This is a genomic window from Mucilaginibacter sp. SJ, assembly GCF_028993635.1.
GTDB lineage: Bacteria > Bacteroidota > Bacteroidia > Sphingobacteriales > Sphingobacteriaceae > Mucilaginibacter.
On the sequence record NZ_CP118631.1, the window covers coordinates 2,476,956 to 2,534,626 of the forward strand.

At 44.5% G+C, this 57,671-nt stretch carries 50 protein-coding genes and 1 riboswitch (2 of these 51 cut by a window edge); of the genes, 19 read left to right on the forward strand and 31 right to left on the reverse strand.

The features are described 5' to 3' along the window. The 11 genes from MusilaSJ_RS09855 to MusilaSJ_RS09905 form a co-directional block, all read right to left on the reverse strand. Positions 1 to 554, reverse strand: the 5' end (the start) of a protein-coding gene (locus MusilaSJ_RS09855) for an alpha-L-rhamnosidase (RefSeq protein ID WP_274989810.1). The gene continues 2,203 nt to the left of window position 1, outside the view; only the first 554 of its 2,757 coding nucleotides appear in the window; it begins with the start codon at positions 552 to 554; its stop codon lies off the left edge, out of view. Positions 555 to 557: 3 nt separating this feature from the next. Continuing rightward, positions 558 to 3,344 (reverse strand): glycoside hydrolase family 2 protein, encoded by a 2,787-nt coding sequence (locus MusilaSJ_RS09860; RefSeq protein WP_274989811.1) that lies wholly within the window; start codon positions 3,342 to 3,344, stop codon positions 558 to 560. Between the two features lie 8 nt (positions 3,345 to 3,352). After that, positions 3,353 to 4,807, reverse strand: a complete 1,455-nt coding sequence (locus MusilaSJ_RS09865) for a sialate O-acetylesterase (protein ID WP_274989812.1) — start codon at positions 4,805 to 4,807, stop codon at positions 3,353 to 3,355. Further along, positions 4,807 to 6,642 carry a sialidase/neuraminidase family protein gene (locus tag MusilaSJ_RS09870; RefSeq protein ID WP_274989813.1) on the reverse strand — a complete coding sequence of 612 codons (1,836 nt, stop codon included), beginning with the start codon at positions 6,640 to 6,642 and terminating at the stop codon, positions 4,807 to 4,809. Before MusilaSJ_RS09870 ends, MusilaSJ_RS09865 begins: the two co-directional genes overlap by 1 nt. Continuing rightward, positions 6,635 to 7,585, reverse strand: a complete 951-nt coding sequence (locus MusilaSJ_RS09875) for a glycoside hydrolase family 43 protein (RefSeq protein WP_274989814.1) — start codon at positions 7,583 to 7,585, stop codon at positions 6,635 to 6,637. Before MusilaSJ_RS09875 ends, MusilaSJ_RS09870 begins: the two co-directional genes overlap by 8 nt. Next, a complete protein-coding gene (locus tag MusilaSJ_RS09880) occupies positions 7,586 to 8,974 on the reverse strand; it encodes a glycoside hydrolase family 140 protein (protein ID WP_274989815.1) in 1,389 nt (462 codons plus the stop codon). Between the two features lie 346 nt (positions 8,975 to 9,320). After that, positions 9,321 to 12,419, reverse strand: coding sequence for a DUF6298 domain-containing protein (locus MusilaSJ_RS09885; RefSeq protein WP_274989816.1), 3,099 nt, complete (start codon positions 12,417 to 12,419; stop codon positions 9,321 to 9,323). Positions 12,420 to 12,491: 72 nt separating this feature from the next. Next, the gene (locus MusilaSJ_RS09890) at positions 12,492 to 14,153 is read right to left on the reverse strand and encodes a polysaccharide lyase (RefSeq protein WP_274989817.1); all 1,662 of its coding nucleotides are present in this window, start codon (positions 14,151 to 14,153) and stop codon (positions 12,492 to 12,494) included. A gap of 62 nt (positions 14,154 to 14,215) precedes the next feature. Further along, positions 14,216 to 16,024, reverse strand: a complete 1,809-nt coding sequence (locus MusilaSJ_RS09895; RefSeq protein WP_274989818.1) for a RagB/SusD family nutrient uptake outer membrane protein — start codon at positions 16,022 to 16,024, stop codon at positions 14,216 to 14,218. Positions 16,025 to 16,036: 12 nt separating this feature from the next. Further along, positions 16,037 to 19,222 carry a SusC/RagA family TonB-linked outer membrane protein gene (locus MusilaSJ_RS09900; protein ID WP_274989819.1) on the reverse strand — a complete coding sequence of 1,062 codons (3,186 nt, stop codon included), beginning with the start codon at positions 19,220 to 19,222 and terminating at the stop codon, positions 16,037 to 16,039. A gap of 106 nt (positions 19,223 to 19,328) precedes the next feature. Beyond that, positions 19,329 to 19,994 carry a DUF3826 domain-containing protein gene (locus tag MusilaSJ_RS09905; protein WP_274989820.1) on the reverse strand — a complete coding sequence of 222 codons (666 nt, stop codon included), beginning with the start codon at positions 19,992 to 19,994 and terminating at the stop codon, positions 19,329 to 19,331. A 434-nt stretch (positions 19,995 to 20,428) separates the two neighbouring features. Here MusilaSJ_RS09905 and MusilaSJ_RS09910 point away from each other — a divergent pair, with 434 nt between their 5' ends. After that, positions 20,429 to 21,322, forward strand: a complete 894-nt coding sequence (locus MusilaSJ_RS09910; RefSeq protein WP_274989821.1) for an AraC family transcriptional regulator — start codon at positions 20,429 to 20,431, stop codon at positions 21,320 to 21,322. A 100-nt stretch (positions 21,323 to 21,422) separates the two neighbouring features. Here the strand turns inward: MusilaSJ_RS09910 and MusilaSJ_RS09915 are convergent, their stop codons facing one another. From MusilaSJ_RS09915 to MusilaSJ_RS09935, 5 genes are all read right to left on the reverse strand, one after another. Further along, positions 21,423 to 22,355 (reverse strand): dihydrodipicolinate synthase family protein, encoded by a 933-nt coding sequence (locus tag MusilaSJ_RS09915; RefSeq protein ID WP_274989822.1) that lies wholly within the window; start codon positions 22,353 to 22,355, stop codon positions 21,423 to 21,425. A gap of 12 nt (positions 22,356 to 22,367) precedes the next feature. Next, positions 22,368 to 23,924, reverse strand: coding sequence for a sodium:solute symporter family protein (locus tag MusilaSJ_RS09920; RefSeq protein ID WP_274989823.1), 1,557 nt, complete (start codon positions 23,922 to 23,924; stop codon positions 22,368 to 22,370). Between the two features lie 350 nt (positions 23,925 to 24,274). Then, positions 24,275 to 24,808, reverse strand: coding sequence for an AAA family ATPase (locus tag MusilaSJ_RS09925; RefSeq protein WP_274989824.1), 534 nt, complete (start codon positions 24,806 to 24,808; stop codon positions 24,275 to 24,277). 160 nt (positions 24,809 to 24,968) lie between these two features. Beyond that, entirely contained in the window at positions 24,969 to 25,430 is a 462-nt protein-coding gene (locus MusilaSJ_RS09930) for a DUF4265 domain-containing protein (protein ID WP_274989825.1), read from the reverse strand. Between the two features lie 9 nt (positions 25,431 to 25,439). Then, positions 25,440 to 26,501: a polysaccharide deacetylase family protein gene (locus MusilaSJ_RS09935; RefSeq protein ID WP_274989826.1), complete on the reverse strand. Its 1,062-nt coding sequence runs from the start codon at positions 26,499 to 26,501 to the stop codon at positions 25,440 to 25,442. Between the two features lie 117 nt (positions 26,502 to 26,618). Between MusilaSJ_RS09935 and MusilaSJ_RS09940 the strand changes: the two genes are divergently transcribed. Next, a complete protein-coding gene (locus MusilaSJ_RS09940) occupies positions 26,619 to 26,891 on the forward strand; it encodes a hypothetical protein (RefSeq protein ID WP_274989827.1) in 273 nt (90 codons plus the stop codon). Then, the gene (locus MusilaSJ_RS09945; RefSeq protein ID WP_274989828.1) at positions 26,888 to 27,649 is read left to right on the forward strand and encodes an MBL fold metallo-hydrolase; all 762 of its coding nucleotides are present in this window, start codon (positions 26,888 to 26,890) and stop codon (positions 27,647 to 27,649) included. Before MusilaSJ_RS09940 ends, MusilaSJ_RS09945 begins: the two co-directional genes overlap by 4 nt. Before the next feature lie 102 nt (positions 27,650 to 27,751). Here the strand turns inward: MusilaSJ_RS09945 and MusilaSJ_RS09950 are convergent, their stop codons facing one another. Next, the gene (locus tag MusilaSJ_RS09950) at positions 27,752 to 28,030 is read right to left on the reverse strand and encodes a DUF3072 domain-containing protein (RefSeq protein WP_274989829.1); all 279 of its coding nucleotides are present in this window, start codon (positions 28,028 to 28,030) and stop codon (positions 27,752 to 27,754) included. 66 nt (positions 28,031 to 28,096) lie between these two features. Further along, complete coding sequence (locus tag MusilaSJ_RS09955; protein WP_274989830.1) at positions 28,097 to 28,564, reverse strand: hypothetical protein; 468 nt, start codon at positions 28,562 to 28,564, stop codon at positions 28,097 to 28,099. A 187-nt stretch (positions 28,565 to 28,751) separates the two neighbouring features. Between MusilaSJ_RS09955 and MusilaSJ_RS09960 the strand changes: the two genes are divergently transcribed. Further along, positions 28,752 to 30,332, forward strand: a complete 1,581-nt coding sequence (locus tag MusilaSJ_RS09960) for a GDSL-type esterase/lipase family protein (RefSeq protein WP_274989831.1) — start codon at positions 28,752 to 28,754, stop codon at positions 30,330 to 30,332. Positions 30,333 to 30,615: 283 nt separating this feature from the next. Continuing rightward, entirely contained in the window at positions 30,616 to 31,119 is a 504-nt protein-coding gene (locus tag MusilaSJ_RS09965) for a hypothetical protein (RefSeq protein ID WP_176628555.1), read from the forward strand. Here MusilaSJ_RS09965 and MusilaSJ_RS09970 read toward each other — a convergent pair. From MusilaSJ_RS09970 to MusilaSJ_RS09980, 3 genes are all read right to left on the reverse strand, one after another. Then, the gene (locus MusilaSJ_RS09970) at positions 31,111 to 32,049 is read right to left on the reverse strand and encodes a DUF72 domain-containing protein (protein ID WP_274989832.1); all 939 of its coding nucleotides are present in this window, start codon (positions 32,047 to 32,049) and stop codon (positions 31,111 to 31,113) included. The genes MusilaSJ_RS09965 and MusilaSJ_RS09970 overlap by 9 nt on opposite strands. A 148-nt stretch (positions 32,050 to 32,197) precedes the next feature. Next, a complete protein-coding gene (locus MusilaSJ_RS09975; RefSeq protein WP_274989833.1) occupies positions 32,198 to 32,959 on the reverse strand; it encodes an SDR family oxidoreductase in 762 nt (253 codons plus the stop codon). A gap of 280 nt (positions 32,960 to 33,239) precedes the next feature. Further along, positions 33,240 to 33,354: riboswitch (SAM riboswitch) on the forward strand. 150 nt (positions 33,355 to 33,504) lie between these two features. After that, a complete protein-coding gene (locus tag MusilaSJ_RS09980; protein WP_274989834.1) occupies positions 33,505 to 34,950 on the reverse strand; it encodes a DUF3943 domain-containing protein in 1,446 nt (481 codons plus the stop codon). 253 nt (positions 34,951 to 35,203) lie between these two features. Here MusilaSJ_RS09980 and MusilaSJ_RS09985 point away from each other — a divergent pair, with 253 nt between their 5' ends. Beyond that, entirely contained in the window at positions 35,204 to 35,605 is a 402-nt protein-coding gene (locus tag MusilaSJ_RS09985) for a transmembrane 220 family protein (RefSeq protein ID WP_274989835.1), read from the forward strand. A gap of 76 nt (positions 35,606 to 35,681) precedes the next feature. Here the strand turns inward: MusilaSJ_RS09985 and MusilaSJ_RS09990 are convergent, their stop codons facing one another. Beyond that, positions 35,682 to 36,530 (reverse strand): transglutaminase-like domain-containing protein, encoded by an 849-nt coding sequence (locus MusilaSJ_RS09990; RefSeq protein WP_274989836.1) that lies wholly within the window; start codon positions 36,528 to 36,530, stop codon positions 35,682 to 35,684. Positions 36,531 to 36,534: 4 nt separating this feature from the next. Further along, on the reverse strand, positions 36,535 to 37,272 hold the full coding sequence (locus tag MusilaSJ_RS09995) for a proteasome-type protease (protein WP_274989837.1): 738 nt from the start codon (positions 37,270 to 37,272) through the stop codon (positions 36,535 to 36,537). A gap of 140 nt (positions 37,273 to 37,412) precedes the next feature. On the opposite strand from MusilaSJ_RS09995, the gene MusilaSJ_RS10000 reads away from it, so the two are divergent. Both MusilaSJ_RS10000 and MusilaSJ_RS10005 read left to right on the forward strand, forming a co-directional pair. Next, positions 37,413 to 38,408, forward strand: coding sequence for a nucleoside hydrolase (locus MusilaSJ_RS10000; RefSeq protein ID WP_274989838.1), 996 nt, complete (start codon positions 37,413 to 37,415; stop codon positions 38,406 to 38,408). A 74-nt stretch (positions 38,409 to 38,482) separates the two neighbouring features. After that, positions 38,483 to 38,710 (forward strand): hypothetical protein, encoded by a 228-nt coding sequence (locus MusilaSJ_RS10005; RefSeq protein ID WP_274989839.1) that lies wholly within the window; start codon positions 38,483 to 38,485, stop codon positions 38,708 to 38,710. Here MusilaSJ_RS10005 and MusilaSJ_RS10010 read toward each other — a convergent pair whose 3' ends face one another. Next, positions 38,711 to 39,424 (reverse strand): YdcF family protein, encoded by a 714-nt coding sequence (locus tag MusilaSJ_RS10010; RefSeq protein WP_274989840.1) that lies wholly within the window; start codon positions 39,422 to 39,424, stop codon positions 38,711 to 38,713. It abuts the gene before it with no gap. A 139-nt stretch (positions 39,425 to 39,563) separates the two neighbouring features. On the opposite strand from MusilaSJ_RS10010, the gene MusilaSJ_RS10015 reads away from it, so the two are divergent. Then, entirely contained in the window at positions 39,564 to 39,773 is a 210-nt protein-coding gene (locus tag MusilaSJ_RS10015; protein WP_091175047.1) for a hypothetical protein, read from the forward strand. A 413-nt stretch (positions 39,774 to 40,186) separates the two neighbouring features. Here MusilaSJ_RS10015 and MusilaSJ_RS10020 read toward each other — a convergent pair whose 3' ends face one another. The 6 genes from MusilaSJ_RS10020 to argH form a co-directional block, all read right to left on the reverse strand. Then, positions 40,187 to 40,591, reverse strand: coding sequence for a helix-turn-helix domain-containing protein (locus tag MusilaSJ_RS10020; protein ID WP_274989841.1), 405 nt, complete (start codon positions 40,589 to 40,591; stop codon positions 40,187 to 40,189). 6 nt (positions 40,592 to 40,597) lie between these two features. After that, positions 40,598 to 42,232, reverse strand: a complete 1,635-nt coding sequence (locus tag MusilaSJ_RS10025) for an amidase (RefSeq protein ID WP_274989842.1) — start codon at positions 42,230 to 42,232, stop codon at positions 40,598 to 40,600. A 356-nt stretch (positions 42,233 to 42,588) separates the two neighbouring features. Next, positions 42,589 to 43,287 carry a DUF1345 domain-containing protein gene (locus MusilaSJ_RS10030; protein WP_274989843.1) on the reverse strand — a complete coding sequence of 233 codons (699 nt, stop codon included), beginning with the start codon at positions 43,285 to 43,287 and terminating at the stop codon, positions 42,589 to 42,591. A gap of 56 nt (positions 43,288 to 43,343) precedes the next feature. Beyond that, positions 43,344 to 43,550: a YwbE family protein gene (locus MusilaSJ_RS10035; protein WP_091211944.1), complete on the reverse strand. Its 207-nt coding sequence runs from the start codon at positions 43,548 to 43,550 to the stop codon at positions 43,344 to 43,346. Positions 43,551 to 43,628: 78 nt separating this feature from the next. Then, positions 43,629 to 44,090 (reverse strand): HAD domain-containing protein, encoded by a 462-nt coding sequence (locus tag MusilaSJ_RS10040; RefSeq protein WP_274989844.1) that lies wholly within the window; start codon positions 44,088 to 44,090, stop codon positions 43,629 to 43,631. Between the two features lie 5 nt (positions 44,091 to 44,095). After that, complete coding sequence (gene argH, locus MusilaSJ_RS10045) at positions 44,096 to 45,430, reverse strand: argininosuccinate lyase (RefSeq protein ID WP_274989845.1); 1,335 nt, start codon at positions 45,428 to 45,430, stop codon at positions 44,096 to 44,098. A gap of 399 nt (positions 45,431 to 45,829) precedes the next feature. On the opposite strand from argH, the gene MusilaSJ_RS10050 reads away from it, so the two are divergent. The 9 genes from MusilaSJ_RS10050 to MusilaSJ_RS10090 all read left to right on the forward strand — a co-directional run bounded on the left by MusilaSJ_RS10050 (position 45,830) and on the right by MusilaSJ_RS10090 (position 56,728). Beyond that, a complete protein-coding gene (locus MusilaSJ_RS10050; RefSeq protein WP_274989846.1) occupies positions 45,830 to 48,499 on the forward strand; it encodes an alpha-L-rhamnosidase in 2,670 nt (889 codons plus the stop codon). Between the two features lie 138 nt (positions 48,500 to 48,637). Next, the gene (locus tag MusilaSJ_RS10055) at positions 48,638 to 49,282 is read left to right on the forward strand and encodes an START domain-containing protein (protein ID WP_274989847.1); all 645 of its coding nucleotides are present in this window, start codon (positions 48,638 to 48,640) and stop codon (positions 49,280 to 49,282) included. Between the two features lie 724 nt (positions 49,283 to 50,006). After that, positions 50,007 to 50,744, forward strand: a complete 738-nt coding sequence (locus MusilaSJ_RS10060; RefSeq protein ID WP_274989848.1) for a (Fe-S)-binding protein — start codon at positions 50,007 to 50,009, stop codon at positions 50,742 to 50,744. After that, entirely contained in the window at positions 50,744 to 52,132 is a 1,389-nt protein-coding gene (locus MusilaSJ_RS10065) for a lactate utilization protein B (RefSeq protein WP_274989849.1), read from the forward strand. The genes MusilaSJ_RS10060 and MusilaSJ_RS10065 overlap by 1 nt, the downstream gene beginning before the upstream one ends. Next, on the forward strand, positions 52,129 to 52,722 hold the full coding sequence (locus tag MusilaSJ_RS10070) for a LutC/YkgG family protein (protein WP_274989850.1): 594 nt from the start codon (positions 52,129 to 52,131) through the stop codon (positions 52,720 to 52,722). Before MusilaSJ_RS10065 ends, MusilaSJ_RS10070 begins: the two co-directional genes overlap by 4 nt. 513 nt (positions 52,723 to 53,235) lie before the next feature. Further along, positions 53,236 to 53,973 carry an SDR family oxidoreductase gene (locus tag MusilaSJ_RS10075; RefSeq protein WP_274989851.1) on the forward strand — a complete coding sequence of 246 codons (738 nt, stop codon included), beginning with the start codon at positions 53,236 to 53,238 and terminating at the stop codon, positions 53,971 to 53,973. Between the two features lie 81 nt (positions 53,974 to 54,054). Further along, positions 54,055 to 55,596, forward strand: a complete 1,542-nt coding sequence (locus tag MusilaSJ_RS10080; RefSeq protein WP_274989852.1) for a DHA2 family efflux MFS transporter permease subunit — start codon at positions 54,055 to 54,057, stop codon at positions 55,594 to 55,596. A gap of 27 nt (positions 55,597 to 55,623) precedes the next feature. Next, positions 55,624 to 56,226, forward strand: coding sequence for a TetR/AcrR family transcriptional regulator (locus tag MusilaSJ_RS10085; protein ID WP_274989853.1), 603 nt, complete (start codon positions 55,624 to 55,626; stop codon positions 56,224 to 56,226). Positions 56,227 to 56,338: 112 nt separating this feature from the next. Next, on the forward strand, positions 56,339 to 56,728 hold the full coding sequence (locus MusilaSJ_RS10090) for a response regulator (RefSeq protein ID WP_274989854.1): 390 nt from the start codon (positions 56,339 to 56,341) through the stop codon (positions 56,726 to 56,728). Positions 56,729 to 56,805: 77 nt separating this feature from the next. Here MusilaSJ_RS10090 and MusilaSJ_RS10095 read toward each other — a convergent pair whose 3' ends face one another. Continuing rightward, complete coding sequence (locus MusilaSJ_RS10095) at positions 56,806 to 57,291, reverse strand: DUF4268 domain-containing protein (protein ID WP_342457027.1); 486 nt, start codon at positions 57,289 to 57,291, stop codon at positions 56,806 to 56,808. A gap of 289 nt (positions 57,292 to 57,580) precedes the next feature. Between MusilaSJ_RS10095 and MusilaSJ_RS10100 the strand changes: the two genes are divergently transcribed. Beyond that, a protein-coding gene (locus MusilaSJ_RS10100; protein ID WP_274989855.1) for a DUF3892 domain-containing protein crosses the window boundary here: on the forward strand, positions 57,581 to 57,671 show its 5' portion. It continues 197 nt past the right edge of the window; the window shows 91 of its 288 coding nt (coding positions 1-91); the start codon lies at positions 57,581 to 57,583; the stop codon falls past the right edge of the window.

The window sequence follows — 57,671 nt, forward strand, 5'->3', positions numbered from 1 at the left end:
GCCGTGGCGCGTTTGATGGTTTTGTTTAAACTAAACCCGCGGCGATAATACCGGGCCGAAAGGCGCGAAAACTTAGACACGCTATCCCAGGAAAAACCACGGTCACAGCCTATCCATTTAGCTTTCCAATCGGTGGGGTGTAAAAGACCGGTGCTCCACAAAGCGGGTTTGCTCCAATTGCTTACACCTTTGTTTGTCCATACCCTGACTTTCCAATAACATGCCGCACGGCTCTCCAGGGGTTTGCCCGCGTAGCTGATCATGATGGATTCAGCGGAGTTTATTTTGTGCGAATCCCACAGATCGCCTTGCCCAGATGTTAGCTTTTCGGGAGTTGAGGCTACCAGGATTTGATAAGCTACCTGGTTGATATTCCGGACATCGCCGGTGATTTGCCAGCTCAATCGTGGTTTACCGGTGCCGATGCCTAACGGATCATTCAGCATTTCGCATTTCAGGTTTTGCAAACCGATACGGCCATCCGCATAGCAATTGCCCAGGCAGGTTAAAATAACCGCTGTAGCCAAGCTTATATGTGCAAACAACCTTTTCATCCGTTATTTACCAGAAAAATCAAAATACAGGTTCAGCGAAAGCGCATCTTCTATATTCCTGTCGTAATTAAAATATTGGTTCTTTTGCCCGCCCGGACCAAGCTTTTCAGGCTTTTGCGATTTGGTACCTATCGGCGTTATACCATGCATAAACGAAATATCGCCCGGAGGGAAAGCCGGTGCTACATTATATGTTTTTGCAGGATTTGCCGGGGTAAACAGGCGCATAAAAACATCGCGGCTGTTGCATACTATAGTTACAGGCTGCCCGGTGGTTTGCAATTTCATCCAATATAAATTGGAGTAATAGCCTTTAAACTCCGGGTAAACAACCTTGCCTTGCCCGGTTATGGTATTGTTGTACGTTTTATCCCATACACCCAGCGACGTGCCTTTCATGCGGTTTTTCCATACCCGGTAGGGGCCGTCGCCCATATAGCTAACCCCCTTGATCTCTTTTTCGGGGAAGGAGAAATTAACGCCAAGCAACGGAGCATCCTCGCCAATCGGCCAATATTTTACCTCAAGCTGCACCCAGCCCGATGGGTAGATCGTCCACTTCAATAAAGGCTCGGATTTTTTGGGTGGAAATACTCCCTCAACCACCAGGTTATCGCCTTCATAATGATAGGTGAGCTTTTCAAAACCTGTTTGATCCTGCCCTTCAACCAACACAGGGCCATTGTTGAAAGGAATATCGCCCTTAGCGTTTTTCACACTAACCAATATGCCCGAATTGCGGTTAAACGCCAACTCGATCCCGTTACCGGTTTTTACCTTGTACAGCGAATCCGTTTCGGTAATTACAGCCTTGCTTCCGCCTGTTTTAGTGATAATACGGTTAGTGATCTTATCATGGTTGCTTACCGGAAAATTCCAGGTAAACAGCTCGTGCTTGTTTACATCAAAAGCCGATATATACAGCACATCATAATTTTGCCAGTCCTTTGGTAATTGTAATTGCAGGTTTCCATACTGACCGGGCGCAACTTCAGGTGAAGCAATAGTACCTTTTTTACTGGTTGAAGCAGCCCCATTGAGCGTAGCCAGTTTATAGCTGAATGTGCATAGTTTGAGGTTGGTGAAGGAATACCTATTCTCTAAACGCAAGGTACCATTGAACGCAGGAGTTATTTCGCGTGGTTCCAGGTAAACCGGGCTCCAGATTTCTTTAATAGCATAATAGCTGCCTTCCTTCTCGTGGTAAGGGCCTACAATACCGTCGGGGCCGTGATCGCCATCGGTATCAAGCTCACCGTTTTTATCGGTACGAACTACGGCTTCATCAGCAAAGTCCCAGATAAAACCACCTGCCGAAATTGGCGTATGCCACATCTGTTTCCAGAAATCATCCAGTCCGGCGCCTGCGCCACCATCGTATAAGCCGTGTAAAAACTCGGTCGGGAAAAATATGTCGTGACCATTTATTCCGGTGTTGGTGCCGTAGTCGTAGTTGATGTAATGCTGCGTATTTGTTCCGCGGAAGATGCCCCATGGATGGATCAGCGGGCGTTTTTGAAGATCCAGCTCATCAAACCAATGATCGAGGTTGAAGTTAAAACCTCCTTCATTACCGTTATCCCATAGAACGATGGATGGGTGATTGATATCTTTTTCGATCAGCTCTTTTGCTAATTTGGAGCCAACCACATCGTCATAGGCATGATGCCAGCCGGTAAGCTCGTCCAGTACAAAAAGACCCAATGAATCGCATACGTCCAGGAAATGATCATCAGGAGGGTAGTGCGACATACGTACCGCGTTCATGTTCATGTCTTTCATCAGCTGAACATCCCCAATGCTTACCTTTTTGTTTAAGGCCCTGCCTGTGGTTGGCCAAAACGAATGGCGGTTTACACCTTTAAATTTGATCTTTGCGTTGTTTACATAAATACCGTCATGTTCCCTCAATTCAACCGTACGGAAGCCGATGCGTTGTTTTACAGTATGAACAGGCTTGCCATTTTCATTCAGCGTAAACACTACTTTATATAGATTAGGGAACTCCGGCGACCATAATTTAGGAGAAACTACATGCGTGCTGATATTGACAAGGGTATCGCCCGTATTAACTTTGACGGAGAAAGGAGTACCTAACTTTTGGCCGGTCAAGGCATATACCTGTCCTGTTATTATACCGCTTTTTACAGATGTCAGCCGCAGTCGTGCTTTTAAATCACCATTGGCTTTGGCATCAACAGCGTAATAGCTGATGTGCGATTTAGGGGCGGCTTCTAAAAATACCGGCCTGAAAATCCCACCGAAGATCCAGAAATCACCTTTGCGTTCGGCTGCGTTTACTGATGCATTGGCCGAATGTTTGGATACAGTTACCTCCAGCAGGTTTGATTTGCCGTAATTAAGCGAAGCGCTTACATCGTATTTGAAACGGTAAAATGATCCCTGGTGAATTGGTCCGGCGGATTTGCCGTTTAACTTCACCTCGGTATCGGTCATGGAGCCATCAAAAACGATGTTTATGGCTTTACCCTGCCATGATGCGGGCACGTTAAACTCGTATTTATAAAGCCCTTGCTCCTTACCTCTTAAACTATCCTTAGCAAGACCGTAGTTGTACTTACCAAAACCCTGAAACTCCCAGTTTGAGGGAACAGGGATGGTAGTCCACTTGCCCGAATTATTGCCCGCGGTGCAGAAAAACTGCCAGTTTACTGTATGATCGCTCCCTGTACCCGACAGGAATAACTTTTGTGTTTCCTGGGCATGGCTTACCGACCGGCTGATAACAAATAGTAAAACAATCCATATTTTAAAGCAGGCAGATTTCATTAGTATATTCAGTTAGCAGTTAAAGTAAATTTCAAAGGATTATCTGTACGGAAGGGAGCAGCAGGCAAACCATCCTTGTTATAAAAATTAGGCTGAGCGGACTCCGACCAGGCAAAGCGCGCGGCTACAGGTTTGGTAGCTGACGTAGCCGATACTTCAACCGTATTCCCTTTTATTATGGCAGTGGCGGCAACAAAGTTGCCATCAGCCCCGGCAATAGTGAAATCAGTTAGTGGTTTACCATCGTGGCTCTCCAATCCGGTACCTACATGCTCAAACTCAAGGATGATCTTGTCGCCGTTTATTTTCATGCTTTTGTACACCGGGCCCGAAAAAACTACCTGTTGTTTATAGGTATTGGCGAGTGCCTGTAGTTCCAACCTTCTACCTATCTCCCATTTAAATGGCGGGTGGATATTTTTGAGATCATCGTTCAGGTCAGTTGTAATGATCATACCTGTATGCGGAATCTGCAAAGCTGCGGCCTGCGCTTCGCGCAATTCGGGTTCGGTAAATGAGGTATAGGTTACGGGGCCTTTTCCCTGGGTATAGTAATACGGCGCTATCTGCACGTAATAAAACGGCAATGTTTTATCGGCCCAGAGTTCACGCCAGTTATTGATCAGCGCCTCCATTTTGTAGGTATAGCTGATGGTTTCACCTAAAAAGCAGGCGCTTTCGCCCTGGTACCATAAAAAGCCTTTCAGCGCGAACGGAGCAACTGGTTCAATCATTTTGGCATAAAACTTACCCGGATCGCCATCAATTTTAATATTATTTGCCTTGAAATATGGGATAGCATCAAAACCCTCCTGCGAGATCCAGGGCTCGATACGGCTACCGCTCACTGCCGATGAAATAATACCTACCGGTACATTGAGATCATGCTGCAGGTTTTTAGCGAAGAAATAGCCCGCAGCTGAAAATGCCCTCAAAGCCGAATCTTCGGCCACGCTCCATCCCGAGTGGGTTGAATCGGGCTTTAACATATTTTTCTGCGTAACCAGGAAGATCCTGATCTGTGGGTTATGTGCGCGATCCAGCTCATCAACCGGCGAGTTTGCTGTACTGGTATCCGGCTTTTTCACCTTGCTGTTCTTGCGCATTTCGTACTGCATATTTGATTGGCCTGAGCAAAGCCATACCTCGCCCACCAGTATATTTTGCAGTTGAATAGTGTTTTTTCCTAAGATCGTCAGCGTCGCTGGTTTGGCAGATGCAGGCATCGCGTCAAGCTTTACCATCCATTTGCCCGCCGCATCTGCCGTGGTTGTTTTGGTTTGCTTAGCGAACTTTACCGTTACCTTTTCGCCCGATGTTGCAGTGCCCCAGACAGGCACCGGAGCATTACGCTGCAATACCATATTGTTGCCTAATACTTTGGGCAAAACAACCTGCGCCCCGGCAATTCCGGAGCTTAGCAGGCATATCGTCAACCAACAATATTTTATCAGGCGTAACATTAGTAACTACTTGTTTTAAATGATTTGATATAGAAAACAGCTTGCTTCGCTGATTCTCCTGCGTTTGGCCGGTCGTAATCCTGATCGGTAGGGGTATCAGCATCCGGGAACCTCCGGATATCCCCGGTACGGAACACCACCCGGTTTACACTCAGCACCGGCGCGAAAAACAGGCCGGTAAGTACATCCTTTCCGTTTACATTCACCGTGTAAAAGCGGGTATCGGTATTCAGCTTTATTACCACATGATATTGCGTACCGGCTTCATACTTCATAAAATTTCTGTTGCGATACCCGGCCTTGGTCCTGAACTGCCCAGCCGAATCAAGCGTAAGCCTGATAGCAGCAGTACCTTTTTCATCCTGAAATTCGAGATCCAGCATACCGGTATTATTTTGCCCGGCGGTGATGGTGAAGTCGGTCATTAATTTTTTTGAAACAGGCACAACACGTTCTGCTTTGGCAAAATCAAAGGGGTCGCTATCTTTTAGGGTTAATGCCCGTTCTCCATCGGGTGACTTATCTATAGCCGCAGGTGCCCATTGCGGGCTGTAGGTGTTCCATTTCTCCAATTCTTTACCGGCAGGTAGTTCGTTAAAGACCTCATTGGCATGCGCGTCCGCTTTTTCGGTGATCGGTACCGGGATGGATGATACCCAGATGTCCTCCTTGTTCATGCTATAAGTAACCCAAAGTTTGCCATCCGGCGGGGTACCATTCCCTTCTTCGATACCGCGTGTATATTGCGGGCCGTATGATTTGTAAGCGCCGCCATAACGCATGGTGGTGATCTCGCCGTTAACCAATAACAAATTAGTATAATCCAATCCGTCTTTACTAACCGATAAGGCCAGCGGCCAGCGAAACTCCGAAGGATTGTAAACCGTAGCATATTTACCGTCGGATGTGCGCTGTCCCCAGATCTTGGCGTTGGCAGTTACAAAACGTGGTGCACGGGCGGCATTTGTTGGCCAGGTTTTGCCGTTATCGGTACTGATAGCGGTAAGCGCGTATTTCCATAAGCCAACCACACGGCCATCGGGCAGGTGATAAAAATTAAATGCTTTATAATCTTTATGCAGCGGGATCAGCGGGTCTTTTTTATCCGTTTCCTCAACCCATTGCATCATCATCAGCGGGTTGGCCATCAGCTCGTCGCAAGCCTGCACAAAGCCTTTGTCTTTGCTCTTTTTATAAAAAGGATATGAGGTATTCTTTTCGTTCCATTTAGGGTTGTAGTGGATGAAATAGACCGGACCGAATTTGCCATTCGACAATACTTCACGCACTACGCGACCAATGCCCAAGCCATCATTCGGATCATCATGACCATCCAAACAAATCCCATAAAAACCCAGCACCAGCAAGCGTTTTGATTTGGAAGTATAAAAACCCATACGCTGGTGCATTACCGAATACAGGTCTTTCGCCACGCCGGGATGCCCTTCTTTGGTAGTGCCATCGGGTATTTTATACTGAGGGAAAATTACGGTAGGTTTTGACCATACTTCGCCATCTTTCGAGGTCATGAGCAGGGTTTGGCCCGGCGGTACGCTTTCGCCTACCTTATCGCTCAGGTATTCAACATAAAAAGTATTGTTCCAGTAGGCCAGCATGGGCGCATGATTGTAAGTAAAACCGAAGCCTTCAGCCAGTTCAGGATGTTCACGGTTGGCCCTGAAAATCTGCCTGCTGTGTACGCCTATCACCGGGGTTAGCTGCCCGTGATGGTAATCGACATTAGCTATGGTATTGCCGCTGTAATGCACTGTATCCTGTGCATGGGCTATCCCGGCCATCGATATAAAAAACAATATGATGATGAACTTATTCATGTTTAGCTGCTTTGGTTTGCCCGGCTGCCTGTAAAAGCTGCGCAAGCTGTTTTTTAGTAACCTTAAATATGGTACCGTGCTTATGCCCCACCGGTACACTTACACTATCGGCCAGGTTGGTAAAAGTTTTAAAATCGGTTGTGCGCATGGCGCCATATCTTTTTAACCGGTACGAATCATAATAGATCAGCCAGTTATCGCCTGCCTTGATCATGCTCGGCCCTTCGCTAAAGGGCTCAGTAAATCTCGGCGTGTAATTACGATAAGGCCCCAGCGGATTATTACTGAAAGCCACGAGGATATTACGGTTAGGCCGGGTATTATCCTTCATCACCAGGGCATAATCATTCTTTGCCCGTTTTACGATCTCCGCATCAATTACACTAAAACCCGGATCAAGAAAAAGCTTTGAGGGATTGAAAGTTTTAAAATCTTTAGTTGTGGTATAGTAAAGGCGGTGATTGTTATTTTCATCCTCCTGCCCTTTCGGAAAGCGGAAAGGCACAGTTGAAGCCCAAACGATAATGAAATACTTGTTATCCTCATCGTAAAATAACTCCGGTGCCCAGGCATTCACCGCGGTAGGTTCATTGGCCATTACCTCAATATGCTGCTCGGCCGACCAATGTATGAGGTCCCTTGAGCTGGCATAACCGATACCTTTATCGTTTTTCCAGCCGGTTGTCCATACCAGATGATAAACTCCGTCAGGCCCCTGGGCGATGGAAGGATCACGCATGATTTTGGCATCGCCAACCTCCGGTTTAATGAAAATGTGATCGATGGCGTTCCAGTGGTAAGCATCGTTGCTGTACAAAAAGCGCAGGCCTTCATTAGCCGGCTCATGAAACGAGGTAAAGAGGTACACGCTTTTACTTGCCTTACATGAAAACATCAACGCAATGGCTAATAAAAAAATGATATGTTTAATCGCCCGTTTCATTTATATCGCGTCGATAATGAGCACCCAGTCGTTACCGTTTGATACTTTGCCGGGTGGCTTAAATTTGATTGTTTTAGCTTTCGCGAAGGTTCCGACAGTCGCAGTTTGCCCGTTGCGCGGGTTAAACCATGATGCTTTTAATTTTGTGCCCTCCAGTTGATCAGCGTTGATATTCATCTCCCGGCCGGTATAGGTATAAACAAAGGCATAGTTTTTACCACGGGTAGCTATCAGCCTGTTATACTTATTTCCGTTGTTATCTGCGATCAATGACTGATCAGGCACACGATCAAGATATGGGCGTGACAGCATCAGCTTTTTCAAATAAATCATCTGCCTTGCCCCCGGATCATTAATTGAATTATACCAGTATCCTTTTGAACCGTAAGCGCTGTCTTTATCAGTCGGTTTGTGCATTTGCATCACATCGTTATCGCCATAGGTATACCCGCAGGCCCCGGCAAAAACCGACCAGTAACCATAACGTCTTACATCGGCCGCAGTCCAGCGGGGTAGTTTGGTATCGTGTAATCCGTAAGGAATTTTTTCATACGATGGCTCAGCATCAAGCGTAGGTTTTATGGGTGATAGATTGTAATCCGTTTCCACATAGCGCCAGTTGTCCTGGCCATATTTTAAATCCTTTTTTGAGGTATCCTGAGCATAAGTACGATGGCCCGACTGGAAGCAATTGAAATCTAACCAGCTTTCGTTATGAAACCATTTTGATGATTGCGTACGGCCACGTGGATGGTAAGTTATCAGATGCGTACCATCAACATCATGCAAAGTGTTACCGATGGCATTCCAGGTTTTTAACGAATCGGAACCGGCGATGTCGCCGCCATTCATCCAGATCACATTTGAGCGGCCGCGGTATCTTTTGGCTAAAAATTCGGCATAGGTCTTCGCCTTATCAGCACCGATATGGCTCTCTTTAACAACTGATCCCCAAACCGGCACCATGGCTACGTATAAACCTTTTTCGGCAGCTTTGGTGATGATCCAATCAATATGGTCCCAATAATCATATTCATCTCCTTTGCCAAAGGTATTGCCGGGGGTTGTTTTTGGTGCAGCGATATTCTTATTGCTCAGGGCCGAATCGCCGTAGGCATTGGTTTCTTTGATGTTATGCACCACCATTACCTGGATCACATTAAAGCCTTGTTTAGCACGGACATCAAGGTATTGTTCGGCTTCCTCTCTTTTCAGTTTAGAAAACAGCAGCCAACCGGTATCACCCAGCCAGAAAAATGGCTTATCGCCGGCCATGAAATAGCGGTGATTGGTGGATATGCTTAATCGTGGCATGGTTGTTTCATTGCTTTTAAATGCAAAAAACAAACAGGCAATGGCAATTAGTATGGTAGATTTTTTAAGCATCATATAGTAACTTTTATCAGTTCCCCTCTTGAGAGGGCGCGCGTTTGGCCGAGCGTTGGCAGGAGTGTGTTTCGTCCGCGTTTATTACCGCTTTGTTAAACACACCCCTCCGCCCCTCTCGAGAGGGGAATCGCGCGGGCCCTCCGTTCTTTATTATTTTTTTCGTCCCCTCGGGGTCTCTCGGAGAGGACCCTGAGATTTCCAAAGTTCCCCTCTTGAGAGGGGGCGCGTTTGGCCGAGCGTTGGCAGGGGTGTGTTTCGTCCGCGTTTATTACCGCTTTGTTAAACACACCCCTCCGCCCCTCTCGAGAGGGGAATCGCGCAAATCCCCTCCTTTTAATTCCTTTATTCAATTCCGGCTCAACCATAAAATGGCAGCCTCGTTGCCTTGTGCTTTAATTTCTGTATTTGCAGCACCTTTTATCGTTTCGGCACCGGGTAAAAGCTCGCCGGTTTTAGGATCGATCCATTGGCCTTTGTAAGTGATACCTGCCGATAAATCAAGGTGGATATCACCGCCGTTGCTATAAACGATGTACCCTTTTGATGAAGCCAAAGCCCATTGATCTTTAGGCGAACCCGGCAACTCAGCAGGTTTCATGCTGCTTGCATCAGTTAGGAAAGCTTTATTGGTATTTGCAGGCAGCACCGGCAATGATCCCCCGGCTATGAATACGGCCCAGCCAAAATGATCATAGCCATCGGCAGAATAAAGCACAGCTTTATCCGGGTATTTGGTACGGTACTCGTGTACCGCGCGGTAAACCTGCTCAAACGATGAAGCCTTGGGTTTAAAGATCCGGGCCTGTTGGCGTGGGGCCAGGCTTTGGCCGCCGATGGGTTCATAAGCCGTTCCGTTGGCCTGGTAGTACCAGTAACGAATATCGATAGCATTGATGACCGAAGCTGTAGCCGGATTAGCAAGTATAGCGTCCTGTACATCCTTCGTGGCGCTCAACCCAATGATCTGTTTCTTTTTATGCGTGGTTTCCCATTGCTTAATGGTTTCTACCCAAAACTTCATGAAATGCAGCGGACCGGTAAATTCCGCTCCAATCTGCTGGATCACCCCGGTATTACCGGCGAAGTTGTCCATGCACTTATTGATGTAGGCAATATGCAGCTTACGCCTTGCGGGATTAGTTTCGTCATAAAACTGTTCGGCCATAAACTGGCGCTTATCACCGGCGTAAGGTACCGGTTCAGGGAAACCGCTGCCATTAATATTATTGGCTGTACGCCATGGAAAATCAGTATAATGCGCGCCGGCCTCAATAATATTGTGCTGAAAATAGTTTTGGTGGACCAGCACCAATCCTTTCTGATCGGCCAGATTGGCAAATCGTTTCAGGCGGTTCCAATACCATGTATTGTATTTGGTCAAGTCGTATTTGCTTAAGCCGTCGTAAGCCAGTTCTTTACCGCTGCGGGCAAAGGGCAGTTCATAAAACGGGGCCCAAACATCGCCGTCCATCCGGCGGATCCGCTCATGGTCATCGCGGCGGCGATCATACCATAAGCCGTAGTTATGTTCAAAAACTACAATATTACCTTTCTGCATCCAGTCGGTTACCGCGTTCAGGTCGTCAGTTAAACCAGTTCCGGTTTGGCCGGGTACCCAGCGGGAGATGGCAGGTTTAGCCTCTTTTTCGGTATAATCGGGATGCACGGTTCCGCTCCACCATGGTGTTTCAAAATGCCTGCCGGTTAAAACCATATTACCACGGGTGAGCCATCCGTTCGTGATACTCATTTTGGGTGCCAATGCAGCAACAGCGGGGCGTTTATATCCTATTTCATCAATGGTTTTGGCATTTGCCGATGAAGTGCTGATAGAATTTCTCTTGGGCGACTGATCTATCCAATCGCTCATGGTAAAAGCAGGTTTACGGGCAGCGGCCATTAATTCGGCAGCTTGCTCAACCGTTGGGCTGCTTGATGGTTCGGTGGCCGGATACAGAATATCAGCCTGTTTAGTTACATTTTTACTAAGCCGGTTGGCCAGTTGAGTATAATAAAAGCTTCTTGGGCTGATAGTGCTGTTTGGTGTGCTCCAGTAACCATCGCCCGCAAATTGGGCCCAGGTACCAAAAGCCCAGTTTTGAGCGGTGGGTGGCTGGTAGCAATCAACACGGGCTGCAGTACAATTCCAGAACAGGCTGTTGGCCGCGCTCCATCCGGCACCCTGTCCGTCCTGCCCGCGGTTCATATAGCTTAACGGCTGTCCATCGATGTTAGCGATATCAAACAGAACGCCCGAGGCCCAGCTATCAATACCTCCGCTGAAACTCAATGAACCTACCGACATACATTGCACAAAAGCATTAGGCCCCGGCGCGCAATATCCGGTAGCAAAATCATGAAAACCTTGTTCGGAATATAAACGCTGAAATAGATTTTGCCCACCCATAGTCACGAACGTATTACGGCGCTGTCCTCCTATTTCCGAAACCGGCGCGAGCGATTTACAATCCTCAACTGTAACCCGGTTTCCGGTAGTGCCAACAAACACCGCCGAACCTGCAAAATGCTCAAAGGTTACCTGGCGTACCCAGGCGTCGCTCGTATTCTCTATAGTGATAGCCATCCAGCGGTGCGCTTCGTCTTTTGCGTTTGAAGCATCGTAAGCTGATTGCAGTTTTAAGTTTTCGATCCCCACCTGCACAATTCTGCCGGGCCATTGATAAGAAGCTATCAAACCACCGCCGTATGCAGTATCTAATGCTGTTGTTAAAGGTGCGTCAAGGGTAACTTTGTTACTTTCTACTGATATAACTTTCCTATCCCAGTAAATATCGCGTTCGCCGGGTTTCCAGGCCAGGGCGGTTAAGTCGCCACCAAAATGATCGGTTTTGATAGTACTGATCCAGGCCTGTGTGCTCGGGCGGTGGATCAACACCATGTCGCCGGTTCTTAGGCCTGCGCCTTCAGCAATGTGCAAAGTGTTGGCATTTACCGGAACATAGGCATCTGTAATTTTAATTTCTTTGGATGTCTGCCGGTCATTTTTGCCGGTAACATGAATAAAGGTTTCCCTGTCGGTCCCGGCTGCAAATAGTAAGGTACCGTTGGTAGCCATCCCGCTTCCGCGCAATACAACGCCTGAAGCATTTATTTTAAGGCTACCGTTAACCTGGTATGTACCCTTGTTAAGCAATACTGCGCCACGAAAACCATCTTTATCGGCAGGTAATCCGGCTACATAATCTAAAGCGGCCTGGATCCTTAATGTAGCATCGCCTACTTTTACGGGCACTACAACTTTAACAGGTATAAATGGAATTGGCTTTTCAGAAGCCATATATCCGCAGTACGAATAATCAGGAATGCGGTCGCCATTGGGCGCTGCAATGTAGTTTAGTTTGCCATTTTTATCGGCAGCAACGGGGGGCTGTGGTTTAGGAGCTTTCTTTTTGTCCTGCGCAAATAAGGGGGTATGCAAAAGCATACCCCCGATCATTAAACCAACCAAAAAATAAAAACCCCTATTAAATTTAAGTCCCCGCATTAGTATCTTTTATTATTTTAACGAAGCAAGCTTCTTTTCGCCTTTAACGGCTACTGTATTTAAATATACTTCGATGTTAGAATAACCACCGCCATTTCTTGCAGGCAGGGCCGAGTCATTCCCATCTTTAGGGTTCAGGCCATGAGCCAATTCCCATGCATCAGGCAAACCATCATTGTCCGAATCTTTGTAAGGCGTGCCTTTATATTCAGGATAGCCACCAACCTGCCATGGAGCAGTGATAATACCCAGCTTGTACGAGTCTTTAGGTAATTTACGCACTTTAAACTGGTAAGCAGTATCGGTTTTCATTTCTTTATAAGTTATCTTACCGGTACGTACCTGCTCGGTGATGCGCACATCAACCGGATCGCGTTTTGGCAGCGTTGCCCCGGCATTAGCGATAACAAATTTAAAGGCATCTTTTGCCGATAGGATAGTCATCGGAGGCATCGGGAATGGAACATCTGATTTCATATAATCCTTGTACTGACCAGCGTCAGGTAATTCTTTGCCACCAGGGCCTTCAACCTGAATACCACCGTTCCACGCATCTTTGGTAACTTCGGGATAACCTTCCATAATATTACCTGATGCATAAACACGACCGAATACTTTCTCTTTCAGCTTGCTCCTGCCCGATTCCGGTTTCAGAATGCGGTGACCAACCGGCTCGTCTTTAGGTGTAACCGGACCCGGCTTAAAGTAGTTATTGATCACGTTATAATTGGTGGTATAATCGCCGCCGTCCATTGAGCGGTGGTGCCAGTTAAATACCACGTTGTTTACAAAGTTGTAAACACCATTCCAGCCAACTGAAGGGTTCCGGCCAGTATTATCGGCCCAAAGGTTCCGCATTAATGAGCTGTTTTCGCCACCCGTTGTCGAACCGAAAGCATGGTTCCAGTAATCCAATGATTCTGAATAGATACAGTTCTGGATAGTAATGTTCACGGTACCCAGCTTTTCTTCTTTCGAGCCATCGCCCGGATCAAACATGTGGCGGTACATCGAAAAGTTTTCGTCCAGACCCCAGCTCGCCGATACGTGATCGGCAATGATATTACCCACCGGGTTGCCTCCCAAAGCATCATCACGGCGACCAACATTGGTTTCGCCGCGGCGGAAACGCATATAACGGATAATTACGTCATGTGTATTCACCCAAAATGATTCGCCGGCGATGCAAACGCCATCACCCGGAGCAGTTTGGCCTTCAATAGTAATATACGGAGCCCTCACGATGATCGGTGTTTTGATGCGGATAATGCCCGCAACATTAAATACCACGATACGTGCACCGCCTTTTTCGCAGGCTTCGCGCAGTGTACCGGGGCCATTATCTGCCAAACTGGTAACTACATATACCTTACCACCACGGCCACCAAAGGTAAACTTACCACCCCCTTCGGCACCCGGAAAAGCCGGGATCTTAGCTTGCGGCAAATCTGTTGGGCGCGCGGCCCATGGTACGTATACTTTGCCACGGCGCTGATCGGCCTGGATAATGGGCAGGGCGACCGCCCATGCTGAATCTGAACGACGGGTAGCCTCTTTCATCAAAGCTTCACTCTCTGCTTTAACCTTCTCCGGCACTTCAGGGTATTGGGCAAAAGCCGGTTTAGCTAAACCCAATGCCGCTGCTACTAAAAATAAAGCTGTGTGTTTTTTCATATTTGTATTCGTAATCTTCTTTTGTTAAATGGTTAGCAGGCACCCATCGTTCAATTAATTTATTATTGAAGCGGATCAAACGGCCCACCCCAGGTGTTATTTTGCTGTAAATTGATATTATTTAACAATGCCGCCGAAGGGATACCGAAAAAGTAATCTCCCGACTGAACCGCAATGTTATAAGAATCCATAGTTTTAGTTTTAACGGTGAAAGATGTGCTGTACAGAGCATCCAATGATGCAGCTGCTAAAGCATCTCTTGTACCGGTAAGATAATCTTTACCGCTTGCGTTGTTATTAAGTGTAACTGTAAGCCCCGTTCTCATTTTACCATTCAATGTACTTTCGAGCAATTTACGGCGACGAAGGTCCCAATAGCGTTTACCTTCAAAGGCAAACTCAATTTTACGTTCATTCATGATAGCGGTGATCATCTGATCAGGGCTCATGCCTGCATCTAAACCGTAAAGGTTATCGGCACCTGCTTCAATACCGGCACGTTTCCTGATAGCTGTTATATTGGTATAACCGGTAGTTACATTACCTAACGCGGCGGCACATTCGGCCTGGTTCAGTAAAACTTCGGCATAACGGATCTCCATCCAATCTGTACCAATATATGGTGTATTTGCAACGCTAACATTGGGATCTATAGCTTTACGCAAATAAAACCCGGAGTTGGTTGCTGATGCCGGTTCGGTAGTTTTAACACCGGAACCATCCGCTTTATTGTAATAAAAGTAAGTCCACAGGCGATAAGAGCTATTGCCATTTATAGGCCAGTTGCAACCGTTATAGGCAATAGTTTTGTTAAACCTTGGATCGCGGTTGTCAAAAAACGTTGCATCATCATAGGTATACTTTAACGAGGTACCTGGTGCTTTTCCGTCAAGCATCGGGTATGATTTTACAATATCCCAGGTAGGTTGATTGGAACCGCCTTTAGTACCTAAATAAGCAGGACGGGTGGCGTTATCGTAGGTATTGTTATTCTGGTTTTGATCGGTTGATGATGTGTTAAAACCTGTTATCAATACTGCCTCCGGATTGCTGCTATTTTCGGTAAACCACATATTATCATAAGATGGGTTTAAACCGTAGTTATTAGCGGATAATATCTGCATTGCCTTATCATTGGCATCCGCAGCTGCTTGCCAGCGGGCTGCATCATTGCTGGGGTTAAACTGAGGACTTGCATAAGTTAGCAACACCCTTCCTTTAAATGCAGCCGCGGCAGCCGATGAAATGCGACCGTAATCGCTGCCGCTCCATTTGGCGGGCAGGTATTTTATACAGCTGTCCAGATCGCTCACAATTTGTTTAAAGCATTCGGAGGTTTTGTTACGAGGCAAAAGCGCCGCGTTTTTGGCGTCCTGACCAATTGCATCAAGCGGTTTTAATACCAGCGGCACACCGCCATATAGCCTTACCAGGTCAAAATACCTGAAAGCTCTCCAAAAATAAGCCTGTGCTTTATACCTGTTTTTGGTAGAGGCAGGCAAGGTGCTGGCGTCGAGGTCCTGCAGGGTTTGGTTAATGTTACGGATGCGGCCGTAGTTATTGCTGATATTCACCGAGGTACCAATGTCACCAACAGTTTCGATGGTAACCGTGCCTTTTACGTATGCGTTATCGCTGTAAAATTCGTCGCATTTGTCGCCCCCGCTGCCGATAGCGCCGCCGGTATCGCCAAACCAGCCGGGCTGGTTTGCTGTGTACAGGTAATTGATATTTAAAATAGCCACCGTTGAGTCATTAAAAATCTGACCGGGGGTGCTGTGTGTAAGATCTTCCTTATCAAGCACTTTTTTACAGTTTGTAAACAGGGCTGATACGATCAAAGCTGCAAATATGGTTTTAAATAATTTCATGTCTTTCAAAGTTTAGAAGCCTAAGTTTAAACCAAAAGATACTGTGCGTAAGTTGGGATATGCCCCAAATGGTGATGAAATATCACGATAATGTTCGGGGAATGGGTTTACAAAGTTGATTGGGTTTGTAGCTACCACATACGCCCTTATGCTTGACATTCCGAGCCTTTTGGTTATGGAAGCAGGCAGGGTATAGCTTAAGTTAGCACTGGAAATATTCCAGGTGAAGGGGCTAACAAACCAAAAATCACTTGTAGCACTCACGTCGTCCGAGTAATAAGGGTCGGGATATTTAGCATTTGGATTAGATGGGGTCCAGTGATCGGCCCAGAATACAGGCCTGTTCTGGTTAGCAGTGGCTTGTTTAATGGCCGCGCTTTCGATTGATTGGTTACCACCCCAGCTCATTCCCATAACCACATTTAAGCTTAATGTTTTATACGCACCGCCAAAGTTCAGGCCAAGATTGTAGTGGTTTGATGATTTCTTACCTAAATAAAACTGGTCGTTGATATCGTTTTGTTTGATAATACCGTCGCCGTTTTTGTCAACATAATTGATCATACCGGGTGAAGGCACGTAACCAAAAATCTTAACGTTTTGCGCGCCACCGGCTGCTGCGGCCCTTTCGGCAATGATCGCGTCAGCATCTGCTTGTGTACGGATGATACCAAGTGATTTGTAACCGAGTGTTCCCTGGTCGCTTGATTTCCCGGTCAAATCCTGAATGGTACCCACCTGCGCGGCAGAGATATCGTATTTAATGTATTTATTATCGCTCCATGAAAAGAACGGGCTAAAATTATAGCTAAAATTAGAACCGATTTTGTCTTTCCAACTTACAGAGATCTCGTATCCGAAAGTATTGACGATACCATAATTTTCGGCAGATGGCGCTGCACCTATAGTTACAGGAACTGAAGTGTTCAGCGATGCAAGCATATCATAGCGGTGCTCCCAGAAATAATCGGCCGAAACTGATAAGCGGTTACCCAGGAAAGCGGCATCTAAACCGTAGTTTGTTTTCAGGTCATGGTCCCAGGTTAAATTAGCATTCGGGATAGCGATATTTAGCAGTGCGCCGAGGCCCCTGTCGCCATTGCCGCCGAAAACAGCACCGCCTTTGTTGCCGGTACCAAACTGGTAGTTAACCGCATACAAGAATGAAGGTGTATTATCAGAACCCAACAAACCTACCGAACCTCTGAATTTCAAAAGGTCAACAAAGCTTACTGATTTAAAGAAATTTTCTTTTGAAACTACCCAACCTGCCGAAGCCGAAGGGAAATATCCCCACTGGTGGCCCGGTGCAAAGTTAGTATTAGCATCCGCCCTCATGGCCAATTCAACCAGGTATTTATCGGCGTAGGCATAATTTACCCTACCTGCAACAGCTTTACGGCCATATTCCTTCACCATTGTGGCCTGGTTTGATGATTGCTCGCCGATGGTGAATGTCTGGTTGTCCTTTCCACCCACAATTACACCGTCGGCCTCAGCAGCCACACCTTCGCTGTATGATTCATATTGCTCATACAACGCAAGGGCTGTAATTTCATGCGCGCCAAACCTTTTGTGATAAGTAAGATTTGCATTGAACTGGTAATTATCGGCCATTGTTGGTGTAAGGCGCACCCTATCACCATTTTTTATCGCTTTTACGCCTACCACCGTTCCTCCGGGAATATGGTTATTGTCGCCTTCGCCCGAATATTGGTTATAATAAAATGTTGAGCCATATTGCTTGTTAAAGGCATTATTAAGATTACGGTTGTAGCTTACATTGGCAGTTAACCCGCTAATGCCCGGAATTTCGTAACTCAAATTGGCTAAACCATTAAATACAGTGTTATTATTACCTGTGTAGTTATTGGAATTTTGAACAGCAAAGAAGTTAAGGTTATCATTATTGCTGGTACCTAAGTATACAGGGTGCCCGTCGATAAAATATTTTTGCCATGGTGGTGCCTGGTTAAGCGACAGAAAGTCGTTATCCGGGCTTTCGCTGGTGCTTGAAAGTTTGTACCAGTAAATCCGGCTCTTTGCAAGGTCTTCGCTCAACGACAATGAAAGTTTTAAACCTTTAGCAACTTTTGCATCAACACTCGCCCTAAACCCGAAGCGATTGGTATTTACACCTTTAAAGTTAGAGTTTTGATTTACGTAGTTCGCGCCGGCAAAATAGGTAACCTTATCATTACCCCCGGTTATGCTAAGCGCGTTCCTGCTGGTTACTGCCGGTTTAAACGCCTGCTCCAGGAAATTCTGGTTATTAGCTTTAAAATACTCAAGCTCATCAGGCGTATAGTATTTTAAGTCTTTATTGCTTAAATCGCCGTTGATATAACCTTCGGGGGTTATGGTGTGGTTATACCTGGTTTGCTCAATATCATTCAAATAGGTAGCCATTTGAAAGCCCGACATCATTTTAGGCAATTGAATTGCATCGGCAATACCTACTGATGAACTGAAGCTCACCTTTGGCCCGCCGGCCTGGCCGCGTTTGGTTGTTACAACGATAACGCCGTTCGCGCCTAAAATACCGTATATGGCAGCGGCCGCGTCTTTCAATATCGAAATATTTTCAACCTCGCTTTGATCAAGCAAGTTGAAATCTGCTTCACTGCGTTGCACGCCATCAATGATGTATAAAGGGGTTGTACTGCCGCCATTCTTTGCCAGGAAAACAGGGTTACGGATAGTGATGGTTCCGCTTTGGCCAGGCCTTGCAATACCCCCGGTAACACTTACCGCGGCATTGGTTCCGCGCAACGCGGCAGCAAGATTAGTGGTTGGGATATCCTGGATGGTTTTCATATCTACCGCGGCAACAGCACCTGTTAAGTGAACCTTCTTTTGAGTACCGTAACCTACTACCACAACCTCATCAAGGGCGTTTTGTGATGGTACCATTTTAAAATCGGCGTTCATTTCACCAATCTTCAGAGTTTTTTCCTGATAGTTGTATCCCAGAAATTTAGCCCCAACCACAATGGCCTGCAGGTTGGTAGCCTTAATTGAATATTTACCATCGGCGTTGGTGATAGTACCTGTGGTACTGCCCTTTACCTGTATGGCAACCCCTGGCAGCGGAGCACCTTTTTCGTCCGTAACCGTACCTGTTATATTACGGTCCTGGGCTTTTAGCGCGCTGACTAAGCACAGCAACACCGAAAGTAAGAGGAAAAGTTTTCTCATAAACTTGATAATTTAATTTTCATGATCAGGTTAATTAATTAGTATAATTGGTTTGCCCGGCTAAAGCTTATTTCATGATACCGGGATATTTAGGTTAGTTCAAAAATTATTGTTTTGCGGCCTGCCGCTCTTTAATCCGTTTTTGCCACTCCTCTCCCTCCTTTTTCATATCGTAGCCCTGTGCAGACAGGTAATTATTAATGCGGCCCTTAAACTTGCCAAACCAGGCATGTTTTTTCTCTGCCGATTCGGCATCTATAGCATTCTCCCGGGCTTCCAGCAGCCATCCTTTAATTTTGTCTTTCTGCTCCCCGGTAAGGGCAGGTATTTCATCCTGGTAAGCGGTGTAAGTGATCGGGTAAATGCGGTAGGTCATGCCGTCTTTTATTTTATCAACCTCATCAGCGCTTAATTCCTTATTCAGCTTATTGATATATGAGGTATGTAAAACCTTAACCTGCTTAGCCACATTACTATCTACAAGGGCGATTTTGGCATTGGCACCTGGCTTGTCATCGGGCATCTGGGTTTTAATATCATTTACTTTTGCTTTACGCGCATCATAAATGGTATTCAAATCACTGTACTGGGCAACTACAATATCACGCACTTTCTTAAATTTTACCGAGTCGGCAATGCCTGCTCCTGTAACAATTTTGTTTGAACGTTCGGTTATAACTTTTATATAGTTGTTATCCGCGGGTGCTTGCGCGAAAGCCGCACTGCCCGCAACTGATAATAACAATATCGCTATGTATTTAAAGTGCTTCATGGTTGTTTCAATTGGTTAAATTCTTTACAGTTTTTATAAAGGCCCTAAAAAAAGTATATAATATCCTGCCGTTTTTTACGCAATTAATTGTTCATATCACAATCAATTAACTGTTAAAATCTTGTCAGTTTTAAAAGGCTGATAAAAAGTATAATTAATTTTATTGGTTTATATTCCCTGGTATCCTGCAGCCTGATTTACAAGTTGCTTTAACAAATATCAATGGTTAGCCTTTGCGTTTCCTATTTGTATTTATCTATTTATTATACAATCTTACCATAACCCACTTTTCGTGTTAAGCTAATTTTTTGTCAAAAGAAAGTTACATTCGTGCAAATTGGGTTTGATTAAAAATTACTACTTTTAAAATATAAACCGGCGCGACGCATACTTAATTGTCCGCTCACCTGCTAATCTTTATTGATTTTTACAAAATGAAGCCCCATTTTCTCAAGGTTGCGGTAAAACCGCAAAATTCATTCAGTATCAGGCATGATATTTTGCCCACCTTCCGGGGTATCTGGCATTACCATCCCGAGCTTGAATTACACTACGTAATAAAGGGCGAAGGGGTTAGGTTTATTGGTGATAATATCAGCAATTTTTCGCCGGGTGAAATTACATTGCTTGGTGAGGCACTCCCGCACTGCTGGCGCTGCAAGGATGAATATTTTTTGCCCGATTCGGGATTGAATGTTGAGGTGATCGTGATCCATTTTTTGCCCGACTGTCTTGGCCGTTACTTGTTAAATTTACCCGAAGCCTACATACTGCCCAAGCTTTTTGAAAAAGCAAAAAGCGGTATGGTAATTAAGGGTGACGCAAAAACCGAACTGGCCAAACTGATGCGCCAGGCAGTTGATGCTACCAATCTCGACAGGATCATTATCCTGCTATCCATACTTAAAGTATTAGCCGAAAATGAAGACTTTGAACCGATAACTTTATCACACAGCGATTTTCACCAATCCAATGAATCGGATACCATCCGCCTTAATAAAGTATGTTCATATACGCTGGCCAACTACAAACAGGAGATCAGCCTGGAGAAAATAGCGGCTATCGGCAACCTGAGTGTCACCTCCTTTTGCCGGTATTTTAAACTGATGACCAAGAAAACGTATTTTGATTTTTTAACCGAGATCAGGATCAGTCATGCCTGCCGTTTTTTGATTGAGGACAAATTGCCTACCGAAGTTTTGTGCTTTGAATGCGGCTATAACAATATTTCAAACTTTTACCGTCACTTTAAAAGGGTTACCGGGATGACCCCGCTTGAGTATAAACGCCGCTATATTAAAGGACAAAAACAGGCTATTTCTGCCTGATTTTTGTTAAGTCCTTAGTCAGAAGTCTTAAGTCTTAAATCCTAAGTCAGGTAATGACTTCTTATTTAAAACTTAGTACTTAAGACTTTCGACTTAAGACTTAGTACTCCCCAATACCTATCTCGCTTTGAAGTGTAGTATAGTTAGTGTACAGATCTTCTATCTTATTACGGATAGCAGGCGAAAAATAGCCGACATCTCGCCGGGTAGTTGTTGATATTTTGAAGCCTCGTTTGGTAAGATAATATTTTGCAATAACCGGGTACACATTGTGCATTACATCCATGTTTTCGGTTAAAAACTCCTGCACCATGGCAACCTCGTGCTGGCGTGATGCATCGGCATAATGATCACATAACCAAACAATAAGCTCCGGAAAAAAATTTCCCTGAATACATGACAGTCCCGCCGAACCTGCTTTAAGCGATTCAACCGCGTGAACCATGTAAGCATCATACAGCCCAAACGCCGGATTAATTTTGCTTGCTTCCAGTTTTTGTTTTACTACCTCCAGGTTAAGACAGGTATCTTTATGATATATTACCCTGCCAGTTGCCACAAAATGATGAAGCTGTTCTGCCGACAATAGCCTTTTGTATGGCACGGGGCATTCGTAAAAACCTAATGGAATATTTTCGGTATGATTGAACAGGTCAAATACGCGGTCATTAAGCGCAGTATCCGGTTCATGGGCATCGGCCAGCAAACTGGTAATGGCAATTACCGCCGAAGTGCCTGTATCGTATACCCTTTTTATAAAATCAGCTTGCTTTTCAACCGGCCCGCCAAAGGTACCGGTAGCTACCACAGGAACAGCACCGTCAACAGTTTCAACCACATGTTTGATAATTGCTAACCGCTCCTCGCCACTTAGTTCAAACATTTCGCTTGAGAGGCAATTGGCAAACACACCGGCGGCACCCGCGCGCAGGTACATTTCGGTTAAGCGGGTAAGCGCTGCATAATCAATAGCACCGTTATCTTTAAAAGGCGTTAACATTACCGGGATAAAACCCTTCTTTGATTGTTCCATTTGTGATGATGATTAAACTGCTAACTGCCTTGTTTTTGTTAATAAAATACCCGTTAAAAAAATAGCTAATGTACCTGCAACAATAATCATGTTAGTATTCAGCGTACTGCGGAGAGTTGCATATTGTTCCGGAATGAGCGCCGGAAAGGTAAGCCAGAGGATCACCAAAACACCTATGATACTGGCAATGATAGCCTCATGATTACGGGTTTGCCTGCTGATAATGCCCAGCAAAAACAGACCGAGCATGCCAGCAGCAAAAATACCCGAAAGCTGCCACCATAAATCAAGGATGCTTTTTACCCCTATTATGGCTATCCCCGCTGCCATACCCGCAAAGCCAAAAAGTACTGTGCCTACGTGCAAAATGTTTAGTGTGCTTTTATCGCTGAGCTGTGGTTTAAAATATCTTTTGTAGATATCTATAGTAAAAACGGTAGATGATGAGTTCATGCCCGAACTGATGGTGCTCATGGCTGCCGATAAAATTGCGGCTACAATAATACCGACCAATCCCGCAGGGATTTTGGTAACCATAAAATGCGGCATGATCTTATCGCCGTAATCGGCAGGGGTTAGTTTGTTCATAAATGCCGAAACCTCGGTTGCTGAAGCTCTTGCAGGCAGGCGTTCGATAGCTACCTGGTGCTTAAGGCTTAAGATCAGATCGGGATGCTGACTGTAGTAAGCATACAAACATGAACCTATTACAAAAAACAGGAAAGAAGCCGGCACATAAATACCAACGCAAAGCCACACCGATTTGGCTGCCTGTTTGGTAGATGTAGCCGCGTGATAACGCTGGATATAATTTTGATCCATCCCAAAATTGTTGAGATTGATGAAGAAACCGTAGAACAGGATCACCCAAAAAGTTGGTTCGGTAAGGTTCAATGAAAAACTGCCCAGGCTAAATTTGTGATCGGCTTTACCAATTTCCACGATCTTATCAAAGCCGCCGGGGATACTGCTTACTACCAAATAGATGATCAGCAAAGCGCCTAAAGTTTTGATGATAGCCTGCACCACTTCAGTCCAGATCACAGCTTTAATCCCTCCTGATACCGTGTACAGGATAATAGAGATTCCCATTACCACCATAATGGCCTTCATAGACAGACCAGTAAGCGCCTGCAGACTTAACGCTATGCCAAAAAATACAGAGCCCATGCGGGCTATCTGCGTGAGCAAAAAACAAATAACCGCATAAACCCTGGCCCATGGACCAAAGCGTTTTTCGAAATGTGTATAGGCTGAAATATTGCCGGTATTACGATAAAATGGTATAAAATATTTTACTGCTATCCAGGCCGCGATTGGCATAGATAAGCTAAACACAAAAGCGTTCCAGTTGCCCCCGTAGGCTTTGCCGGGTACACCTAAAAAGGTGTTACTGCTTAAAAAAGTGGCATAAATGGATAAACCGATAGCCCAGCCCGGTATTAAACCAGATGCGACGGTGAACTGCTCGGGATTTTTATTTTTACGCGAAAAATAAAAACCCACCAGCACCATGGCTATAAGGTAAATACCTATAATGGTAAAATCTAACACGGGCAACACTTTCATGCGTTAATCGGGTAGTACAGTAAACGTTAGTATTATGGTTTAAAATTGTATAACAAATGTAACGTACTGCTGTTAGCCTTTACTGTAATATTTTCGCCTGCTATTGTAGGATATTATCACCAACGAAAATAAATCTACAAACAAAAAAATGCCACCGCTCTACTGGATTTTAAAAACTCCCCTCTTGAGAGCGGAGGAACGAGTGGTGGCAGGGGCGTGTTCTGCTATATACCCATCAATGCAGAAACACACACGCCAGGGGGAGGAAATCGCACAATCCCACGCTTTTTTTATTTCTTCTGAATACTATGATAACCACACCAACGATGGCCAAAAAGGCGGCAGTTATTTTAAATTGTTTTTATCTTCCTCAAAACAAGCTCCATCCGTTCCCTAACAGTGGTATCTCCTTCAATAACCAGCAAAGGCGTTTTTATATTATTCATCCAATTCTTGTGCGAATGTAAGCTTCGGCTGTTGGTAATAAGCTCATCATAACCTCGGGCCCATTCAATAAATTCGTTGTAAAGCTTGTTTCGTTCTCTATCGGTATAGATGATATCTCCATAACGTTCAAGCTCCCTTTCCTGCAAACGCCGAACCCTTATTGCTGGCGGGATGTACAAAAATACCGACAAATCAAATTGCCAATTATTGTTCCAGTTGATAACCGAACCGCCAAGGATCCAGTTTTGCATACCGGCCATTTCACTGTTAATCATAGCATTTCGTTCTTCAGGCGGTCGCCGGTTAGTAAAAGGAGGATCGGAAGGAAGCCAGAAATAATGATCGCTGTCGAAATACGGGTAATCAAGTTTCTCGCTTAAAGTTTGGCCAAGCGTAGTTACCCCTGAGCCAGATGCGCCGAAGATGTTGATGTGCATAAAACAGGTAGATTGTTCTGCAAATAACTAAATATTCACTAAAGACAGGGTAAATGAAATTCCAAAAACGAGCTAAAAACCAGCCTGCCTTGCCGTAATTTATATTTTACTCAATACACTGAGTAAAATTACTCAACGTATTGAGTAAAAAATCAAATGGCTAATATTGATGCCCTCCCGATAAACACGATTCTGCATATCCGATAATTTCCGGTTTGCTCAATTCCTCTAATCGGGCTTTAACTAAGCGGTAATCAATCGAAGCTGGTACATCCATGGCAAAATATTTATCCCCCATACCCTCCCAGTTACATCCCATTTCTTCAAATAATTTACCAATACTCTTGAGATCGGCGGCATCGTTCATTAAAATCACATGAATGGTTGAATTACCGGAGTATTCCCTTGTTTCACGGTAGGCGAGCATTTGTTCATCTGAATCATATTCCGCAAATACTATGTCACCGGATGCTATGACCGGCAGATAAAAAGGGATATTATCCAACGCATAAAGCCCTTGCTCTTCATTAACCACTTTAGCCCACATGGTTTCTACTGTCATCTCCTCTAAAATGCTACTGTATAACCTAAATAGTATTTTTACATGTTTATCATCAGCCATAAAACAAACTTACTCATTTCTCACCTTAACCCTCCGCTCCATTACCTCTTTCCATGTAGTTAAAATGAAGCCCTTTTGTTTAAGATAGGCTTTCAGTCTCGGGTCGGTCATGGCCAGCAGGTCGCCTTTTCGTTTCTGGCCTTCGTTACAGATATTTTTAAACTGAGGCGATGGCTGCGTGCAGTGCATCAGTACCATCGTTAACCCCGGCGAAAAACGCTCGAAGTTTTCGATGTAGTGGTCTGTGTACCATTTTTGCAGTTCCTTATCGGTAGCCTTGTCAATATCCGGCATTACCCAGTCATAGCTTGAATTATCAAGGTCATCTAAAACAGGCAAGCCGCCTCTCCATACTATTTCGCCAAGCTCTTTCACTTTATTCAGTTCTGCCGGGTCGGCGATGGTCATCCCCTCGGTGTATTTACCCTCTTTTTTAAGCCGGGCAATGGTAGCATTTTTTGCCTCCTCACGGTAAAAAAGATCTTCTCCGCCGGGAAGCATTACAGGTATTTTCTTTTCAATACCCAGGTTAATATACTTTTCAAGAAAAGCAGGCTTGGCAAACAACGTCCCCATATGTGAATCCAGGTGGGTAGGTACAAATCCCATGGACAGGGCGCGGTCAAATTGTGCACGTATTTCTTTATCCACCTCATCGGCTGTAGCCCGGAAATAAACAGCAGGCACCGCGGGCCAAAAGGCACCTTCTTGGTCAACCAGTCCCGGAACTGCGGCTTTACCTGCAAGCGGCCCCCATCGGTAATTTTGCCATTCGGAAGTTAAGGTTAAATGCAATCCGGCATCTATACCGGGGTGCTGATCCATATAATGCTTAAAATCGGGCACCCAGGGGCAGGGCATCATCACACTGGTTGAAGTGGCTATACCCTCACCAATGGCTTTTTCAACCCCTTCGTTTGATTCGTGCGACATACCGGCATCATCAACATGCAGGATAATTACACGTGCGCCTTTAGGCCAGCCAAGCTTTTCGGCATAGGTTTTGGTTTGCTGTGCATAAACGGCAATGTTAAAAACAATGCATGTTGCTGTGAGCAGTAAGTTCTTCATCGGGATAGTTTTAGGGTATAAAAGGTAAATAAAAATAGAAATTTAATTACCAAATGTGACATGCAAATGCCAATTTAAGCCCTGCAAATACACCCATTTTTACTACTTTTGAAATTAATGCTCCCCGCAACTAACCATACACTCGAGAAACTGGAAATGCTGTTAAAAACGGCTGGTTATAAAGTGCGTTATGAAAAGGGGAACTTTAAAACCGGTGCCTGCCTGCTGCTTAAAAGTAAAATGATTGTGGTAAACCGTTTCTCTAACCTGGAAAGTAAGATCCTTGCTTTGGTTGAGCTATTGCGCGAACTTGAGGTGGATTACAAGCTGCTTGATGATAAACAGATTGCGTTTTTGCAGGAAATTAAACAAACTAAACTGCAGCTGTGACCATAACATTTTTAGGAACCGGAACATCGCAGGGGGTACCTGTTATTGCATGTAATTGCGAGGTATGCCTTTCAACAGATAAGCATGATAAGCGCCTGCGCAGCTCTGTTTTAATTGAGGCCGAAGATAAGGTTATTGCCATTGATTCGGGCCCCGATTTCAGGTACCAGATGCTTCGTGCCAACGTACAGCACCTTGATGCCATCGTTTTTACACACGAGCATAAAGACCACATTGCCGGTATGGATGATATTCGCGCGTTTAATTACAAACAAAACGCACCGATTGATATTTATGCTGATGAAAGGGTGCAAAAAGCCCTTGTGCGTGAATTTCCCTATATTTTTGATGGCACGGGTTATCCCGGCATTCCGCAGGTAAACATGCACATTATTGCGCTTGATCCCTTTATGATCGGTAATGTTGAGCTCATCCCTATAGAGGTATTCCATTACAGATTGCCTATTAAAGGTTTCAGGGTTAAAGATTTTACCTACCTCACCGATGCCAAAACAATTCCGGATATAGAAAAGGAAAAAATAAAAGGCACAAAAATATTGGTGATCAATGCCCTGCAAAAGGAAACCCATATTTCCCATTTTACACTTGAGGAAGCCATAGCTTTTGCAAACGACATTGGGGCCGAAACCACTTACTTTACGCATATAAGCCACAGGCTGGGCAAACACGCTGATGTTTCTAAAGAGCTGCCTGCCGGTATCGAGCTGGCTTATGACGGCCTGAAACTGACTATTTAATATCGATATCAATCCCCGGTTTTAAACGGCAAGCGTACATTTATAAAAAACCCTAACCTTTGTTGCAAACAACAGAGTTTCTCTCAATGTTGCCTATTTTAATTAATTGTTTAAGCCCCTCCCTGTTTTATGCTGCAGCTCGTCTATCCGTTTTGATGCTTCGGCCTTGGTAAGCGATCCGTCAAACTCTTCGCCGGCCTCGTCAGATAATGTTTTGAGATAGGACTGCTGTGCGCCGGTCATGGGTTCATCACCTGTTGACCATTCATCCGGGTCCTTTACCATATTTGAACCTTTTATTTGATTTTGATTGATGATCTCCTCATCATCCGATTCATCAAAAAAGCCATTGTCGGGTGTATCATTGGGGTTGATAGCCATAACTATTGTTTTATAATTACAACTGTTACCGGCTCACATTGTTTTTATTTTCAAAGGCGTTGAAGATCACAGCTCTATAAAGCTCACCCTGTCTATAGTGCCTCTGTATTGTTTTAAATGCCCTTTATCGCCCGCATCAACCACACCCCGAATAGTTACTTTACGTTTATTCATCCGGATAAACTGACCATCGTTATAGGTAAACAAACCTATATGAGTGCCCGGCAGGTAAAGGGGGCAATCCTGGCTAAAATCAACCCAAATGGCATTATGTAATGCGTGGCTCGAGAACAGGCTGTCATTAAAAAGCGCGGATTGCTCGTTCCCTTCCTTGTACTTACCGCTAACTTCAACATATTGTTTATCGTATCTTTCAATATGACTGGCCAACTCTGTAAATGAAATCTTTTTATAATTTTTTGAACTATTGCAATCGCTTTGGAAAACCTTTTTTTGTTTGGCACATGCACCAAGCAAAACCAACAGCGGCAAAATCCGGAGCAAATTTTTGATATGGGTAAACACCGCGGCCATTTAAATCAGGAATGATTAAGATAGCGAAAATATCTGTCAATAATCCTGATAACAGATATTTTACAGCGAGGTTACAGATGCTGTAATTAAAACGGAATTTATCTTTTGCTAAAACGTTTAAGCACCTTGTTTCTTAGCTTAATGCTGTTATTTTTGTACATCAACATTTAACCTGAATTAACCACCCATGAAATTAAAACTGATAGGTACCTTACTCCTATTGTCGGCCCTTGGCGTACAGGCCCAGCAAAAAATCATCCCGCTTTACCCCGGCGCAGCTCCCGGTTCTGAAAACTGGACCTGGAACGAGGGCGAAAGCGACAGCAACGCGTTTAATACCAAAGTAGTTTATAATGTTACGCACCCTTCCCTGGGTGTTTTCCTGCCCGATTCATCCATCGCTACCGGCACCGCGGTGGTTATTTGCCCGGGTGGCGGCTTCCATACCCTGTCAATCAACAGCGAGGGTTATGACGTAGCAAAATGGCTTAATAAACAGGGCGTGGCCTGCTTTGTATTGAAATACAGGTTGGCTCACAGTTTAACTAACGATCCGGTAAAAGAATTGGTAGCCAAAATGAGTCAGAAGGATTTCCCTAAACAGGTAGCGCCGGTTATTCCGCTGGCTATCGCTGACGCGCATGCAGCGCTGACTTATGTGCGTGAACATGCCTCCGAATACCATGTTTCTCCGCAACGAATCGGGATCATGGGCTTTTCGGCAGGCGGCACACTGGCCGGTGCCGCAGCTTTCAATTACACCGCAGCTAACAAACCCGATTTCGACGCGCCTATTTATGCATACGTGCCTCCAGAGCTGATCTCAAAAATCCCTGACGATGCGCCGCCGATGTTTATAGCTGCAGCTACTGATGACCAGCTCGGCCTTGCGCCGCACAGTATTGAGCTTTATAGCAAATGGCTGGCATCAAAACATAGCGCCGAGCTGCATATGTACGCTAAAGGAGGCCACGGTTTTGGCATGCGCAAACAAAGCCTGCCTACCGACAACTGGATAGACCGCTTTAACGACTGGCTCGATCTGAAAGGTTTTTTAAAACCCATAGACCCTAAAGTAAAATCAGTTAAAGAAAGGGCCGATCAATGGGAAGCCTACCATAAGCAATGGGAAGATGCATTTCATAAAGACTGGGCAAACATGACCCGTTACAAGGCCGATAATGAAAAGGTAAAAGCATCAGCCCCAAACCCTAAAAGTGTAGTTTATATGGGCGATTCCATTACAGATTTCTGGATCAGCAGGGATTCAACCTTCTGGAGCGGTAAACCATATTTTGACCGCGGCATCAGCGGACAAACCACCACCCAAATGCTGGTGCGTTTTCGTGAGGATGTGATAGATCTGAAACCTGGCGCCGTGGTGATCCTGGCAGGAATAAATGACATCGCCCAAAATAACGGTCCGATAGCTATTGAAGATATTTTTGGCAATATCCAATCCATGGCATTGCTGGCCAAAGCTGCCAATATTAAAGTGGTGTTATGTTCAGTACTGCCCGCCTATGCCTTTCCATGGCGTCCCGGTATGGAACCTGCGCAAAAAGTGGTGCAGCTTAACGCCATGATTAAAGCCTTTGCCGATGCCAACAAAATGGTTTATGTAGATTACCATAGCGCCATGGCCGACGAGCGCAAGGGTTTGCCGAAAAATTTAGCCGCTGACGGCGTGCACCCTACTGTTGAAGGGTACAGGGTAATGGAGCCATTGGTTGAAAAGGGTATTGCGGAAGCGTTGAAGAGGAAGTAAGCCCGATAAACTTTAGCAGTTCATGTTGAGTTTCGAATCTGGCGAACTTTCGGGGTGCAATGATAAGCCGGACAGACTTGCGAAGTTTTAAGAACTTCGCAAGTCTGTCTTCTACAACATGGCCCGAGGACACACATTTAAAACCGGTAAGCAAATACCTTCTTTTAAAAATGTTGATGTTTTTAATTTAGTAAATCGCATATTGGGACTTAAATACAGTGGCAAAGTTGATGGCACAGATCAACTTGCCGATGAAATCCTCATAAAAAAATAGAAGATCCCCATGAAAAACTTATTCAAGCTCCTGATCATCATATTATCGCCGCTGGCATTACATGCTCAAAATCCGGTAGTTGTAAAACAACAGGCAACCCTGATGGCCCAAAGCATGACCAAAGGAGATTATAAGACTATTGTTAGTTATACTTATCCCAAAGCGGTGCAAATGGCCGGCGGCAAAGAAAAAATGGCCGATATGATTGGTACAGCTATGCAGCAAATGAAAACTGCGGGCATCAGCTTTGAAAACATTACAGTTGGCACCCCTGGTAAATTTTATAAAGCCGGGAAGGAAATCCATTGCCTGCTGCCCGAAACTATCATTATGGCAAGCCCTAAAGGCCGTATGGCCATGCACAGCAACCTGCTGGCAGTTAGCGGCGATGGAGGCAAAAACTGGTCGTTCCTGGATATGAACAATTCAACCGCGGATAAGGTGAGGCAGCTGATCCCCAACTTTAACCCGGCTATGAAAATTCCGCCGGCTACAACAGAGCCATTACAATAACAGCGAGGTTTGGGCGGTTGGCTTATTATCGTCTCTCTGGATAAATTGCGGGCGCATTAGTTTTGCGCCCAAAGCGTCGTTTAGTTTTTCAACCACATAATCGGCAAGTTCCGGTGAGTAGCGCTCATCATGCTGGTGCATAAAAAACCATACCGATTTAAGGCCTTGATCTTTCCAGTTTTTGATCCGCTCAACCCATTCATCAACGCGGGCATAATCTGTTGGGTGCAGGCTGTTACCTACAAAACGGATAAAGGCGTGGGGTGTAGGTAATGCCATATGCACCACATCGCGGCGGCCGCTGGCATCAGTTATGATAGAGCCAATATTCAGATCGCGGAAAAGATTAAATACCCTGTGGCGGTTTTCGGCAACGGCAAACCAGTCTTTATGGCGCAGTTCAACAAATACGGGAATATCTTTTGGTAGTTGTTCAAGATAGGCTTTAAGCTCCGGAAAACTCTTTGGTGTGTAATTATCGCTCAACTGCAAAAACAGCGGACCAAGCTTATCGCCGAAGGCCAAAATGCCTTCATAATATGTGGTCGTGATATCCTCCGCGTTTTTTAACCGGCGAATGTGACTGATGCTTTGAGAAAATTTGGGACAAAATTTAAACCCTGGATTGCTATCGGCTTTTTCTTTCCATTTGGAAATGGTATCCGGACCGTAAACCTGGTAAAAGGTAGCGTTAAGCTCAATGCAATCAAAGTGCTTAACGTATTCATCTAAAAAATTGGCATCCTTGGTTTTTGGCGGATAAATTTTTCCAACCCATTCCTTGCGCCCCCATTTCGCGCAGCCAACATGTACCTGCAAAGGCCCATCATTTTTTGCAGCGGCAAGGGTTTCAACAGTTATCTGCGGATCGGCCGGCAGGGTAAAATCAACCCGGGATAATTCTTCGTCCGTTACTCTACCAAATTCCATTTGCTTTTTTGTGCGAAAGATAGTGATTTGGTTGGATTGTATAATGGTTGATTAAGTGAGTAGTTGATTAGGTGAATAGTTGGAATGGATGGATAAACAAGAATTAAGATAACCACTCACCTAATCAACTCAATCAACCATTCACCAATTAAAGAAACATCCCGCCCGAAGCCTCAATACGCTGAGCGTTGATCCAGCGGGCATCCTCAGTGCAGAGGAAAGCTACTATGCCACCAATATCATCCGGCTGGCCTACCCTGCCCAAAGCTGTTGACTTTGACATCATTTCTTCCAAACCGGGATGCGAATCAAATGCAGCTTTGGTAAAATCAGTTTGAATAATACCCGGAGCAACGACATTTGCGGCTATACCACGGCTGCCCAATTCTTTTGCCAGGTATTTGGTAAATACCTCGATAGCACCTTTCATGGAGGCATAAGCGGCATACCCCGGAGTTGAGAAACGGGCCAACCCGGTCGAAAAATTAATGATCCGGCCGCCGTCGGCAATTACCGGTAAACTTTTTTGGGTTAAAAAGTAAACACCTTTAAAATGAACATTAAACAGGTTGTCAAAATCTTCTTCGGTGGTTTGTGCAAATGGCGAGGCAGCGTCGATACCAGCGTTATTGATCAGGAAATCAAAGGCAGTACGGTCCCATTTTTCGCTCAGGATTGCTTTTAGCTTTGTAATGAAAGCATCAAAGGTGGATACGATACCTGTATCCAGTTGCAAAGCAGCAGCCTTTTGCCCCGTCGATTCAATTTCAGCAACTACAGCTTCAGCTTCTTCTTTTTTACTGCGATAAGTAACTATTACATCAATACCTTTTTTAGCCAGGTGCAATGCAGCATTTTTACCCAGCCCGCGGCTGCCGCCGGTTATCAGTGCAATTTTATTTGTTCCCATTGTGATGTTTTTTTAATGTTTTAACAATACAAAGGTGCAATAGTTAGGAAGTAAAATTATGGTGACTACTTCAGATTAAATGGTGACCATTTCAGTTTTTTTCCAAAATATTTCTACCAAAAATTCCCAAAAGTATTGGACTGAAACAGCATCAATAAATTTATCAACCTCAAAATCAACAAATAAGAGATAAAAAACTAATTAAACTACTAAAACTATAGGAATTATATAATTTATTATTACATTTGCATTGTCAACAACGACAAAATGTTCTTTTCATAACTTATCAAGAAAGACTGAGGGAAAGGCCCAAAGACGTCTTAGCAACCTGTACATCCGCATAATGTAAAAGGTGCTAATTCCTGCTCCTGTGCAAAACGGGAGAGAGATAATTATATCTACACCCCACAACCGATCTGATTAAGTGAATTTTATGGTTTTCAAGTCGCGTGACCGAGAGGATAGGTGGGGGTCCGCAATACCCTAAACGGCAGTTCGAATCTGCCCGCGACATCAAATTTTTTCCAATCTTTTTTGTTTATAGCTTACAAGTCAACTCTGTACCTTGTTGAAATCCGCAGGTAGGGGTAAGTTTTATCCACATCCGGATGATTTTTATAGTTGCCTTCCAGCCTGAAATATCCGGGTTCGGCACTTATCGAGAGGTCTTTTAACACACGGTAACTTATCTCATTGGTTATGGTATGTAAAAAATAGTGCGACTTATTGCCATTAATAGTCATGAGCCAACTACCCCGATAATTAATATTATAATAAAATCTATTACCTATATTAAAACCAGCTCTGCCATTTATGGCAAAACCCGAGCCGTAATCATAATTGCGCCCTCTATATAGATAGGGATCGGGAGCGGCTCCTAAAATGATAAGCCCCGCACCCACCGCAGTATTCACTTTAAAGCCATTCAATAATTTAAATTCAGATAGTAGATTAGCCTTTACGCTTTGCCCTCCGTAAAAGAACGCAGCATTACGTATGTAATCATAATTAGCCGATATGATGATCAGGTTCTCCACGCTATCCGATAACGAAACGTCCCATCCTGCAAGAGATCCGTAAACACTGATCACATTAACCGCACTGCTATCGTCTTTCCCAAACTCGGCTGTGATGGAAATATTGCTGAAAGGTGTGTGCAGATTTTCGTTAGACGCGCCGTAAAGCAGCTTCGCCCTGCCAAACCAACCAAACCGTCCGTGGGTTAGCAATCCCTGGTTGCCGCTGTTAAACTTACGCGCACCCAGATCAAATTCGGCACTCACTTTTGATGAATCATCCTGCGACCTATTTGCCGGCCCAACAACCTTTCCCCATTTTCCATCAATAATGCGGTTAAGGCCATTCATCGGGTTAACCAAAAAACCCAGCACCTCACTGGCTTGCCGCTTAAAACCGCGGCGGTGATTATTAATGATCTTATTCGATAGCCGATAGGTCATTTCGCCCAATACTATGCCGCCAAAGCTGGTGTTGATAAAATCATTAGGGGCAGGTGCCTGGTTTTCGGCAAATGTTTCCCACAGATAACTGCCCGCCATAGTAGCCGGTACTGATTGCCAAAAACTAAAACCATTACTCCTGAAGGCGCTATAAAACATGCTGCCGTGATATGGATGTCCAAACTGGTTGGTTTGAAACGGATCATTGTCCCAGGTCCAACTGCCTGGTTTCAGGTTATGGCCTGTTGTTTTCCAGGAAATCCGGGCATAATCAACGTTGACTATATAGCGATCATATGTCCAGGGCACAATCTCGGCGAGGCCAAGCTCTAAGGCAGCCCTTCCAAAACGTTTCTTTTTTGCAGGTGGATCTGAAAATCGTGTTATGGTATCTTTTTCCTTACGCAGGTCAAAAATATTAACCTGGGCCCCTACTTGCTGGCTGCAGAAAAACATGAACAGTAAAAGCGGCAGTATAATTCTTAACCTTCCGGAGTGTTGCCTGGTAAAATGGTAATCCGTTAAAGTCATATACACTAACAATTTAAAAGATACAGCTACAAAAGTTATAAAGGATGAAGTGAATTAGGTTAAAAAATGTTTGAGCAATGTTTAATTAATGTTAGGGCGGATATAATTTTGAAAATGCATTGGGCGGTAATGGCTACCAATAATTGTTATTTCCTTATTTAAGTACTGAAACATATTTTCATATATTTAGCATTGCTTAACCTGCATATTAAGCACCATAACCAGTATAAATTATTGCAATTGCTTTTTACTTATGAAGATCTTCAATATCATATGGGTTGTACTTTTTGTCACTTTTGCGGGTTTACAGTATAACGACCCCGACCCTTACCTTTGGATGCCCATTTACCTTTATTGTGCCTGGTTTTGCTACCTGGCAGCTAAAAAGGAATTTTACCCCATTGGCTATGCAGCCGGCATAATCATTTTTACAGGTTATGCCATTTATAAGATATTTGATAACAACGGCCTTATCGACTGGTTTAAGTTCCATCATGCCGAAAGCCTTGTCCAAACCATGAAAGCCGAAAAACCCTGGGTTGAAGAAGTGCGTGAGTTTTTCGGGTTACTGATCTGCGTAGCAGTACTGGCAATTAACTGGATCTATGCTGTAAGAGAGAGCAAAAAAGTACCGGTTAAAAAAGGAAGACGATAAGCCGCCCCTAATCCCCCCGGGAAGGGAGAATTTTTAAAGTCCCTCTCTTCCGGAGAGGGATTTAGGGTGAGGCTCCTTACAAATACGACAACCCTTTAAACTCCCCATCACTATAATAAAATGGCTCAAAGCCATCTTCGGCAAGTTCACAACTTACCTGCATGGTGGTAAAGGTAACATCGCCAAAAATATTAGCTATGGCCGAGTCGGCAGCATCATGGCCGGTAGCTATTTTGATGAGGCCGTTTAAAGGTACCAGCCGCGTGGCATCAAAAAGAATCCACTTACCACCAAGATAAGCCTCAAAGCAGGCGTGAAAATCGGCTGGTTTCAAGTGATAGGCGTACCCAGTAAAATAGCGGGCAGGTATGGTCAGCGCACGGCAAAGGGCTATGCCTAAGTGTGCAAAATCGCGGCAAACGCCGGCCTGTTCGGTAACGGTATCAAAAGCCGATGTTTGTGAATTGGTGGATCCGCTTAAATATTGTACATTTTTGTTGATCCAGTTGGTCAATTCGGCCACCTGCTCAAAAGGATTGGTAACATGCCCGAACATATTATGTGCAAGCCGGTATAATTTGTCCGACTGACAATAGCGGCTTGGATTTAAATATGGCAGCACCGGCGAGGGCAACTCAGAAACGTGGGTTTCCTGTAAATTACCGAAATCGGTTATTTCATAACAATTATCAACCGTAGCTTTGTAGGCAACTTTAATGTTGGGCGTATCGGCACCTACATCAAAACGTACCAAACGATTTTCGCCCTGCAGGGTTTGCAGCTCTTCAAACTTAATATAGGGTTCCAGGCCAAATTCTTCACTTATTACCGTTTGGCTTGGGCTGCGTAATGCGTGTATGTTTAAAATCAATGTGCCCGGCGACCGTACTACGTATTCCATTTGGGTAAACACATCGAATTTCATGTTATCAGCTTTCTGTTTTTATTTCTTCTAATTTGTTAAATGTGGCATCCATCCAATCCTCCGAAATATGCTCAAGTGCCAGTTTCAATTCCTCGGCCCATTGGGTTGAGATATGTTCAAGGTCCTGCTTATTATAACGCTGTTCAACAATATTGAAACTATCCTTTTTATAAACAGCCACATCTATCGGGAAATCGACATTGTTCGAGCTTACCCTTGTTGAATCAAAGGAAAGAAAACCTGTTTTCAGCGCCAGTTTCAGGCTCGAATCTTCATTAAGGATACGGTTAAGGATAGCTTTACCATGCCCCGAATTACCGATAACCACATATGGTGCCCCCTGCCCTAACTCCACCCAGTTTCCTTCGGGATATAGCAAAAAAAGCTTGTGTTCATCATCATCGCGCAATTGCCCGCCGATGATGGTATTCAAGTCAAATCGTAACCCGGAAGCGTCAAGTGACTCCTTATCTTCCTGGGCCGCACGCTTTACCTGTTCGCCAAATGCATTCACAGCCTTGTACATCTTATTAAACTCGGCTGTCTCCAATAATTCATTAAAATATATCACGGCCTTATCGCGCACCGAGCGCAAGCCGCTGGTCATGATAAATAGTGAAAAATGATCCTTTTGTTCAATGGTGATCTTCTTTTTTACAGTGGTATCCGTCCCCGAAGTTATACGGGTATCGGCAATGGCCAATAAACCCTCTTTAACTTTAATTCCCAGGCAATAAGTCATTTGATTAGCGTCGTTCGTTATAAATTAATACTTGCCAAAGTAGTTAAATAATGCGAGATTTATTTACCGGTTATTCATAAACCATTTATTTGCCGATACATTTTTTTCGGACCCAACTACCTTTTATTTTATTGCATACAATGAAATTCAAATCAGTATTATTCATCCCCGCATTGATTTTTAACCTCAACTTTGTCAAAGCGCAAAAACACAGCCCTGTCCCTGTTATTTTCGACACGGATATTGCCGGAGATTATGACGATGTTGGTGCAATGGCTATGCTGCATGCCTTTGCAGATAAGGGTGAGGCCAAAATATTAGCTACCATATCATGCAATGCCTTTGAAACTACCGCACCAACCATCAGCGTGATCAATACCTATTTTGGCAGGCCCAATATCCCGATAGGTATTGTAAAAAAAGACAAGCCCAATAAAGACTGTGCACAGCAATGGGCCCAGGCTATTATTGCCAAATACCCGCACAACGTAAAATCAAACAGCCAGGCAGTTGAAGCGGTAGCACTTTACCGCAAGGTGCTGGCAAAGCAACCCGATGGCAGCGTAACTATTATTTCGGTGGGCTTTTTCACCAACCTGGCCGATCTGCTCCGGTCGGGAGCTGATAAATACAGCAAGCTGGATGGAGAACAACTGGTGAAAAAGAAAGTAAAAAAACTGGTATCCATGGCTACAGGAATAGGTGCCGACGGTAAAACCTTTAGCGAATACAATGTCAATGTGGACGCAGGCTCTGCGCAAAAAGTGTTTAAAGACTGGCCTACACCTATTACCCTTAGCGGTTTTGAAATAGGTGAAAAAATCCTGATCGGAATCCGCCTGATCAACAATACATCAATAAAAAATAGCCCCGTAAAAGACGCCTTCCAGGTAGCACTTACAAAAGACAACAACACAACCGGCCGAAACAGTTGGGACGAAACCGCCGTACTAACAGCCATCAGTGGGCCCAAACCTTATTTTACCTATCGCAAACTTAACATGGAAATAAAGGACAACGGTACTAATGTAGTGGTACCGGGAGAACGGTTTCTGTATCTTCAATTTGCCATGCAGCCCGGGGATATTGCAAAGGACATTGAACAATTGATGATGCACCAGCCTGTTAAAAAATGAACAGCGCCACACTGCTAAAAATACCAACTACTTGGTATTGAATTTTCACGCGATTGATGGCACCTTAGTCTATTATGAGCGAACCCATTAAAATTCAGGTATCTATTTTTTGCGAGCCTTGCATCATCTGCGGCAGCAGGCCGGTAATTGCACAGGCCAAAGGAAAATTTATTGTAAGATGCGGCGCCAACCCAAATCATTATCAAACGCCGCCCGGATTGGTGGATATAGCCAATTGGAATAAACATAACCGCCGGGAGCCTGGTATTACCCCAAATATGGGGCATCTTAAACAAGGTTGATCACTTAAAATACCGGGTTACCATATAGCCGATGGCTTCCTTTATATAAGTCCCCCAGCCTGCTAAAGCACCTGCATTAGGCAGGAAATCATCGGCAGATACCGAAAACCTGCGGCTGGAAAAATTGCAGGGATATGCAACCACGTCAACTCCCTGTTTTTTAAATATCATCAGGGAACGGCGCATATGGAATGCCGAGGTAACCAGTAAATAAGGTCCTTTAAGTTTATGCTGCTGCAAGAGTTCTTTTGAAAAAGCGGCATTTTCAATAGTATTGCGGGATTTCGGTTCGCTTAGTACGCAACTATCCGGAACCTGCATTTCCCTGAGTTGCTCCCTTACCCAATCAGCCTCCCTAAAACCCGATGGCCTCAAAAGCCCGTTTCCTCCTGTGATAAGAAGATGGCTAACTTTACCTGTTTTTTGCAAACGAACACCCTGGATAAACCTATCAGCGGCAGAGTTAAAGAAACCGCCGCCATCGCCATCATCCGAGCTAAAACCACCCAGCACTATAGCACAGGTATACTTTTTACCAGTTGGTACAGCGGTTTCCCTGACATCCCAACACCAGCTAACCAGGTTAAGTAACAATGAATTAGAGAAAATATAAAGCACAATAATACCTGCAAGCAAAAATTTCCGTTTACGTTTTACGTTCTTTGAAAAAAGGGCTATCAATAAAATTGCGAATACCCATAGAAGCAAATTCATTAAAAACGAAAGAACTTTTGAAAAAATAAAAAACATATGGCGGTTATGGTGTTTAAGTACTTCAAATATAGAAGCTTTTATCAGGTGAAGTAACAAACTGGCATCATCATTGTCATATATCAGAAAAGAAAAATAAATTATGGGCTTTATCAAAACTCTTGCTATAGGTGCTGCAGTTGCTTACGGAATAAATTACGTAACCAAAAAAGGACCCGACGGTAAATCAATTATCGATAACCTGGTTGACAACGCCCCCGAATGGGCAGATCGCGCTAAAAAATACGGCGAACTTACTTTAGAACAAATTGCCGTACGTACTCAAAATTTCAGGGATAACAGCAGGCGTTAGTAAAATCTGCTTTATACTTTATCTATAATATATTATTAGCCGGCTTTATCTCCCGCTTTAAAAAACCGTCATAGAATAGAGAAAATATAGCATTGCGAGCGTAGCGTGGGAGTCGCATAGAGGTATAGCCGCTCTGTATAGTATGCGATTGCCACGCTACGCTTATAATGACACATTTATAGGTCATTGATTATTAAGGATATTTGGAGATCGGTTTTATAAATATGGGCGTTGCCTGCGGCCCGTGCTATCCGCTCATACTGCGCAAGGCCTTAACCACTTGCCGGTATCCGCTACTATCACTAACGCGTCCCAGCGCATCATCGCAAAAATACACGTTAAACGGTATCACTATAGGACTGCCCGCAAAACGGCACAACTCTTTAACAATTTTATCCTGTAATCCTCCAATCCTATAAATCAAGGTTCCTTACCAGCCACTGTTCACGATACTGTTTTGGTGTAACTCCCTCAAAACGCTTAAAAAACTTGGTAAAGTTTGACGGGTCGAAAGTAAGCCGGTTAGCTATTTCGGCTACGCTTACTGTATTTTCCTGAAGCATGGTTTTGGCAATCCCCATGATTTTTTCCTCGAAAAAGAAACAGGGATGTTTGCCTGTGGTGAGTTTAATAGTATTGCTCAAATGGGTAGGATGGATATGCATTTCATCAGCAAAATCACGGATCTCGTACATGTCCAATACGCGGTTGTTCAGCACATCCTCAAGGTGTTTGTCAATGGCCTTCAGATAGTCGGCGGTAATTTCATGCTGACGGGCCAGTATCTTTTTCGGAACAGTAAGCGTTGCTTCCATCATACAAAATTAAGCAAACAGATCGGGCTTAAACAGCGGTGCTACCCGCTTTTTAGATGCCTGCTCATAAGCATATCCCAATTTTATAATGTCGCCCTCTTTGTAGGCTGTACTAAAAAACGATAACCCAACCGGCAGGCCATGGGCCAACCCCATGGGCACTGTAATATGCGGATACCCCGCCATAGCTGCAGGGCCTGAAAAGCTAAAACCATTATCATAGTCGCCATTTACCAGGTCGATACATACAGCCGGGCCATTAGTGGTACCTATGATGGCATCAAGTTTATATTTGGCCAGCATATCGTCAATAACTTTACGGGTACCTGTATTGGTTTGCTTAACTGCGTCAAGATACTCCTTACTGTTCAGGTCACCTTTGGCTTGAGCTAACTCCATCGTTTCCTGTTTAAAGAAAGGCATTGCTTTAACCTCATTTTGCTTGTTAAAGGCAATTACATCGGCCAGGGTTTTTATTTTGCTGTTTGCGTTGCCAAAGTATTGATTAAGGCCGTCTTTAAATTCATAAAGCAGCACGGTAAATTCATTTTTCCCTATGGTTTTCAGCTCCTTGTTCAGTTCAATCTCCACCACTTCGGCACCTTTGCTTTTCAGGGTTTTGATGGCATCCTGTAATAATGCAACAACGGCCGGCTTATCGTCAAACGCTGTTTTTTCAATACCCAGCCGTTTGCCTTGTAAACCATTAACATCTAAAAATTTGGTATAATCCGCCTCAACCCTGCCTTTACTGCCAAGCGTTGCCAGGTCGAGCGTATCAACACCGGTAAGCGCGCCAAGCAGTATCGCGGCATCTTTAACGGTACGCGCCATAGGCCCGGCGGTATCCTGGGTTTTGGAAATGGGGATTATGCCCGACCTGCTCCATAGGCCCACTGTAGGTTTAATGCCTACCAGGCCGTTAACCGACGATGGCGAGACTATCGAGCCGTTGGTTTCGGTACCGATGCCCGCAACGCAAAGGTTGGCAGCTACAGCCGTTCCCGTACCGGCGCTTGAGCCACTGGGGTTCCTGTCTAAAATATAAGGACATTTGGTTTGCCCTCCCCTGCTGCTCCAGGCGCTGGTTGAATGTGTAGAGCGAAAATTCGCCCACTCGCTCAAATTGGTTTTCCCCAATATCACCGCCCCCGCCTCACGAAGCTTATGCACTATAAAGGCGTCCTGTTTAGCAAAATTATCGGCCAAAGCTAATGAGCCCGCCGTGGTGTGCATGTTATCGCCGGTATTAATATTATCCTTTATCAGCACAGGTATACCATGCAGCGGACCACGCACCTTACCCTTTTCACGTTCCCGGTCCATCGCATCGGCCATGTTCAAGGCATCTTTATTAAGCTCGATAACCGAGTTAAGCATGATGCCTTTTTTATCTATCTGATCAATGCGTTTCAGGTACAGTTCGGTAATCAGCCTTGAAGTAAATTGCTTGCTCTGCATTTTTTGCTGCAGATCGGCAATGGTTATTTCGCTCAATTCAAATATATCGTCCTTACTGTTATCGGCAGCGGCAGTTTCATCGGCTTTATTTTCGGCAGATGGCTGATTGCAGGATGCCGCTACTAAAGTAGATATCGTTAACCCAGCTAATGAACCGGTTTTGAGGAAATTTCTTCTGTGCATAACTGTTTAAATAAAAGGCATTACAAGTAACAAAATATTTAACTACTTTGAAAGGAGGGGAGGGTGCAGATAGTGAAATGTTACAATGAGGTGGTAGATTATCATGTACGGAGAAAGCCCCGTCACCCTGAGCTTGTCGAAGGGTCGCGCGTGGAGGCCCCATCCGCCATGCTTCGACAAGCTACCCATGACAACTTCAAACGGGTGTCATACTGAGCTCGTCGAAGTATGGCGGCAGGCCTCTCCGCACGAGTCTTCGACAGGCTCAGACTGACAGGCCCTCTTTTGTCATTTCCCCTTCAGAGGCCGCTGGATTTAAACACTCAGCATGACACCCTATTTTTATTTATTTACCCTTATTTAGATATCATCCCCGATATCACATTAATGCTCAATGCCACAATAGCTGTATTAAACGCAAAAGAAATCAACCCATGCAGCCAGGCCAGCCTGCGGATAGAGCGTGCGGAGATCTCCACGTCAGATACCTGGAAAGTCATGCCTACTACAAAAGAAAAATATACAAAATCGAGGTAATCCGGCTCTTTTTCATCGCCCGGAAATTCGAGACCGCCGAGATGTTTGAGTTTTTTATCATCATCGGGATCTGTAGTATAATACATATGGGCATAACGCAAGGTGAATATAGTGTGTACCAGCCACCATGAAACAATAACCGATGCCATGGCCAATAAAACCCGCGCCGTCACAACCGCATCTGACTGGTTTTTTGTGGATAACAACAGAAATACTATTGCCAGCAAACTCATCAGCGATGATGCTATCACAAACAAAAATATCAGCGTGCGGCTTGAGTCTTCGATACTGGCTATTTTACGGATATCGGCGGGGTTAGCCGTCAGAATAATGATCCAATCCATAATAATGATGCATAAACCAAATGCTATCCAGGTTACTAATGCCACCGTTGGCGCCGAAAAATGGGCCCAGGAGAAAAATAATGTTATTGCTGCAGCTCCTAACGAGATCAGGAGGCGGTGATGGGCATCAAGACTAAAAAAAACTTTTGTTTTGGCTTTGGCTTTTTGAGGCATACAATTTAAGCTACACCATAAATATGATAATGTTTGATGTAGATTAAATGAAGATACTAAAAATCGTCTTCCTCAACAATCCAGGCCACACGGCCTACCTGCCCGTCATCCAACTGCACTTTTATTCCGCGCGAGTGGTAAGCCGCGCTGGTGAGCAACCGTTTTACAAAGCCCCGGGTTAGCGTACCTGTACGCTGATCTTTTTTCAGTATGATATCAACCTCAAGGCCTGGGTATATATCGCTTCTGTTTTGTCCATTCATGACCGTTGATTTATTTGATTACGTTGATTTCGCTGATTTTTATTTTTTGATATTTTGATTGGGTTGATTTATTTGATTTCACTGCTCTAACAGGATCGATAAAGCTTTTTCTTTTGCCTCATCACCAATTCCTTTAAATGGCTTTATTTTCACCCATCGCTTTATTATCCACTCAGGCAATTGATTTATTGACTGATCATCATCAAGAATAACAAAATTTGTATCATGATTGCCCCTCACCCAATCTTCTATTTCCGTTCCCCGGTCTTTCATTTCAGCAAGAGACTGTTTGTCGTTCAGCTTTGAAATATTGCCTACAGATATTCCTCTTACCCGAAAAATCTCTAACCATTGCTTATTCGTAAAATTGATCCGATGAGTAGTGGTTAAAACTACAGCAGCATTTGTCTGTTCTAAAATATCGCGAAGGTTATCTGCGGATTCTTTATTAAACCGCATGAATCCGTCTGCTTCTGATTCAACTTTTCTCCATGACGGTTCGGTTACTGAAACACCATCTAAATCGAGTAAGATGACCATTATATCTATTCAACCAATCCTTTTATTGCCTGCTCTACTTTTCCGAAATCAAAATTATCGATCAGTTTATTAAACGAAGCAGAGATCTGCTCATTGCCCAAATTACCGATGCTACCCTCATGAGTATGGTTCACCGTTTTATCAGGGTTAAAATTGCCTGCTTCAATAGCCAAACCAATCTGTTTATAAGCATCGCGGAATGGTGTACCGCTCAGCGTTAAACGGTTCACTTCCTCTACACTAAACAGGTAAGCGTATTTGGCATCGTCCAAAATATCAGTTTTTACAGTGATATTTTGCAGCATGAAGGTTGCCATTTGGATGCAGTGTTTCAGATCGGCAAAGGCTGGGAACAACAACTCTTTTAACAACTGAAGCTCACGGTGATAACCTGATGGTAAATTAGTGGTCATCATAGCTACATCAGTAGGCAGGGCCTGCAGGCGATTACATTTGCCGCGCATAATTTCCCAAACATCGGGGTTCTTTTTGTGAGGCATGATGCTGCTGCCGGTAGTCAATGCATCAGGATAGCTTACAAATGAAAAATTCTGGCTCAGATACAGGGTTTGATCCATAGCCATTTTAGCCAGCGTTGCAGCTATGGTTGATAAGGCTTGTGCAATAATTCGCTCGGTTTTACCGCGGCCCATTTGTGCGTAAACAACATTATAATTCAGGTTATCGAAACCTAAAAGCTGTGTAGTTAAGGTACGGTTAAGCGGAAACGATGATCCGTAACCGGCAGCCGAACCCAGCGGGTTTTTGTTGGTGATGCGATAAGCAGCCAAAACCAGTTCAAGGTCATCAACCAAACTTTCGGCATAGGCGCCAAACCATAAGCCAAATGATGATGGCATGGCCACCTGCAGGTGGGTATAACCCGGCAATAAAACATCTTTGTGTTTTTCGCTCAGTTCAATAAGCTGGCGGAACAAGGTTTCGGTGCTTTCAACAACTTCCTGCAACTGATGGCGAAAGAAAAGCTTAAGATCGACTAAAACCTGGTCGTTACGGGAGCGGCCGCTGTGGATCTTTTTCCCGGCATCACCAATGCGTTGTGTAAGCAGCAACTCAACCTGCGAGTGCACATCTTCCACATGCTCATCGATCTTGAAACCGCCTTTGGCAATATCGGCGTAAATATTTTTCAACTCGCGTTGAACAAGCTCCAGGTCGGTGCTGTCCATCAGCCCAACGCTTTGCAGCATGCGGGTATGGGCCAGTGACCCCAAAACATCAAACGCAGCCATTTGCTCATCAAATTCGCGGTCGCGACCAACAGTAAAGTTTTCAACCAGTTCGTTAACGTTGGTAGTTTTTTGCCATAGCTTGCTCATGGTGCAAATGTATAAATTTGTGAATTTATGTGCATTGTTGAGTATTATTTAATATTGCAACCGCGTGACTCCAGCCGAGTGGTCATTATTTCCGACGGCCTCTGGCCTTTTCTATACGCCGGCCAGAGGCCGTCTGATAGTTGCCACTCGGCCGGAACCGAGCGGCGGCGTGAATTTTATAAGTGAAGAATTGTGAATTAAGAAATTCAGTTGCAAGCATTCCACGCTTGAACGTGCGAAGAAAAATCGGCGAAATCAACGTAATCAAAAAAATCGACGGTCAAAATCCCGGTTCAGACAGTTCAGGATGCCAATCCCAATCTATCCGGTTAACATTGTTGATTGTGACAACTTATCATAAGCTTTGGCCAATATTGTATAAACCGTTATCTTAACCACATGAAACACCCTTTATGTAAGCCATTGCTTAGCATTGCCTTATCATTTTACTTTTTTTCGGTAACACAAGCCCAAACGCCCGGGGCTGCAGGTCTTAAATCCGAATATCTTGTAAACCCGATAGGGATCGACAATGCCCATCCCCGCTTAAGCTGGTTGATGAATGATAAAGCACAGGGAGCAGCTCAAAGTGCTTACCAGTTATTTGTTGGTACCGATTCGGTTGCTGTTTCGACAAGCAAAGGCAGCTCATGGACTACATCCAAAATTGCTTCATCAAACAATCTTGCTATTTATAGTGGCCAGCAACTAAAACCTTTTACTAAGTATTTCTGGTTGGTTCAGCTTTGGGATCGGACAGGTAAAAAGCTTGCTCCATCAGCTATAAACAGTTTTGAAACCGGCATGATGGGCATGCAAAACTGGAAGGGCTCATGGATAAGCGATAATAAAGGGATAGCAGTAAACCCTGCCCCTTATTTTCGCAATACGTTTAAGGTAATCAAGCAAGTCCGCTCGGCAAGGGCTTATATTGCAGTTGCCGGTTTGTATGAACTTTATATCAACGGTAAAAAGATCGGCAATCACCGTCTCGATCCTATGTATACCCGGTTCGACAGGCGCACGCTTTACGTTTCATATGATGTTACCGCGCAGCTGCAAAGCGGTAAAAACGCAGTGGGCGTGTTGCTGGGCAACGGTTGGTACAATCATCAAAGTACTGCGGTTTGGTTTTTTCACCAGGCGCCATGGCGCGGTCGCCCGGCGTTTTGTATGGATCTGCGCATTACCTATACCGATGGTACGGTTGAAACCGTAAAATCGGGCACCGATTGGAAAACATCGCTTAGTCCTGTCGTTTTCAACAGTATCTATACTGCCGAGCATTACGACGGTCGCTTAGAACAACCGGGGTGGAACACCGCCAATTTTGACGACAAAAAATGGAAACCTGCCATTAACCGCTCAGCTCCATCCATGAACATCGTATCGCAGGCTATGCAGCCCATTCGTGCGGTTGATACCATCTACACCAAAAGCGTTACCAAAATTGACAGCGATGTTTGGGTGTTTGATATGGGCAGAAATATTTCGGGCGTAAGCCAGATCACTGTTAAAGGTGATTCGGGCACGGTGATCCGTCTTAAACATGCCGAAAGATTAAACAAAAACGGACACGTTGATCAATCAAACATCGATCTGCATTACCGCCCTACCGATGATAAAGATCCATTCCAGACCGATATTTTCATTTTGGGAGGCAAAGGCGAGGAAACATTTTCGCCGCGTTTTAACTACAAAGGGTTTCAGTACATCGAGGTGAGCAGCAGCAAGCATATTCAAATCGGCAAAGAAAACATCAAAGCGTTTTTTATGCACAGCGATGTGGAGCCTATTGGTACAGTTAAAGCATCCAATCAAACCATTAACCAAATCTGGACGGCTACCAACAATAGCTACCTCAGCAACCTGTTCGGTTACCCTACCGATTGTCCACAGCGGGAAAAAAACGGTTGGACCGGCGACGCCCATATCGCGAGCGAAACGGGTTTATACAACTTTGACGGCATCACTGTTTACGAAAAATGGCTGGCCGACCATCGCGATGAGCAGCAACCTAACGGCGTATTACCATCCATTATCCCAACGGGCGGCTGGGGCTACGAATGGGGTAATGGCCCCGATTGGACAAGTACCATCGCCATTATCCCTTACAATATTTATTTGTTTTATGGCGATAGCAAACTCCTTGCCGATAACTATACAGCCATTGAAAAATACGTAAACCATATTGACGAGCTTTACCCAACCGGCCTTACCACCTGGGGCCTGGGCGATTGGGTACCGGTAAAATCAGTTTCGCCGGTTGAGCTTACTTCATCGGTTTATTACTATACCGATGCCAGCATCCTGGCCAAAGCAGCCAAAATATTAGGCAAACAGAGCGACTATGTAAAATACTCAGCATTAGCCAACAAAATCAAAAATGCCATTAACGCCAAATATTTAGATACTACCACCGGCATTTATGGCAAAGGCCTGCAAACAGAGCTAAGCGTGCCACTTTACTGGGGAGTAGTTCCCGATAACATGAAAAGCAAAGTTGCCGCCAACCTGGCTAAACGTGTTGAAGCCGATAATTTCCACTTAGATGTGGGAATCCTTGGTGCAAAAGCCATTTTGAGTGCATTGAGTGATAACGGTTATCCTGACGTAGCCTACAAAATAGCATCGCAGGAAACATTCCCATCATGGGGATGGTGGATGGTGAACGGCGCTACCACCCTGTATGAAAACTGGGCTATTGACGCAAAATCCGACATCTCGCTTAACCACATCATGTTTGGTGAAATCGGCGCATGGTTATACAAAGGCATTGCAGGTATTCACCCCGATCCCGAGCATCCCGGCTTTAAAAATGTATTATTGCAACCGCACTTTGTACCGGGTTTAAATGAGTTTACGGCTACGCACAAAGGGCCTTATGGTAACATTGTTTCATCGTGGCAACGCACCGGTAACAGTGTAACTTATAAAGTAACCGTGCCTGCAAACTCAAGTGCAACAATTAGCTTCCCGGCTGGTAAAGTTTATCTTGCGGGCAAAGCAATCAACAACCCTGCGTTGTATAAAATAAATGCGGGCAGCTATGTGTTCGAGGTAAAATAATATCACCGCAAATGCCATAGTATTTTCATATTTTAATATCTGCACATATCAAATGACCATTTACTGACAGGCCGGGGCAACCCAGGCCTGTTTTTGTATATAAATTTGTCACACCTTATTTACAATCACTGATACACCATGCGCAGGATACTTACTATCGTATTTTTATTATTTGTTGCCAAATTTGCCATGGCAGGCCCTGAAGAGCCATGGTCATTAAGCACCGACAAAGAAGGCATCAAGGTTTACACCCGTCATATTGCAAATTCAAAAATCAAAGCCATAAAAGTAGAGTGCACATTTAATGCTTCAGCGGCACAATTGGTGGCTGTACTAATGGATATTAAAACCTGCAGCGAATGGGTTTACCACACCAAATCTGCCACTGTAATTAAGGAAGTGTCTCCTTCAGATATTTATTACTACTCGGAAGTAAACATACCATGGCCGGTTCATAACCGTGATTTTGTGGCACATTTAAAAGTTACGCAAGACCCTAAAACCAAAGTGGTCACCATCGACGCGCCGGTTATCTCAAATATGGTACCCGTAAAGGATGGCATTGTAAGAGTTGAAAACTCGACCGGCCGCTGGGTTATCACTCCTGTCGATAACAATCATGTAAGTATCGTTTATACCCTGCACCTTGATCCCGGAGGCTCGGTACCTGCCTGGTTGATCAACATGTTTGCAGCGCAAGGCCCTACGGAAAGCTTTAAAGGGTTAAAAAAACAATTGCAGAAACCGGCTTATAAGGATGTGAAGCTGGCATATGTGCAATGAACGCCCTGCCCCCTAAAGGGGGAGCGTTTAGCGACGAATTTATAATTGAAAACAAATTTCGCGTTAAGGATTGCAGCGGATACCGGCCAATGTCATTAAGTTAAGAGATTGACAAGCTGCACCAGAGGTGCAAAAGGTTTGTAGAAACCATTTTGAATAGATTTTTGGTGTGCCAGCGGTACACAACTCCGGTGTTCCGTACCTCTGGCACGGTTGTTATCGGTATAATATTTTGCTACAAACCTGTTCCCCCTCTGGGGGATTTTCCTTAACTTAATGACATTGGGATACCGGCCCTGTGGCTAATGCCTGTGTAGTATGAGCGGAAAGCCAGGCCGGAGGCAACGCCCTAAATTCTGAACCGGGATTTTTAGGATTAGAGAGATTTTTAGGATCTTTTGTCTGAACTCGAATTTCTGGGATGAAGGAATTGACAGAAGCTTTTCACGCAACAAATTAGCAGGCAAATTCAATAAATCTTTAATTCTACAAAATTCGAGTTCAGACAAAATCCTGTCTTCCAAAAAATCCCCCAAATCCTGGTTCAGACAATCTGCAAATAAACGTCAGCATTTTGCAAATAAAATTGAAAACTCGTATCACACTTAGCTGTACTTTCGATGTTAGTATATAACCGTTTATTTTGCCGGCAGGATACCAGAGGATAGTTGTGCAAATTATAAACGCTAATATTGCTTTAACCAATAAAGTAAACGTGTAAACGATGAGAGTTGCCTTGTTTGTTCCTTGCTATGTTGACCAGTTTTACCCAAAAGCGGCTATTGCCACACTTGAGTTACTGGAGAAACTTGGCTGTGAGGTCCATTATCCTAAAAATCAAACCTGCTGCGGGCAGCCAATGGCCAATTCGGGCTATGAGCATTTAACCGACGGCTGCAATAATTTATTTGTCGATAATTTTTCGGGATACGATTATATCGTTTGCCCTTCGGGGAGTTGCACCCTTCATATTAAAGAGCATTTACATGCTGATGGGAAGGAAGAGCAAGCAACCGAGATCCGCAAAAAAGTTTATGAGCTTACCGAGTTTTTGGTTGATGTTTTAAAAGTACAACAGCTTTCGGCCAGCTTCCCTTACCGGGTTGGTTTGCACCAAAGCTGCCATGGCCTGCGCGGATTACGCATTGCCCAAATGAGCGAGTTGGTTGCCGAACCATTCAGCAAACCGGCCCGGTTACTGGATCTGGTAAACGGATTGGAACTGGTGCCGTTGAGTAGACAGGATGATTGCTGCGGTTTTGGAGGAACGTTTTGTGTAGTAGAGGAGGCAGTGTCGGCCAAAATGGGGAAAGACCGTGTAGCTGATCATGTATCGCATGGGGCGCAATATATTACCTCGGCCGATCTTTCGTGCCTGATGCACCTTGAAGGTATCCTGCGCCGTCAAAACAGTGATGTTAAAGTAATTCACGTAGCCGAAATTTTAAACAACAGCCTGTAATGAGTACCGCTCCTACCAAAGATCACCCGCATTTAGCTGCCGATTTTAACCGTGACGAGCCTCGTGTGAACTGGCACGACGAAACCCTGTGGTGGGTACGTGCCAAACGGGACATTGCCGCACACAAGCTTCCTGAATGGGAATTGCTGCGTGAAACCGCATCGCAGATAAAATTCAACGTGCTTTCAAACTTGAGCACCTACCTGGAGCAGTTTGAGGCCAATGCTATTAAAAATGGCATCATAGTGCATTGGGCTGCAGATGCAACCGAACATAACCAGATTGTACACAGCCTGCTTGAGCAAAAGGGCATTACTAAAATGGTAAAAAGCAAATCCATGCTTACCGAAGAATGCCATTTAAATGAATACCTGAAAGAACAGGGCATCGACGTAATTGACTCCGACCTTGGCGAACGCATTGTGCAACTGGCCAATGAACCGCCAAGCCATATCGTACTGCCTTGTATCCATAAAAAGAAAGAAGAAATAGGCGATATTTTCCACGAGCATTTAGGTTCAGCCAAAGGCGAATCGGACCCTAAAATATTGACTGAAACTGCCCGCCAGCATTTGCGTGAGGTATTTTTAACCCGTCGCGCGGCACTTACCGGGGTTAATTTCGCAGTGGCCGAAACAGGTGAGTTCGTGATCTGTACCAATGAGGGTAACGCCGATATGGGGGCGCATTTAGCCGAGATCCATATCGCATCCATGGGCATCGAAAAGCTTATTCCAGAAAGGAAACACCTCGGTGTGTTTTTGCGCCTGCTTACCCGCAGTGCTACCGGACAGCCTATTACTACTTATTCAAGCCATTTCAGCAAACCACAGAATGGTACCGAAATTCATATTGTTATTGTTGATAACGGGCGCAGCATTCAGCTGGGGCGTGAGGAGTTCCGCAATTCATTAAAATGTATCCGTTGCGGCGCTTGTATGAACACTTGCCCGGTTTACCGCAAAAGCGGCGGGCACAGCTACCATACAGCTGTTGCTGGGCCAATCGGTTCTATCCTGGCGCCAAACCTCGACATGAAAAAATATGCCGACCTGCCATTTGCCTCTACCCTATGTGGTTCGTGCAGCAACGTGTGCCCGGTTAAGATAGATATTCATGACCAACTGTATAAGTGGCGGCAGGTGATTGTTAAGGAAGGATATTCGCCCAAAGCCAAAACTATGGCCATGAAGGCCATGGCGTTGACGCTGGCATCGCCTACTTTATACCGCATGGGTGGCAAAACCGGGCGACTGGTATTTAAATATGCGCCGTTTGCGGTAAACAATAAATTAAACCCCTGGTACAATCAACGCGAAATGCCAAAAGCACCCGATGAATCGTTTGGTGAATGGTATGCCAAAAGGAAAGGAGCAAAAAACTCATGAGCCGCGAAAAGATCTTAGCTGCTGTAAAATTTAATCAGCCCACCGCTATGCCGCTGCCAGATATGGAAGTGCTGAATACCCTAACCGATGTCAGAACCGATCTGGCGTCAAAATACAAAACCATAGCTACAGCAGGCGGCAGCTTTGTTTATGAGGTTAGTGGCTTTGATGAGATCAAAACCATCATTAATAACGAATTTAAAGCCGGCGTTAAGGTCATATCAGCCCTTAATGAGCTGAGCGATTACATTTACGCCGAAACCGTGAAACACGAAGACGGCCACAACTTTGCCGATGTAGAGCTAACTGTACTTCGTACTAAACTTGGTGTTGCCGAAAACGGGGCCCTCTGGCTTACTGAAAAGGATATGGGTAGCCGGGTGTTGCCATTTATTGCCCAGCATCTGGCGGTAGTGATCGGCAAAGATGATTTTGTGCCTACCATGGCCCAGGCTTACCAGGTAATTGCCGATGCTGATTACGGCTATGGCTCGTTTATCTCCGGCCCTTCAAAAACTGCTGATATTGAGCAATCATTGGTGATTGGTGCACACGGGCCAAGGAGTTTATCGGTGTTTATACTTTCTTAAAGATCTTTTAAAAACAACGTCATTCCTGTTTGAAGCAATCCCCTACTTACAGAGCCGCCCTGTACTGTTTGGGATTGCTTCGTACCTCGCAATGACGCTTTTTCATTTGCATCACCCCCAACTTCCTTATCTCGCGCTCGTTTGTAACCTACCGTGTACCCACATCTTATCAAACCTTTTGATTAAACAAAAATTGTTGTCATTTCGAACGAACCTTGGGTAGGGTTGTGCGCCGGAGGTGAGGAGAAATCTTCTACAAGCAGCCATTCCGGCTTGAAAGGCGTATAAGATTTCTCCTCGCGCCTCGCTTTTCCCCGCGCTTGCTCGTTCGAAATGACATTTTCCTATAATAAAAAGATGTGGGTACACGGTAGGTTACAAACGAGCGCAAGAACCTAAGCCCTATGCTTTCACTCTAAAAATCAATAATTTACAACAATGACAAATGAATGATACAAAAATATACCAATTGGTATATTTTTGTACTGTCAAAACTAAATGACACTCAACAACATGAAAACTTCACAAAATACAGTACTGATAACCGGCGGCAGTGCCGGTATAGGTTTTGAAATTGCAAAACAGCTATCTGCTAAAAATAATCATGTAATTATTATAGGCCGCAACCAGGATCGTTTGGATAAAGCCGCTGCTCAATTACAAAATGTAACCGCAATTAAAGCCGATATATCAAATGCAGAAGATGTGGAAGCATTAACCGCACAAGTGAAAAAAAATTTCCCTCAGCTAAACGTGGTAATCAATAACGCCGGTGCAGCTTCAATCAATGACCTGCTCACTACGCCCAACGTTTTTGAAAACGCGCAAACTGAAATGTTTACCAACTATATTTCAGTAATCCGCCTTAACGAAAAACTGCTTCCGGTTTTGCAACAGCAAAGTGAAGCGGCTATCGTAAATGTATCATCAATAGTTGCCTTTTTGCCAGGTAAACAAACTGCTACCTACTCCGCAACTAAAGCAGCCCTGCACTCATACACAATATCATTACGTGCCGCTTTAGAAGATACCAACATTAAAGTATTTGAGCTGATGCCTCCACTGGTTGATACCGAATTTTCGGCAGAAATTGGCGGACATAACGGAATTCCGGCGTCACAGGTTGCAGATGAATTTGTAGCTGGTTTTGAAACCAACAACTTTGAGATTCGCGTTGGTGGCACCGAACCATTCTACCGCTTGTTCCTGTCAAACCCGGCCGAAGCATTGAAAGCCCTGCATCAGAGATAAATCTCTGATTTAATTTTTTGTCCTAAAAAATACCGATTGGTATTTTTTAGGACAATTTTTAGTTTTTCAATTCATATTTCAATGAAAAAAAGCATCCTTATCATTACCGTTATAGCCGCTGCTATCATGGAACTGATAGACACCTCAATAGTAAATGTTGCCCTCTCGCACATGAGCGGTAATCTTGGCGCTACGCTCGAAGATACTTCCTGGGTTATTACAGCTTATGCCATTGCCAACATCATCGTAATACCGATGACCAGTTTTTTAACCACCAAGCTTGGCCGGCGTAATTATTATATCGGGTCTATCATCGCGTTCACTTTCTTTTCGGCCATGTGCGGGCTCTCGTCAAACATATGGACACTGGTCGCTTTCCGCTTTTTGCAAGGCATCGGCGGCGGCGCTCTGTTATCAGTATCTCAGGCTATTGTATTTGAGGTTTACGGCAAGGAACGTGTGGGCATAGCCAGCGCGCTGTTTGGCGTGGGTGTGTTTTTAGGCCCGACTATTGGCCCTACTCTGGGTGGGTTCATTACCGAAAATTATAGTTGGCCATGGATCTTTTACATCAACATCCCTATCGGTATTGCTGTAACTATATCCAGTTTATTGCTGGTCACCGAACCGGAGATCAAAGCCAAAGTAAAAAGTGTAGACTGGTGGGGCATTCTCCTGCTCGTCATCGGCATAGGCTCCCTCCAAACCGTATTGGAACGCGGCGAAACGGACGACTGGTTTTCGGCAGGTTATATCATCGTGCTTACTATAATAGCTGTCATCAGTCTCAGTACTTTCATTTGGTGGGAGCTCACAACGCCTAACCCTGTTATCGATCTTAGGGTGTTGCGAAGCAAGTCGCTCGCCGTAGCGGCTATACTAACATTCGTAACCGGATTCGGGTTGTTTACGTCGGTATTCCTAACACCTGTACTGGCTCAAAGGGTGCTCCTGTTCCCGCCAACTATTACGGGGCTTATTCTGTTGCCCGGCGCGGTACTGGCCATTGTGGGCTTGTTATTTTCGGCCACATTGTTAAAAAAAGGTGTATCTCCGTTAATCATCATTACCGCGGGGTTCGTTATCTTCATCAGCTTTACCTGGCAAATGTCGCGCATGAACCTGGAGGCAGCGCCTGGTGATCTGGTTGGACCACTAATTTACCGGGCAATGGGTATTGCCTTATTAACCGTTCCGCTTACAGCTTTGGCTGTATCCGGGCTCGAACCTAAAGACATTCCACAGGGAACTGCTTTAAATAACATGATGCGGCAGTTAGGTGGGTCATTTGGCATCGCCGTAATCAATACATACGTAGCCCAACGTTTCGGATTACACCGCAATGACCTTCTATCGAATATTAATATTTTTAACGATCAAACTACCGCGCGGATAGCTAAGCTTACCAATTATTTCGGCAGCCGGGGCTTTTCATCATTTGAAGCACATAAAAAGGCCATTGCGGTTATTGATAATACTATTAACAGGCAATCATCATTGCTTAGTTACCTGGATGCTTACCTGTTTTCGGGCCTGATATTTTTACTGGCTATGCCACTGCTGTTCCTGGTTATTAACCGTAAAAAACAAACCCGGGCTGTTGTTATCATAAATGATCACTAATTAAATACCAATTGGTATATTTGTATTATGGAAAACGAATTGTCAAAAGCCGAGCGCACACGCCAGTTCATTATCGAGCGTACCGCATCTATATTTAATAAAAAGGGCTACGCAGGCACTTCCCTGTCTGACCTTACAGGAGCTACAGGCCTTACCAAGGGCAGTATTTACGGCAACTTTAAAAACAAGGAAGAAGTAGCTGCTGAAGTTTTTGATTACAATTCGGCCAAAGTGCGTAACCAGGTACAGGAGCGGATTCAAAAAGCCAAAACTTACCATGATAAGCTGCTGGTTTATGCACAGGTTTATCATAGCTTTTCGCGGGGCGATTTCCCTGCTGGGGGCTGCCCGATATTAAATACCGCCGTTGATGCAGATGATACCAACCCGCTTTTAAAAGATAAGGCCGCCAAGGCAGTTGTGCGATGGAAAACACGGATAGAAACCCTGATAACCGAAGGCATTGAAACCGGCGAGTTTAAACCGGGCATTGATATAACCGAAGTAGCTTTATCAATGATAGCACTGATTGAAGGTGGTATTATGATTGCTAAAGTAACCGATACACCCGCTAATTTAGATACGGTTTTAAAAAGGGTAAATAAACTGGTAGACGAACTAAAGGGGTAAAATAATATATATTTATAGCTACAGGTTGTTACTTGATTGTTACAATAATTGGATTTAACTTTGAAAACAAAAGAAACGCTCCCCGCGTTATCTTCTTTACCAATTATTAATTATGTCGAAAAAGATATTGATCCTTGATGATAGCGAGGATATTTTGGAAGTGATGAAAGAAGCTCTGGAAATGGAGCACTATGAAGTTGAGGTACTGAACTATACTGATGACATATGCAAGGCGGCTCTATCAGCAAATGCCGACCTTGTGATTTTGGATTACATTTTGTTCGGTATAAACGGTGGTGAACTTTGCCACATGCTAAAAACCAACCCGGCGACGGCGCACATCCCGGTGGTGATGGTATCGGCTTATCCGCGTGTGCTGGAATCCTTAGGCAATTATGGCTCCGACGCTTTTATTGCCAAGCCTTTCAACCTGAGCGATGTTATTGACACGGTTAACCATTGCTTTTTAACGGCCGGCGATGATGTGGCGCACATGGCCTGAGATTTTCTGCTTGAGGATTTTAAACTTACGAAGTTTTGAAAACTTCGTAAGTTTTCCTCTCCGCTCTATTTCATACTTTATCTAAACAAATCAAAACTATACTGCGCTACGCTCCAAAACTCATCAAGCGCAATAATTCGTGGTTTAAAAAAAGAGATAAGCGAAGGCCAATCCTGCTGGTTAAATACGCTTACACCGGGCAGGGTTTTAATAATGCGGCTTACCGTTTTGCCATATTCATCAGTAGTATGCAACTGCCAGTCCCATTCTTCGTTAAGCTGGCCGTTCAGAATATTCTTCAATTCCATAAATTGATCAAACATCAATTGCTGGATATCAGCATCGGGATGACTCATTTCAATAGCAATAAAAGCCGACTTTTTATCAGCCTCCATTTTAAAGTACAGATGCTTGATACCCGTTTTATAATTAACCCAGTTGGTGCGCAGGCCATCGGCCGAAAGCCGGGGCTTGAGGTATTGTCCAAATGCTGTCCAGAAAGCTTGTTTTAGTTGAGTTGCCTGTTCTTTTGAGTACAATTTACCGGGATTGATGAGGGGCAAAAGTAAGGTTTTTAAAATAAACCGTCATCCTGAGTTTGAAACAGGGTGAACGTTGAAGGCGGTATAACAAAGGAAGGGCTGTCAGTCTGAGCCTGTCGAAGACTCGTGCGCAGAGGCCTTGCCCACCATGCTTCGACAGGCTCAGCATGACACCCAATTTTAATCTTTTCGCATGTGACCTTTCGAAAGGCGCACGCTGACACTCCAAGCATAACGCTTTTAATGACTTTCTTCTAACCTTCTTATTACTTATTAAATCCTATCTTTACCCATACCACATTGATATTTTATGGCAAGCTACCAGGTAAACTGTATTGATAAATCCAAAGCATCAGGTACACATGAGCAGATAACCCACATTGGTTATTATGAATCGTTAG

Excerpts from the sequence above, each read along its gene's own strand:
- MusilaSJ_RS09860 (WP_274989811.1), bottom strand. The coding sequence starts at position 3,344 with ATGAAATCTGCCTGCTTTAAAATATGGATTGTTTTACTATTTGTTATC.
- MusilaSJ_RS09865 (WP_274989812.1), bottom strand. The coding sequence starts at position 4,807 with ATGTTACGCCTGATAAAATATTGTTGGTTGACGATATGCCTGCTAAGC.
- MusilaSJ_RS09870 (WP_274989813.1), bottom strand. The coding sequence starts at position 6,642 with ATGAATAAGTTCATCATCATATTGTTTTTTATATCGATGGCCGGGATA.
- MusilaSJ_RS09875 (WP_274989814.1), bottom strand. The coding sequence starts at position 7,585 with ATGAAACGGGCGATTAAACATATCATTTTTTTATTAGCCATTGCGTTG.
- MusilaSJ_RS09880 (WP_274989815.1), bottom strand. The coding sequence starts at position 8,974 with ATGATGCTTAAAAAATCTACCATACTAATTGCCATTGCCTGTTTGTTT.
- MusilaSJ_RS09885 (WP_274989816.1), bottom strand. The coding sequence starts at position 12,419 with ATGCTTTTGCATACCCCCTTATTTGCGCAGGACAAAAAGAAAGCTCCT.
- MusilaSJ_RS09890 (WP_274989817.1), bottom strand. The coding sequence starts at position 14,153 with ATGAAAAAACACACAGCTTTATTTTTAGTAGCAGCGGCATTGGGTTTA.
- MusilaSJ_RS09895 (WP_274989818.1), bottom strand. The coding sequence starts at position 16,024 with ATGAAATTATTTAAAACCATATTTGCAGCTTTGATCGTATCAGCCCTG.
- MusilaSJ_RS09900 (WP_274989819.1), bottom strand. The coding sequence starts at position 19,222 with ATGAGAAAACTTTTCCTCTTACTTTCGGTGTTGCTGTGCTTAGTCAGC.
- MusilaSJ_RS09905 (WP_274989820.1), bottom strand. The coding sequence starts at position 19,994 with ATGAAGCACTTTAAATACATAGCGATATTGTTATTATCAGTTGCGGGC.
- MusilaSJ_RS09910 (WP_274989821.1), top strand. The coding sequence starts at position 20,429 with ATGAAGCCCCATTTTCTCAAGGTTGCGGTAAAACCGCAAAATTCATTC.
- MusilaSJ_RS09915 (WP_274989822.1), bottom strand. The coding sequence starts at position 22,355 with ATGGAACAATCAAAGAAGGGTTTTATCCCGGTAATGTTAACGCCTTTT.
- MusilaSJ_RS09920 (WP_274989823.1), bottom strand. The coding sequence starts at position 23,924 with ATGAAAGTGTTGCCCGTGTTAGATTTTACCATTATAGGTATTTACCTT.
- MusilaSJ_RS09925 (WP_274989824.1), bottom strand. The coding sequence starts at position 24,808 with ATGCACATCAACATCTTCGGCGCATCTGGCTCAGGGGTAACTACGCTT.
- MusilaSJ_RS09930 (WP_274989825.1), bottom strand. The coding sequence starts at position 25,430 with ATGGCTGATGATAAACATGTAAAAATACTATTTAGGTTATACAGTAGC.
- MusilaSJ_RS09935 (WP_274989826.1), bottom strand. The coding sequence starts at position 26,501 with ATGAAGAACTTACTGCTCACAGCAACATGCATTGTTTTTAACATTGCC.
- MusilaSJ_RS09940 (WP_274989827.1), top strand. The coding sequence starts at position 26,619 with ATGCTCCCCGCAACTAACCATACACTCGAGAAACTGGAAATGCTGTTA.
- MusilaSJ_RS09950 (WP_274989829.1), bottom strand. The coding sequence starts at position 28,030 with ATGGCTATCAACCCCAATGATACACCCGACAATGGCTTTTTTGATGAA.
- MusilaSJ_RS09955 (WP_274989830.1), bottom strand. The coding sequence starts at position 28,564 with ATGGCCGCGGTGTTTACCCATATCAAAAATTTGCTCCGGATTTTGCCG.
- MusilaSJ_RS09960 (WP_274989831.1), top strand. The coding sequence starts at position 28,752 with ATGAAATTAAAACTGATAGGTACCTTACTCCTATTGTCGGCCCTTGGC.
- MusilaSJ_RS09965 (WP_176628555.1), top strand. The coding sequence starts at position 30,616 with ATGAAAAACTTATTCAAGCTCCTGATCATCATATTATCGCCGCTGGCA.
- MusilaSJ_RS09970 (WP_274989832.1), bottom strand. The coding sequence starts at position 32,049 with ATGGAATTTGGTAGAGTAACGGACGAAGAATTATCCCGGGTTGATTTT.
- MusilaSJ_RS09975 (WP_274989833.1), bottom strand. The coding sequence starts at position 32,959 with ATGGGAACAAATAAAATTGCACTGATAACCGGCGGCAGCCGCGGGCTG.
- MusilaSJ_RS09980 (WP_274989834.1), bottom strand. The coding sequence starts at position 34,950 with ATGACTTTAACGGATTACCATTTTACCAGGCAACACTCCGGAAGGTTA.
- MusilaSJ_RS09985 (WP_274989835.1), top strand. The coding sequence starts at position 35,204 with ATGAAGATCTTCAATATCATATGGGTTGTACTTTTTGTCACTTTTGCG.
- MusilaSJ_RS09990 (WP_274989836.1), bottom strand. The coding sequence starts at position 36,530 with ATGAAATTCGATGTGTTTACCCAAATGGAATACGTAGTACGGTCGCCG.
- MusilaSJ_RS09995 (WP_274989837.1), bottom strand. The coding sequence starts at position 37,272 with ATGACTTATTGCCTGGGAATTAAAGTTAAAGAGGGTTTATTGGCCATT.
- MusilaSJ_RS10000 (WP_274989838.1), top strand. The coding sequence starts at position 37,413 with ATGAAATTCAAATCAGTATTATTCATCCCCGCATTGATTTTTAACCTC.
- MusilaSJ_RS10005 (WP_274989839.1), top strand. The coding sequence starts at position 38,483 with ATGAGCGAACCCATTAAAATTCAGGTATCTATTTTTTGCGAGCCTTGC.
- MusilaSJ_RS10010 (WP_274989840.1), bottom strand. The coding sequence starts at position 39,424 with ATGAATTTGCTTCTATGGGTATTCGCAATTTTATTGATAGCCCTTTTT.
- MusilaSJ_RS10015 (WP_091175047.1), top strand. The coding sequence starts at position 39,564 with ATGGGCTTTATCAAAACTCTTGCTATAGGTGCTGCAGTTGCTTACGGA.
- MusilaSJ_RS10020 (WP_274989841.1), bottom strand. The coding sequence starts at position 40,591 with ATGATGGAAGCAACGCTTACTGTTCCGAAAAAGATACTGGCCCGTCAG.
- MusilaSJ_RS10025 (WP_274989842.1), bottom strand. The coding sequence starts at position 42,232 with ATGCACAGAAGAAATTTCCTCAAAACCGGTTCATTAGCTGGGTTAACG.
- MusilaSJ_RS10030 (WP_274989843.1), bottom strand. The coding sequence starts at position 43,287 with ATGCCTCAAAAAGCCAAAGCCAAAACAAAAGTTTTTTTTAGTCTTGAT.
- MusilaSJ_RS10035 (WP_091211944.1), bottom strand. The coding sequence starts at position 43,550 with ATGAATGGACAAAACAGAAGCGATATATACCCAGGCCTTGAGGTTGAT.
- MusilaSJ_RS10040 (WP_274989844.1), bottom strand. The coding sequence starts at position 44,090 with ATGGTCATCTTACTCGATTTAGATGGTGTTTCAGTAACCGAACCGTCA.
- argH (WP_274989845.1), bottom strand. The coding sequence starts at position 45,430 with ATGAGCAAGCTATGGCAAAAAACTACCAACGTTAACGAACTGGTTGAA.
- MusilaSJ_RS10050 (WP_274989846.1), top strand. The coding sequence starts at position 45,830 with ATGAAACACCCTTTATGTAAGCCATTGCTTAGCATTGCCTTATCATTT.
- MusilaSJ_RS10055 (WP_274989847.1), top strand. The coding sequence starts at position 48,638 with ATGCGCAGGATACTTACTATCGTATTTTTATTATTTGTTGCCAAATTT.
- MusilaSJ_RS10060 (WP_274989848.1), top strand. The coding sequence starts at position 50,007 with ATGAGAGTTGCCTTGTTTGTTCCTTGCTATGTTGACCAGTTTTACCCA.
- MusilaSJ_RS10065 (WP_274989849.1), top strand. The coding sequence starts at position 50,744 with ATGAGTACCGCTCCTACCAAAGATCACCCGCATTTAGCTGCCGATTTT.
- MusilaSJ_RS10070 (WP_274989850.1), top strand. The coding sequence starts at position 52,129 with ATGAGCCGCGAAAAGATCTTAGCTGCTGTAAAATTTAATCAGCCCACC.
- MusilaSJ_RS10075 (WP_274989851.1), top strand. The coding sequence starts at position 53,236 with ATGAAAACTTCACAAAATACAGTACTGATAACCGGCGGCAGTGCCGGT.
- MusilaSJ_RS10080 (WP_274989852.1), top strand. The coding sequence starts at position 54,055 with ATGAAAAAAAGCATCCTTATCATTACCGTTATAGCCGCTGCTATCATG.
- MusilaSJ_RS10085 (WP_274989853.1), top strand. The coding sequence starts at position 55,624 with ATGGAAAACGAATTGTCAAAAGCCGAGCGCACACGCCAGTTCATTATC.
- MusilaSJ_RS10090 (WP_274989854.1), top strand. The coding sequence starts at position 56,339 with ATGTCGAAAAAGATATTGATCCTTGATGATAGCGAGGATATTTTGGAA.